Origin of the sequence: Bifidobacterium sp. M0353, assembly GCF_016100645.1 — a bacterium.
Lineage (GTDB): Bacteria > Actinomycetota > Actinomycetes > Actinomycetales > Bifidobacteriaceae > Bombiscardovia > Bombiscardovia choladohabitans.
The window spans coordinates 57,672-115,342 of record NZ_JACFSB010000001.1; the positions used below are offsets into that span (position 1 = coordinate 57,672).

The 57,671-nt window shown below is 62.1% G+C and carries 36 protein-coding genes and 1 pseudogene (2 of these 37 cut by a window edge); 29 read left to right on the forward strand and 8 right to left on the reverse strand.

The features are described 5' to 3' along the window. On the forward strand, positions 1-1,132 hold the 3' portion of the coding sequence (locus tag H3V04_RS00240) for a PFL family protein (RefSeq protein WP_198186819.1). The gene continues 233 nt to the left of window position 1, outside the view; 1,132 of the gene's 1,365 nt are visible here — the last part of the coding sequence; its start codon lies beyond the left edge, outside the window; it ends in the stop codon at positions 1,130-1,132. Between the two features lie 15 nt (positions 1,133-1,147). Here the strand turns inward: H3V04_RS00240 and H3V04_RS00245 are convergent, their stop codons facing one another. Then, positions 1,148-1,801: a tRNA (cytidine(34)-2'-O)-methyltransferase gene (locus H3V04_RS00245; protein WP_198186820.1), complete on the reverse strand. Its 654-nt coding sequence runs from the start codon at positions 1,799-1,801 to the stop codon at positions 1,148-1,150. Between the two features lie 90 nt (positions 1,802-1,891). Between H3V04_RS00245 and H3V04_RS00250 the strand changes: the two genes are divergently transcribed. The 4 genes from H3V04_RS00250 (at position 1,892) to H3V04_RS00265 (ending at position 11,614) form a co-directional block, all read left to right on the forward strand. Further along, positions 1,892-2,923: an A/G-specific adenine glycosylase gene (locus H3V04_RS00250; RefSeq protein WP_198186821.1), complete on the forward strand. Its 1,032-nt coding sequence runs from the start codon at positions 1,892-1,894 to the stop codon at positions 2,921-2,923. Between the two features lie 30 nt (positions 2,924-2,953). Then, on the forward strand, positions 2,954-3,604 hold the full coding sequence (locus H3V04_RS00255; protein WP_198186822.1) for a hypothetical protein: 651 nt from the start codon (positions 2,954-2,956) through the stop codon (positions 3,602-3,604). 194 nt (positions 3,605-3,798) lie between these two features. Continuing rightward, positions 3,799-7,365: a DNA-directed RNA polymerase subunit beta gene (gene rpoB / locus H3V04_RS00260; protein ID WP_045935092.1), complete on the forward strand. Its 3,567-nt coding sequence runs from the start codon at positions 3,799-3,801 to the stop codon at positions 7,363-7,365. An 88-nt stretch (positions 7,366-7,453) separates the two neighbouring features. Beyond that, positions 7,454-11,614 (forward strand): DNA-directed RNA polymerase subunit beta', encoded by a 4,161-nt coding sequence (locus H3V04_RS00265; RefSeq protein WP_198186823.1) that lies wholly within the window; start codon positions 7,454-7,456, stop codon positions 11,612-11,614. Between the two features lie 173 nt (positions 11,615-11,787). Here H3V04_RS00265 and H3V04_RS00270 read toward each other — a convergent pair whose 3' ends face one another. The 5 genes from H3V04_RS00270 to H3V04_RS00290 all read right to left on the reverse strand — a co-directional run bounded on the left by H3V04_RS00270 (position 11,788) and on the right by H3V04_RS00290 (position 24,234). Continuing rightward, positions 11,788-14,205 (reverse strand): transglutaminase domain-containing protein, encoded by a 2,418-nt coding sequence (locus H3V04_RS00270; RefSeq protein ID WP_198186824.1) that lies wholly within the window; start codon positions 14,203-14,205, stop codon positions 11,788-11,790. Beyond that, entirely contained in the window at positions 14,202-15,449 is a 1,248-nt protein-coding gene (locus H3V04_RS00275) for a DUF58 domain-containing protein (RefSeq protein ID WP_198186825.1), read from the reverse strand. Before H3V04_RS00275 ends, H3V04_RS00270 begins: the two co-directional genes overlap by 4 nt. 3 nt (positions 15,450-15,452) lie before the next feature. Beyond that, on the reverse strand, positions 15,453-17,003 hold the full coding sequence (locus H3V04_RS00280) for a MoxR family ATPase (protein WP_232340526.1): 1,551 nt from the start codon (positions 17,001-17,003) through the stop codon (positions 15,453-15,455). Positions 17,004-17,005: 2 nt separating this feature from the next. After that, positions 17,006-22,438 carry an Ig-like domain-containing protein gene (locus H3V04_RS00285; RefSeq protein ID WP_198186826.1) on the reverse strand — a complete coding sequence of 1,811 codons (5,433 nt, stop codon included), beginning with the start codon at positions 22,436-22,438 and terminating at the stop codon, positions 17,006-17,008. 209 nt (positions 22,439-22,647) lie between these two features. Next, positions 22,648-24,234 (reverse strand): serine/threonine-protein kinase, encoded by a 1,587-nt coding sequence (locus H3V04_RS00290; protein WP_198186827.1) that lies wholly within the window; start codon positions 24,232-24,234, stop codon positions 22,648-22,650. A 155-nt stretch (positions 24,235-24,389) separates the two neighbouring features. On the opposite strand from H3V04_RS00290, the gene H3V04_RS00295 reads away from it, so the two are divergent. The 17 genes from H3V04_RS00295 (at position 24,390) to H3V04_RS00365 (ending at position 52,953) form a co-directional block, all read left to right on the forward strand. After that, positions 24,390-29,009 carry a PD-(D/E)XK nuclease family protein gene (locus tag H3V04_RS00295; RefSeq protein ID WP_198186828.1) on the forward strand — a complete coding sequence of 1,540 codons (4,620 nt, stop codon included), beginning with the start codon at positions 24,390-24,392 and terminating at the stop codon, positions 29,007-29,009. Next, positions 29,006-33,046, forward strand: a complete 4,041-nt coding sequence (locus H3V04_RS00300; protein WP_232342386.1) for an ATP-dependent DNA helicase — start codon at positions 29,006-29,008, stop codon at positions 33,044-33,046. Before H3V04_RS00295 ends, H3V04_RS00300 begins: the two co-directional genes overlap by 4 nt. A gap of 128 nt (positions 33,047-33,174) precedes the next feature. Beyond that, complete coding sequence (locus H3V04_RS00305; protein ID WP_198186830.1) at positions 33,175-33,915, forward strand: N-acetyltransferase; 741 nt, start codon at positions 33,175-33,177, stop codon at positions 33,913-33,915. After that, entirely contained in the window at positions 33,902-35,212 is a 1,311-nt protein-coding gene (locus H3V04_RS00310) for a sugar MFS transporter (protein WP_198186831.1), read from the forward strand. The genes H3V04_RS00305 and H3V04_RS00310 overlap by 14 nt, the downstream gene beginning before the upstream one ends. A 28-nt stretch (positions 35,213-35,240) precedes the next feature. Beyond that, positions 35,241-35,978: a 4-hydroxy-tetrahydrodipicolinate reductase gene (gene dapB / locus H3V04_RS00315; RefSeq protein ID WP_198186832.1), complete on the forward strand. Its 738-nt coding sequence runs from the start codon at positions 35,241-35,243 to the stop codon at positions 35,976-35,978. A gap of 58 nt (positions 35,979-36,036) precedes the next feature. Further along, entirely contained in the window at positions 36,037-36,192 is a 156-nt protein-coding gene (locus tag H3V04_RS10460; RefSeq protein WP_373564624.1) for a hypothetical protein, read from the forward strand. Positions 36,193-36,299: 107 nt separating this feature from the next. Next, positions 36,300-36,428: a hypothetical protein gene (locus H3V04_RS10465; protein ID WP_373564685.1), complete on the forward strand. Its 129-nt coding sequence runs from the start codon at positions 36,300-36,302 to the stop codon at positions 36,426-36,428. Between the two features lie 291 nt (positions 36,429-36,719). Then, on the forward strand, positions 36,720-36,854 hold the full coding sequence (locus H3V04_RS10380; RefSeq protein WP_269748856.1) for a hypothetical protein: 135 nt from the start codon (positions 36,720-36,722) through the stop codon (positions 36,852-36,854). A gap of 272 nt (positions 36,855-37,126) precedes the next feature. Next, positions 37,127-37,420 (forward strand): WXG100 family type VII secretion target, encoded by a 294-nt coding sequence (locus H3V04_RS00325; RefSeq protein ID WP_029677804.1) that lies wholly within the window; start codon positions 37,127-37,129, stop codon positions 37,418-37,420. Between the two features lie 459 nt (positions 37,421-37,879). Further along, on the forward strand, positions 37,880-39,613 hold the full coding sequence (locus H3V04_RS00330) for a serine/threonine-protein kinase (RefSeq protein ID WP_198186833.1): 1,734 nt from the start codon (positions 37,880-37,882) through the stop codon (positions 39,611-39,613). A gap of 17 nt (positions 39,614-39,630) precedes the next feature. Next, entirely contained in the window at positions 39,631-40,053 is a 423-nt protein-coding gene (locus tag H3V04_RS00335) for a hypothetical protein (RefSeq protein WP_198186834.1), read from the forward strand. A 4-nt stretch (positions 40,054-40,057) separates the two neighbouring features. Beyond that, positions 40,058-45,382, forward strand: a complete 5,325-nt coding sequence (locus tag H3V04_RS00340; RefSeq protein WP_198186835.1) for an Ig-like domain-containing protein — start codon at positions 40,058-40,060, stop codon at positions 45,380-45,382. Between the two features lie 3 nt (positions 45,383-45,385). Continuing rightward, entirely contained in the window at positions 45,386-49,957 is a 4,572-nt protein-coding gene (locus tag H3V04_RS00345; RefSeq protein ID WP_198186836.1) for an FtsK/SpoIIIE domain-containing protein, read from the forward strand. Next, positions 49,954-50,469 carry an FHA domain-containing protein gene (locus tag H3V04_RS10470; protein WP_198186837.1) on the forward strand — a complete coding sequence of 172 codons (516 nt, stop codon included), beginning with the start codon at positions 49,954-49,956 and terminating at the stop codon, positions 50,467-50,469. Before H3V04_RS00345 ends, H3V04_RS10470 begins: the two co-directional genes overlap by 4 nt. Continuing rightward, positions 50,462-50,743: a hypothetical protein gene (locus H3V04_RS00355; protein ID WP_198186838.1), complete on the forward strand. Its 282-nt coding sequence runs from the start codon at positions 50,462-50,464 to the stop codon at positions 50,741-50,743. The genes H3V04_RS10470 and H3V04_RS00355 overlap by 8 nt, the downstream gene beginning before the upstream one ends. A gap of 45 nt (positions 50,744-50,788) precedes the next feature. After that, the gene (locus H3V04_RS00360) at positions 50,789-51,409 is read left to right on the forward strand and encodes a hypothetical protein (RefSeq protein WP_198186839.1); all 621 of its coding nucleotides are present in this window, start codon (positions 50,789-50,791) and stop codon (positions 51,407-51,409) included. Beyond that, positions 51,406-52,953 (forward strand): WXG100 family type VII secretion target, encoded by a 1,548-nt coding sequence (locus H3V04_RS00365; RefSeq protein ID WP_198186840.1) that lies wholly within the window; start codon positions 51,406-51,408, stop codon positions 52,951-52,953. The genes H3V04_RS00360 and H3V04_RS00365 overlap by 4 nt, the downstream gene beginning before the upstream one ends. A gap of 284 nt (positions 52,954-53,237) precedes the next feature. Here H3V04_RS00365 and H3V04_RS00370 read toward each other — a convergent pair whose 3' ends face one another. Next, on the reverse strand, positions 53,238-53,633 hold the full coding sequence (locus H3V04_RS00370; RefSeq protein WP_198186841.1) for a hypothetical protein: 396 nt from the start codon (positions 53,631-53,633) through the stop codon (positions 53,238-53,240). Between H3V04_RS00370 and H3V04_RS00375 the strand changes: the two genes are divergently transcribed. The 7 genes and pseudogenes from H3V04_RS00375 (at position 53,632) to H3V04_RS00400 (ending at position 57,503) form a co-directional block, all read left to right on the forward strand. Next, the gene (locus H3V04_RS00375; protein ID WP_198186842.1) at positions 53,632-53,775 is read left to right on the forward strand and encodes a hypothetical protein; all 144 of its coding nucleotides are present in this window, start codon (positions 53,632-53,634) and stop codon (positions 53,773-53,775) included. The genes H3V04_RS00370 and H3V04_RS00375 overlap by 2 nt on opposite strands. Before the next feature lie 110 nt (positions 53,776-53,885). After that, a complete protein-coding gene (locus H3V04_RS00380; protein WP_198186843.1) occupies positions 53,886-54,455 on the forward strand; it encodes a DUF805 domain-containing protein in 570 nt (189 codons plus the stop codon). Between the two features lie 163 nt (positions 54,456-54,618). Next, a complete protein-coding gene (locus H3V04_RS00385; protein WP_232342388.1) occupies positions 54,619-55,038 on the forward strand; it encodes a hypothetical protein in 420 nt (139 codons plus the stop codon). 3 nt (positions 55,039-55,041) lie between these two features. After that, complete coding sequence (locus tag H3V04_RS00390; protein WP_198220169.1) at positions 55,042-55,482, forward strand: YbjN domain-containing protein; 441 nt, start codon at positions 55,042-55,044, stop codon at positions 55,480-55,482. Between the two features lies 1 nt (position 55,483). After that, on the forward strand, positions 55,484-56,788 hold the full coding sequence (locus tag H3V04_RS10475; protein ID WP_373564625.1) for an FHA domain-containing protein: 1,305 nt from the start codon (positions 55,484-55,486) through the stop codon (positions 56,786-56,788). Positions 56,789-56,876: 88 nt separating this feature from the next. After that, positions 56,877-57,000, forward strand: a pseudogene (locus H3V04_RS10435) (4-hydroxy-tetrahydrodipicolinate synthase); the annotation flags it as partial. A gap of 8 nt (positions 57,001-57,008) precedes the next feature. Further along, complete coding sequence (locus tag H3V04_RS00400) at positions 57,009-57,503, forward strand: hypothetical protein (protein WP_198186847.1); 495 nt, start codon at positions 57,009-57,011, stop codon at positions 57,501-57,503. On the opposite strand, the gene H3V04_RS00405 is transcribed toward H3V04_RS00400, so the two are convergent. Continuing rightward, positions 57,500-57,671, reverse strand: the 3' portion of a protein-coding gene (locus H3V04_RS00405; RefSeq protein ID WP_198186848.1) for a hypothetical protein. Its footprint extends 131 nt past the window's final position; only the last 172 of its 303 coding nucleotides appear in the window; the start codon falls outside the window, past its right edge; its stop codon occupies positions 57,500-57,502. The genes H3V04_RS00400 and H3V04_RS00405 overlap by 4 nt on opposite strands.

The following is a 57,671-nucleotide window of genomic DNA, read 5'->3' on the forward strand; positions in this document are numbered from 1 at the left end:
CACCCCCATCTCCCTGGTGGCCGCCGGAGCCTGCCACACCGTGGAGGATTATGTAACCGTGGCCAAGGCCCTGGACCGCTCGGCCCAGGAGGTCGGTGTCAACTTGATTGGTGGTTACTCGGCCCTGGTCGGCAAGGGCATGACCCCGGCCGAGCGGTTGTTGATCAAGTCCCTGCCCAGGGCGCTGAGCCAGACGGAACGGGTCTGCGCCAGCGTCAACGTGGGCTCCACCAGGACGGGCATCGATATGGATGCCGTGGCCCTGATGGGCCGGGTCGTCAAGGCCACCGCCGAGAGCACCGCCGACTCGGACAGCTCCGGCTGCACCAAGCTGGTGGTCTTCTGCAACGCCCCGGATGACAACCCCTTCATGGCCGGCGGTTTCCATGGGGTCAGCCAGGGGTCGGCCGTCATCAACGTGGGGGTCTCCGGGCCCGGCGTGGTCAAGACCGCCTTGGAATCAGCCAAGGGAGCCGACTTCGGGCAGCTCTGTGAGACCATCAAGCGCACGGCCTTCAAGATCACCCGGGTGGGGCAGCTGGTGGCCCAGGAGGCCAGCCGTCGCCTGGACGTGCCCTTCGGGATCATCGACCTGTCACTGGCACCCACCCCGGCTGTCGGAGACTCGGTGGGCGAGGTCCTGCAGACCATGGGCCTGGAGCAGGTGGGCGCACCCGGGACCACTGCGGCCCTGGCCATCCTCAACGATCAGGTCAAGAAGGGCGGCATCATGGCTTCCAGTTCGGTGGGCGGGCTGTCCGGGGCCTTCATCCCAGTGTCCGAGGACGCCGCCATGATCCAGGCTGCGCAAGAGGGGAGCCTGACCCTGGAGAAGCTTGAGGCCATGACCTGCGTCTGCTCGGTGGGGCTGGACATGATCCCCATCCCCGGGGACACCTCCGCCGAGTCTATCTCCGGCCTGATCGCCGACGAGGCGGCCATCGGGATGATCAATCAGAAGACCACCGCAGTCAGGGTCATTCCTGTCATCGGCAAGCAGGTGGGCGAGTGGGCCGAGTTCGGCGGGCTCATGGGCGGCGGTCCGGTCGTGCCCGTCAATACCCGCTCCTGCGCGGACTTCGTCAATCGGGGCGGACACATCCCGGCGCCCATTCACAGTTTCAAGAACTGAGCGCGCTCGCAGGGTTCAGCGGCCGCCTTGGAATCCCAGCTGCCGCCAGGCCTCGTAGATGGCTATGGAGGCGCAGTTGGTCAGGTTCAGGCTGCGCAGGCTGGGCCGCATGGGCAGCCTGACCTGTTCGGCCACGTGGGGGCCGGCCATGATGTCCATGGGGTCGGGGATGTCGCCGGGCTCGGGGCCGAACAGGAGGATGTCGTCCGGCCGGTAGTCGACCTCGGTGTAGAGCTTTTCGGCGTGGGCGGTGAAAGCGATGATCCGGCTGTCGGACATGGAGCGGACCAGGTCGTCGAAGTCCGGGTGCAGGACCACGTGGGCCATGTCGTGGTAGTCCAGGCCGGCCCGGCGCAGCTTGGTGTCCTTGAGGTTGAAGCCCAGGGGCTCTATCAGGTGCAGGATGGTGCCGGTCACGGCGCACAGGCGGATGGCCGATCCGGTGTTGCCGGGGATTCGCGGCGAGTAGTAGCACAGGTGGGGGGTGGAGGTCTTCACCCGGCTGGCCTGATCGGCCTTCATCATGGCATCCACCACGGAGATGGGGTTGCCGTGGGCGTCGGTGACCAGCTCGTCGGGACCATAATTCGATTTGCGGTATCCGTACTCGTACATGCTTTCGACGGCCTTCGATGGGTCGCCTGACCGCTCCTGCTCCTGCCTGTTCATGAGGCCAACCTACCGTCGCCAAACGACAGGCCTGGCAGGGCTGGTCGGCACCGTCGGGCAGAATACGGCCGTTGAATGAGGCGGAACCGGATGGCGAAGGGTGGTGTGACCATGGAGAACGCGGAGACGGCCTTTGCGAAGACTGAGCCCATCCGTCTGCGGCTGTTCGACTGGTGGAGCCGATACGCCCGCGACCTGCCCTGGCGCTTCGGACGAACCACGCCCTGGGGGGTCCTGGTCTCCGAGGTCATGAGCCAGCAGACCCAGATGAGCCGGGTGGTGCCCTACTGGACGGCCTGGATGAAGATCTGGCCGGATGCGGCCTCCCTGGCTGCTGCACCCAAGGCCGAGGTCATCACGGCCTGGGGCCGGTTGGGCTACCCGCGCCGAGCCTTGCGCCTGCAGGAGTGTGCGCAGCAGGTGGCCGGCCAGTATGCAGACCGGCTGCCCCGTGACTACGACCAGCTGGTGGCCATGCCTGGCATCGGCGACTACACGGCCAGCGCTGTCATGAGCTTTGCCTACGGCGAGAGGATCGCCGTCATCGACACCAATATCCGCAGGGTGCTTTCCAGGGTCTTTCTGGGGCATGAATCCACCGGGGGCGCTGCCAGTCGAGAGGAGCGCCAGCTGGCCTGGCAGGTCCTGCCCGAGGACGGAGGGCCGGAGGATATCGGTGCCGAAGACAGCGGTGTCCAGGAAGATGGTGGCAGTGGCCGTCTGGGACTGGCTGATCCGAAGGTCAGATCGGCAGCCTGGCGGGAGCCGCCCTCGGCCCGATGGAACCAGGCCGTCATGGAGCTGGGTGCCACGGTCTGCATCGCCCACAAGCCGGCCTGCGACATCTGTCCTCTGGCCGGCCATTGCCGCTTTCTCAAGGCCGGACTGCCCGGTCTGGGTGCAGGCAGGACCAGGCCCCGGCAGCGCTTCGCAGGCACCGACCGGCAGGTCCGCGGCGCCATCCTTCAGGCCCTGCGGCAGGCTTCGGGCGCACCTGTCCCAAGGAAGGATCTGAAACCCCTGTGCAAGGACGAAATCCGGCTTGATCGGTGCATCGCATCCCTGGACGAGGATGGTCTTCTGGAGATCGGCCAGGATGGCAGTCTGAGTCTGCCGAGGTGAAGGCCGCCCCGGCGATTAGACTGGAGAAGTATGGCCAAGCGACGCATGAGCGAGAAGAAGCGGCGGATGTATCGTCGCCGGAGGATTGCGGCCGCCCTGCTGGCGGTGCTCTTCCTGCTGGTCTGCGCTGGCCTGTTCTGGGGCGTGGGGGCCGGCATCAGAGCCCTGCGTGGAGGTGATGGGGGCCAGGGAGCCTCGACCAGCGCCCAGCAGACCACAAAGACCGAATCCAAGGACAAGGACAAGCAGAAGAAGGACGCCGGCAAGAAGCGTTCCTCCGGGGCTCCTGACTGCGACAAGGGGGATCTGGCCCTGGAGCTGGCTGCGCCCGATCCCAGCACTGGGGTCGGTGGGTCCATCGACTTTACGGTGACCATCCGGCACAAGGGAACGGGCTCATGCTTGGTGGACGGTTCCGACGGTGGCCGGGTGCTGGTCATCACCAGCGGTCAGGATACCGTCTGGCGCTCCGATGCCTGCCCGGTGGGGGCGCGCACCCTGCTCATGGCCACAGGAGACAAGGATGTGCAGACCATCACCTGGCATGCTGACAGGAGCCAGGAGAGCTGTCAGCCCGACCAGAAGCTGCCCCGGGTCAAGGCCGGTTCCTACCAGGCCAAGCTGGTGCTCAAGGCCGATTCCAATGTGGTCTCCCCGCCAGTGCCGGTCATGGTCCAATAGCAGCTTTTCCAAGACGACACGCCGATTGCGTCCATGGTTCTTGTCTGCTATAGTTTTATCTTTGCATGAGGTGTGTCATATAGCGGGCATGCATCATCGAGGAGATGCCCGCGAATAGGCATATGGCGGCCATTCGGCATCTCCCTGGGGTAACAGGAATGATCGAGTACGGCGAGCGATAAGGAACGTCCATTTTGGCTGCCAATAAAGCTGTAAGTAGTACCACCGCAACGCAGGCACGCGCTGACGAACACGACATCAAACTGCACAAGGCCACCGATCGTGTCAACTTCGGATCCATCCGCGAACCCATCGAGGTGCCCTACCTCCTGGGCGTGCAGACCGATAGCTTCGACTGGCTGGTCGGCAATGACCGCTGGAAGAAGCGTGTCGAGGAGGATCGGGTCAACGGGACCCATACCGTGGCCCCCGTCTCCGGCCTGGATGAGGTCTTCCAGGAGATCTCTCCCATCGAGAACTTCGCGCAGACCATGAGCCTGACCTTCTCCGATCCCTACTTCGAGGAGCCCCGGCACACGGTCCAGGAGTGCAAGGAGAAGGACTACACCTACTCCGCCCCCCTGTACGTGAACGCCGAGTTCGAGAACGGGGACACCGGCGAGATCAAGTCGCAGACCGTCTTCATGGGCGACTTCCCGCTGCAGACCCCCCACGGCACCTTCATCATCGGCGGCTCGGAGCGCGTCATCGTCTCCCAGCTGGTCCGCTCTCCCGGCGTCTACTTCGACCGCACCCAGGACCGCAACTCCGACAAGGAGATCTTCGGGGCCAAGATCATCCCCAGCCGGGGCGCCTGGCTGGAGTTCGAAATCGACAAGCGCGATGTGCTGGGCGTGCGTGTGGACCGCAAGCGCAAGCAGTCCGCCATCGTCTTCCTCATGGCCATCGGCATGACCAAGCCGCAGATCCGCAAGGCCTTCAAGGGCTATCCACTGGTGCTGGACGCCCTGGAGAAGGAGACCATCGAGACCCAGGACGAGGCCCTGACCGACCTCTACCGCAAGATCCGGCCCGCGGACACAGCCTCGCCCGAGGCCGGCCGCAACCTGCTGGATTCCTTCTACTTCAACACCAAGCGCTACGACCTGGCCCGGGTCGGCCGCTACAAGATCAACCGCAAGCTGGGTCTTGAGGCCGACTTCAACGACCGCAGCCTGCATCCCGAGGACATCATCGCCACCCTGAAGTACCTGGTGACCCTGCATGCCGGCGGGCAGACCTTCCCCGGCCGCCGCGACGGCAAGGACATCGAGCTGCGGGTGGACGTGGACGACATCGACCACTTCGGCAACCGCCGCATCCGTCAGGTGGGCGAGCTGATCCAGAACCAGCTGCGCACCGGCCTGAGCCGTATGGAGCGCGTGGTCCGTGAGAGGATGACCACCCAGGACGCGGAGGCCATCACCCCGCAGTCCCTGATCAACATCCGCCCGGTCAACGCCACCATCAAGGAGTTCTTCGGAACCTCCCAGCTGAGCCAGTTCATGGATCAGAACAACCCGCTGGCCGGCGTGACCAACAAGCGTCGTCTCTCGGCCCTGGGCCCCGGCGGCCTGTCCCGCGACCGCGCCTCCATGGAGGTGCGCGATGTGCACCCCTCCCACTACGGACGCATGTGCCCCATCGAGTCCCCTGAAGGCCCCAACATCGGCCTGATCGGCTCCCTGGCAACCTTCGCCCGGGTCAACCCCTTCGGCTTCATCGAGACCCCCTACCGCAAGGTCATCGATGGCCAGGTGACCGACGACGTGGTCTACATGACCGCCGATCAGGAGTCCGAGCACACCATCGCCCAGGCCAACCAGGAGATCGACGAGACCGGACACTTCGTCGAGGACGAGGCCCTGGTGCGTGACGCCGAGGCCGAGGCCAAGGATGTGCCCGTCTCCCAGGTGGACCTGATGGATGTCTCCCCCCGGCAGATGGTTTCGGTGGGCGCCTCCCTGATTCCATTCCTGGAGCACGACGAGGGCCACCGAGCACTGATGGGCACCAACATGCAGCGTCAGGCCGTCCCCCTGGTCAAGTCCGAGCGTCCCCTGGTGGGCACCGGCTCCGAGTGGCGCTCCGCCATCGACTCCGGCGATGTCATCCTGGCCGAGAAGCCGGGCGTGGTCACCTACGTCTCCGCCGACATCATCCGCGTCATGAATGACGACGGCACCCAGTCCTCCTACAAGCTGGCCAAGTTCCAGCGGTCCAACCAGACCACCTGCTACAACCAGGTCCCCCTGATCAAGGACGGGGAGCGGGTCGAGGCCGGCACGGTCCTGGCTGACGGCCCCGCCACCGAGAAGGGCGAGATGGCCCTGGGCAAGAACGTCCTGGTGGCCTTCATGCCCTGGAACGGCTACAACTACGAGGACGCCGTCATCATCTCCCAGCGGCTGGTCCAGGACGACACCCTGAGCTCCATCCATATCGAGGAGTACGAGACCGACGCCCGCGAGACCAAGCTGGGCGCCGAGGAGATCACCCGCGACCTGCCCAACGTGGGCGAGGATGCGGTGGCCAACCTGGACGAGCGCGGCATCATCCGCATCGGCGCCGAGGTCGAGGCCGGGGACATCCTGGTCGGCAAGGTCACCCCCAAGGGCGAGACCGAGCTGACACCCGAGGAGCGGCTCCTGCGGGCCATCTTCGGAGAGAAGAGCCGCGAGGTGCGCGACACCAGCCTGCGGGTGCCCCACGGTGAGACCGGAACGGTCATCGAGGTCAAGGAGGTCACCCGCGAGGATGCCGAGGAGGACGGCGACGAGCTGCCCAACGGCGTCAACCGGATGATCCGGGTCTACATCGCCCAGCATCGCAAGATCACCCAGGGCGACAAGCTCTCCGGCCGCCACGGCAACAAGGGCGTCATCTCGAGGATCCTTCCCGAGGAGGATATGCCCTTCATGGCTGATGGCACCCCCATCGACATCATGCTCAACCCGTTGGGCGTGCCCTCCCGTATGAACCTGGGACAGGTCCTGGAACTCCACCTGGGGTGGATCGCCCACTCCGGCTGGGACATCAGTCTGGATCCCGACCTGGAGGCCGAGTGGAAGAAGCACATCCCGGCAGGCGCCGAGAAGGCCGAGCCCGGCACCGCCGTGGCCACCCCGGTCTTCGACGGCGTGCGTGAGGACGCCCTGAACGGTCTGCTCAAGACCACCCTGCCCAACCGTGACGGCGAGCGCCTGGTGGGCGATGACGGCAAGGCCGTGCTCTACGACGGCCGCACCGGCGAGCCCTTCACCAAGCCCATCTCCGTGGGCTACATGTACATGCTCAAGCTCCACCACCTGGTCGATGACAAGATCCACGCCAGGTCCACCGGACCCTACTCCATGATCACCCAGCAGCCCCTGGGCGGCAAGGCCCAGTTCGGCGGCCAGCGCTTCGGCGAGATGGAGGTCTGGGCCCTGGAGGCCTACGGCGCCGCCTACACCCTGCACGAGATGATGACTACCAAGTCCGACGACGTGGACGGCCGTGTCCGGGCCTATGGAGCCATCGTGCGCGGGGAGAACCTGCCGGCGGCCGGCATCCCCGAATCCTTCAAGGTGCTGCTCAAGGAGATGCAGTCGCTCTCCTTGAACGTGGAGGTGCTCAACGCGGAAGGCAACGTGATCGAGATGAAGGACGAGGACGACGACCCGAGCGCCGCCTCCGACGACCTGGGCTTCAACATCGGCGCCCGCCCGGACGCCGCCGCCAAGGCCGACCAGTCCGCTCCCGAGCCGGAGTACCGCTGAACCACAAGTCACAGGGATGCCCGCCTGAAGGGCATCCCGCCAAGAGGCAAACTTCAGAGCAGTTACAAGATCAGAGACAGGACACAGAGTGCTGGACGTCAATGCATTTGACAAACTGAGAATCGGACTGGCCACGGCCGATGACATCCGCGGCTGGAGCTATGGCGAGGTCAAGAAGCCGGAAACCATCAACTACCGTACCTTGAAGCCCGAGAAGGACGGCCTGTTCGGCGAGCAGATCTTCGGACCCACCCGCGATTGGGAGTGCGCCTGCGGCAAGTACAAGCGCGTGCGCTTCAAGGGGATCGTCTGCGAGCGCTGCGGTGTGGAGGTCACCCGCTCCCGCGTCCGCCGCGAGCGTATGGGCCACATCGAACTGGCCGCCCCCGTCACCCACATCTGGTTCTTCAAGGGCGTGCCCTCCCGGCTGGGATACCTGCTGGACATCGCGCCCAAGGACCTGGAAAAGGTCATCTACTTCGCGGCCTACATGGTCACCAAGGTGGATGAGGAGCAGCGCCACAAGGACCTGCCCGACCTGCAGGACGAGTTCGACAACGAGATCAACCAGCTGGAGAAGAAGCGCGACCTGGAGATCGACAAGCGCGCCAAGAAGCTGGAGGAGGACCTGGCCGAGCTGGAGAAGACCGACGAGGTCAAAGGCTCCATGAAGGCACGTCTGCGCAACGGGGCCGAGCGGGACATGACCGCCATCCGCAAGCGCTACGACGACCAGATTCAGCGGATCACCGCCGTCTTCGACCGCTTCAAGACCCTGAAGCCCGGCGACATGGAGGGTGACGTGGATCTGTGGCGGGAGATGCAGGACCGCTACGGTGACTACTTCGAGGGCTGCATGGGCGCCGAGGCCATCAAGAAGCGCCTGCAGGACTTCGACCTGGAGGCTGCCGCCAAGGAGCTCCGTCACGAGATCGACACCGGCTCCGGCCAGCGCAAGGCCCGTGCCCTGAAGCGGCTCAAGGTGGTCTCCGCCTTCCTGAACACCGGCAACAAGCCCGAGGCCATGGTCCTGGACGTCGTCCCGGTCATTCCGCCCGACCTGCGCCCCATGGTGCAGCTGGATGGCGGCCGCTTCGCCACCTCCGACCTGAACGACCTCTACCGGCGCGTCATCAACCGCAACAACAGGCTCAAGCGCCTGATCGAGCTGGGCGCCCCCGAGATCATGCTCAACAACGAGAAGCGCATGCTCCAGGAGGCTGTGGACTCCCTCTTCGACAACGGCCGTCGTGGCCGCCCCGTCACCGGAGCCTCCAACCGTCCCCTGAAGTCCCTGGCAGACATGCTCAAGGGCAAGCAGGGCCGCTTCCGTCAGAACCTGCTGGGCAAGCGTGTGGACTACTCCGGCCGTTCCGTGATCGTGGTCGGGCCTTCCCTGCGCATGCACCAGTGCGGCCTGCCCAAGCCCATGGCCCTGGAGCTCTTCAAGCCCTTCGTCATCAAGCGGCTGGTGGACCTCAACTACGCGCAGAACATGAAGAGCGCCAAGCGTCTGGTCGACCGCGGCGACCCCGAGGTCTGGGGCGTGCTGGAGGAGGTCATCTCCGAGCACCCCGTCCTGCTCAACCGTGCGCCTACGCTGCACCGTCTGGGCATCCAGGCCTTCGAGCCCATCCTGGTCGAGGGCAAGGCCATCCACCTGCCCCCGCTGGCATGCGCGGCCTTCAACGCCGACTTCGACGGCGACCAGATGGCAGTCCACCTGCCCCTGTCGGCAGAGGCCCAGGCTGAGGCCCGTTCGCTCATGCTGGCCTCCGATAACATCCTCAAGCCCGCCGACGGCCATACGGTCACCATGCCCTCCCAGGATATGATTCTGGGTCTGTACTACCTGACCACCGTGGTTGACGGCGCCAAGGGCCAGGGCCGGATCTTCTCCAGCCTGGCCGAGGCCCGGATGGCTCTGGACCTGGGCGAGATCGACATGCAGGCCAAGATCCTGCTGCGGGTGCCCGCCGACTTCGTCATGCCCAAGGACTGGAATCCCGGTGACCTCAAGGTCGTCGACCCTGAGCCCGGCAGCCCTGACGTGGTCAAGGAGGAGGTCTTCAAGGACGGCTCCAGGCTCTTCGCCACCAACTATGGGCGGGTCCTGTTCAACCGGACGTTGCCTGTGGACTACCCCTTCATCAACGAGCAGGTACCCAAGGGCAAGCTGTCCGGCATCGTGGACGACATCGCCACCCGGTACTCGACCGCCCAGGTGGCGGCCACCCTGGATGCCCTGAAGGATCTGGGCTTCACCCGGGCCCAGTGGTCCGGCGTGACCATGGCCTTCTCCGACATCGTGGTGCCGCCCGAGCGCGGCGAGATCGTCAACGAGTACCAGGGGCAGGCCGCCAAGGTCAACTCCCAGTACGACATGGGTCTGCTGACCGACGAGGAGCGCCGTCAGGAGCTGATCAACCTGTGGACCGAATGCACCGACAAGGTGGCTGACGCCATGCAGAAGCACTTCACTCCGGACAACAACGTGAACATCATGGTCCAGTCCGGGGCACGAGGCAACTGGATGCAGATCCGCCAGATCGCCGGTATGCGAGGCCTGGTGGCCAACCCCAAGGGCGAGATCATTCCTCGACCGGTCAAGTCCAACTACCACGACGGTCTGTCGGTGCTGGAGTACTTCATCTCCCAGCACGGTGCCCGCAAGGGTCTGGCCGACACCGCACTGCGTACCGCCGAGTCGGGCTACCTGACCCGTCGTCTGGTCGATGTCTCCCAGGACGTGATCGTGCGCGAGGAGGACTGCGGCACCATGCGCGGTCTGACCATGAAGGTGGCCGAGCGCGACGAGCAGGGCAACCTGGTCCTGGTCAAGGCCGCCGACGGCGGACCCTACTCCAGGCTCCTGGCCGCCGACGTCATCGACCCCAAGGATGGCAAGACCGTGCTCTACAAGCGCGGCGACGCCCTGTCCATGGATGTGCTGCGCGACATGGTCGCCCACGGCGTGGAGGAGGTCAAGGCCCGTTCGGTCCTGACCTGCGAGTCCACCCGCGGGGTGTGCGCCAAGTGCTACGGCTGGTCCCTGGCCACCAACAAGCTGGTGGACGTCGGCGAGGCCGTGGGTATTGTGGCCGCCCAGTCCATCGGCGAGCCCGGCACCCAGCTGACGCTGCGTTCCTTCCACTCCGGCGGTGTGGCTTCGGCCTCCGACATCACCCAGGGTCTTCCCCGTGTCACCGAGCTCTTCGAGGCCCGTACCCCCAAGGGCGAGGCTCCCATCGCGGAGTTCCCCGGCACCGTCAAGGTGGAGGACACCGACCGCGGCCGTCAGGTGACCCTGACCCCGGACGACACCTCCGTGGAGGCGCTGACCTACCCGGTCACCCGCCGTGCACCCATGATGGTCAAGGATGGACAGCATGTCGAGGCCGGCACCCAGCTGATCGAGGGCTCCGTGGATCCCAAGAAGATCCTGCGCATCCTCGGCCCTCGTGCTGCCCAGGTGAACATCGTCAACGAGGTGCACACGGTCTACCGCTCCCAGGGCGTGGACATCCACGACAAGCACATCGAGGTCATCGTCCACCAGATGCTCCGCCGCGTGACGGTCATCGACTCGGGCGACACCGACCTGCTGCCCGGCGAGCTGGTCGACCAGGCCAAGTTCAAGGCCGCCAACATGAAGGCCGTCAAGGCCGGAGGCAAGCCGGCCGCTGGACGCCCCGAGCTCATGGGCATCACCAAGGCCTCCCTGGCCACCGACTCCTGGCTGTCGGCCGCCTCCTTCCAGGAGACGACCCGCGTGCTTACCGAGGCCGCCCTGAACCAGAAGGTCGACGACCTGAAGGGCCTCAAGGAGAACGTGATCATCGGCAAGCTGATCCCTGCCGGCACCGGCCTGGCCAGGTACCGCAACGCCACAGTGGAGCCCGACAAGGCCATCCGCGACACTATCTACCCCAACTTCGGTCTGGGTGGCGGCGACGTGGATCTGAGCGACGCCGACCTGAACGATGTGGACTTCTCCAACATCGACTTCGGAGATCTGAAGCTGGGCGACGACTTCAACCCGGACGACTTCCTCAACGACCAGGGCGGCCAGAGCCATCTGGACACCCCCAACGTGCAGGATCCGTCAGCCGGGGCGGGCGATCAGACGGCTGCCACAGGCGCGGGATCCCCGGATGCCGCAGACGGCAGTGACTCCGATCAGAAGCCGCCTCAGCAGCCTGGCTCAGCCACCTTCTCCTCCTCGGAGGACCAGCACTCCAACCAGTGAGCGCATGCAAGGCCAGTAGCCGCAGATCCGCTTGGGCCGGATGACCCGGCCTGGCGGATTCGGCTGCAGGTTACTGCAGGTTATGTGCTACCAGATGAGGGCCCGTGCGATCTCAACGATCGCACGGGCCCTCGTTTTGTTTTTCTCTCGGGGTCCAGGTTATTGGCAGCAGGTCAGCGCAGGTGCCTGGGGGAAAGCAGGGTGCGCCAGCGTCGGGTTCGTGGCAGGGATTTCAGGATGGCGGATCGAAGCTTGTCCACCAGCTGCCAGCAGTCCTCGGCCTCCCGCTCATCCGAAGGGTGCCGGTCGAAGGAGGCCTGATCGGCCATGCTGCGCAGTCGATCCAGATCGCCGTACAGTCCGGCCGACGAAGACCCTGTGGGGTCGGTCAGCAGGTTCCGGATGATCAGAGCCTCCTGCTCGCTACGGGTGCCGTCCAGGGAAAGACCGGTCTGTCTGCCTAGGTTGCTGATTTGTCGCCAGCCGGCACGGATACGTGTCTTCGGGTCGCCGGTCGACCGGGCCCGTCGGCGCAGCCAGGACTTGAAGGCCAGCAGGAGCAGAACCAGCAGAACAGGCAGCCAGAGCGGCATGGTCCAGAGCGTCACTTTGGCTATCAGGGGTCCGTACCGCTTCCAGAAGGAGGGCGAAGACTGCCGGGATGCTTCCTGCCCGCCAACGGTGGTTCGACCCTGGGTGGTCCGGTCGTCACGGGGAGGATCGACCAGCGGGGGAGGCGGCTGGCGGACCAGGGTGCGCGGATCGGGTGGTGTGGAGTCCAGTGACTTGTCCGGGGTCTTGGTCTCCGGTGGCGTGGGGTAGAAGGGGACCCACCCGAGTCCCTTCAGATTGACCTCCACCCAGGCCTGGGCATCGCGTCCTGTGAAGTCGATTCGGGTGCTCCCGTCCGCCTGGGTCCTGGTCCTTGCCCGGCTGATGGAGCCATCGCGGTTCTTGGGCACGAATCCCAGGACAACCCGGGATGGCAGACCCATCTGCCGGGCCAGGAGGGCCATGGCCGAGGCGTATTGTTCGCTGTCACCAACCATTGCCTGGCCCTGCAGGAGCTGATTGATCCGATAGTCGCCATGGCCGGAGGGCGAGGGATAGTCGCCGGCCAGACCATGGGAGAACCATCCCTCCCGGTGCAGCCGTTCCTCGATGGCCAGCGCCCTGGCGCCGCCCCGCGCCTGCATGGAGGTCATGGAGGCAGCCGCCTTGGGCAGGCTCTCAGGGGCATCCGCCAGGGGAGGCACCTGTGCATCTCCTGGATCGCTGTCGGTTATGCGGCGGGTTGCTGGTCGGTCTTCGGCCACGCCGCGCACCGTATAGCTGGCCCCGGCCTGCAGGGTCTCATCGGTCAGTGCGGTGTCTGTGGCCTTGTTGAAGTAGAGGTCCTTTCGTTGCAGGCCCTGATCCGGGTCGATGCCGTCGACCTGCCCGGCGGAGGGCAGCCAGGCGTGGTCGAATCCCTCTCGAATCTGGAAGGTTGCGGTAAAAGGCTGTCCGGTCTGTTCGCCGTCTTTGGCCTTCTCCTGCTGGGTTTCTGTGCGGATCTGCGCGCCGATGCGCCGGTAGTCGGCGGCTCCTGCGCCCGAGGAGTCGGACAGGTTCCAGACCTTGCCGTCATAACGGTCCATGACGGCCATTCGGACCGGCGTGCCGGCGGGCAGGTTGCGGACCGTGACCAGGGTATCGTCGCGATGGCGTTTGATATAGGCGCGGTAATCGCTCAAGGGGCTGGTGAATCGGTAGGGGTCCATGGGGGGCTGATAGTGGTCTCGGATGACCAGCCGGGGCGGGGCGGGCAGGAGTCCAGCGGAGAAAATCAGTCCGGCTGTCAATGCCAGGGTCATAAGAGTGGATGCGGATCCTTGCAGACGCAGCAGGCCCATTCCGCCGGCGCACCAGATCAGCAGGAGCAGCCAGAGGATGCCGCCCGTCAACGCCGGGTAAAGGCCTTTGCCGGTGCCTAGAGCGGCTGACACAGCCAGGGTGGCCAGGATGGGCAGGGTGGCTGTCAGGACGGCCACGGGGTGTGTCGGCCTTCCCAGATTGCGGCCCAGGCCATGACGGGCCAGCAGCACGGCCAGATAACAGGTCCAGAGCATCAACGTCCATAGGGCCATCAGTCCGCCGGCTTCCTGGCCAAGTGGGGGATCGATGGCCGCCAGGGTCTTGAAAGCGCCGAAAGTGGTTGACCACCCTTGCGTCAGGGTTGTCCAGGTAGGCAGGACGTGTGCCAGGGTGGTCCCGTTCAGAGCGAGGATGGGGCCTAGCAGGAACTGCGCCGCGATCAGCAACAGAGGTTGCAGGAGGGCTGTGGCAATACCACGGCGGGGGAGCAGGGCGATCAGCAGTCCGGTCAGGCAGGCCGCGGCTCCCACTGTCAACCAGAAGAGCAGGCTGCCGTAGACCGGCAGCAGCTGCAGCCCTGCCAGCAGGTCGAGGGGCGCCAGTGCCGCGACCAGAATGACGGGAGAGCGGTGCCTGGTCGGGTCGACTGTGGATTGCAGGCCTGCCCGGTCAATCAGGCGAATCGGCTCCCTCCGGGCTTGGTCCATCCATGATGCGGATGTAGATGTGCTCATGGCTGGTTCTCCAAAAGGGGGGGAAGGTCCTGCAGGCTGTCCAGAACGGCGCTGACCAGGCCTGGCTGCATCTGCAGGTCTGGTTGAGCGTCCAGGTCAGCAGCCAGCAGCATGACCGGGGAGGTGCCCTGAACCGATTCGCCCATCAGTGCTGAGGGTTGGCGGTCGCCCAACGAACCCGTCACCAGAATGGTCAGGCTGGTCCGCTCGGGAGCATCAGCCGGGTCGGGCTTGTCATAACTGTCCTGGCTGGGTCGGATGGCGCTGCAGGCATCCAGAAAGCTTCGGGGATCCTCCGTGGGAAGGGTGGTTCCATGGGCATCTAAACCCTCGGGTTCCGGGGCGAACGCTTGCAGCCGACGTCCATCAAGCAGGCATCGGCAGCCCAGGGAGGCGAAGAGTTCAACTGCCAGTTCGAACTCATCCGCGTTCCGGTAGGAGGCGGCCTGGCCGTCCAAAATCAGTTCGGTCCTGGTGCGCAGGGTGGGCTCGTACTGGCGGACCATCAGGGTACCGGCCCGGGCGGTGGACAGCCAGTGGACCCGCTTCATGTCGTCGCCCGGAGCATAGGGGCGAAGGGCATGGAATTCCAGGTCGTCGTCGACAATGCCGGGACCAGGATCCCCCTCCAGGTCGCGTTCCAGTCCGGCTTCAAGGGGCGGCAGGGCCACCGTGCGGGGATGGATGTAGAGTTTTCGGGCCCCAGTCAGGATTCGGCGGCGGCGGATGAGTCCCAGCGGATCCCCGGCCTCCATGGTCACCGGGCCCAGGTCAATCACGCCACGGGACCTGGCTTCCAGCTTCAAGCGGATCTGGTGGCTCTGGCCGGGAGCCAGGGCTGGCAGCGACGCCATAATGGTTCCTTGGCCTAGAGCCAGACCGATTCGGCCACGGCGGGTGGAACGGCTGCCCGGATTGGTTAGAACCAGGACCAGCTCAGCCTGGCCCCCCACCTCCAGACGGCCCTGGTCCAGACTCGTTTCAGCGCTACAGGACAGGTTGCCCAGGCTCATCAGCAATCCCAGCAAAAGCATGCCCGCGCCCAGCAAAGTGCCCGCCAGCAGTTCACGCCAGCCTGTAGGGACGAAGGCCAAAGCGCACAGGAGTGCGGCCAGAGCCATGGCCCGGCCCAGGGCAGTGATCGACTGCCACAGGTCAGCGGCCAGGGTTCGCAAGACCTGTCTGGATTCTGTCGAGGATGCCGGTCTTGCCTCCGGGGCAGGTCGGCGGGCGAAGGCGGTCATGGCTCACTGCTCTCCTGTGGGGACGGGGACCTTGGCCAGGGCTTCGGCCAGCGCCTGGTGTTCATCCATGTCCGCCAGCCTGCTCTGGGCGGTCAGAATCAGCCGGTGGGCCAGAACGGGATCGACCAGGTCCTTGACATCGTCGGGGATCACGTAGTCGCGGCCCTGAGCGCAGGCCCGAATCCTGGCGCAACGGACCAGAGCCAGTCCGCCTCTGATGGAGGAGCCGACCCGGATGGCGGAGCTGTGTCGTGTGGCTTCGATGATGCGGATGACGTATTCCATGATGGAGGAATCGCAGAAGACCTTGGAGGCGCAGGCGGCCATGGCCTCCACCTGACCGGCATCGACCACCGGTTCGACCAGGCCAGCCCGGTCGCGGATGTCGGCCTCTTGAAGAATGCGCATGCTGGCATCGTGCCCCGGTGCCCCAAGCGAGGTGCGAATCAGAAAGCGGTCCATCTGAGCTTCGGGCAGGGCATAGGTGCCCAGCTGCTCGATAGGATTCTGGGTGGCCATAACCATGAATGGCCGGGGGAGGCGGTAGGTACGGCCATCCACGGTCACCTGGCCCTCCTCCATGACCTCCAGCAGGGCCGACTGGGTCTTGGGGGAGGCTCGGTTGATCTCGTCAGCCAGAACCAGGGAGGCGAAGACCGGCCCGGGCCGGAAGGAGAATCGTCCTTGAGACTGGTCGTAGAAGGTCACGCCCAGCAGATCGGAGGGCAGCAGGTCGGGGGTGAACTGGATCCGCTTGCAGTCCACGGCGATTGAGGCGGCCAGTGCCCGTGACAGCTGGGTCTTGCCGGTGCCCGGATTGTCCTCCAGGAGCACATGGCCTCCTGCGATCAGGGCGGTGACGCACAGGGCGATGGTCTCCTCCTTGCCCAGCACCGCCTGGCCGACGTTGTCGACTATGGAGCGGAAGAGGCTGGCGAAGGTCGACACATCCACGGCGGCTTGGCTGCGGTCTACTGCCTGGCTGCTGCCTCCTGCTTGGTCTGATCGTCTCTTCCGCCTGGCCTCTTCTGCCTGATCTCCTGCTTCGGTGAAAGACCGTTGGTTCTGACCGGTCTTTTCTGCTCCCCTGGGTTCGTCGGTCCTGACTTCGTATCTGGGAGCCGAGATCCGCTCCAGTTGGGGGTGTCGGGACTGATCGGTGACATCGACGAGGTCGGGCCTGGCAGGGGTTGATGAGGACCGGGTGAACAGGTCACGGACCGGCTGGTGGACGGGGATGGTCCCGTCTTCCACCATGGTGCGATCCGATGGGACGGATTCCGCCTCGGACTCCTGAGTCCTTTCCTGCCTGGCAGCCACAGGGATGCGGCCGGGGCGGGTCCGGTCGTCGCTCATCGCCTGGGAGGATTCCTGCTGGCCCAGACCGGCCATGAGGGCCTGGCGCTGTCGCTTCAGTACATCCAGTCGGTCGGCAGGGATCCGTCGGCCTTTGCTGCCTGCTTCGCGGGCGGCCTTGGGGGTACTCCTCCTGGTCGCGTCATCGGGGATGGTGCCGTCCTGCTGGATGGGTTCCTGTGCGTTTCGTTCATCCATGGTCATTCATCCTTGTCTGCTGAGGGGACCACTGACGGGTTAAGGGTCTTGTCGCTTGGCTTGTCGGCATCCTTGGGCAGGGTCAGCTCCTTGGTGGCGGCGGGCGAATGGCCTTCGGATCCCACCCCACGGATGCGGGCGACCGCCCGGAAGTTCAGCGTGGCGCCCGGTTTGGTTGACCCGGCGGGCAGGGTGATGACTTCACTGACCTCCGGCTGGTTGCAGGGCAGGGTCCAGGAAGCCTTGTCGGTGTCGAGGCCATCGATGCTCACCTGGATATCTGCGCAGGGTCGGCCGTGTTCGGAACCGGGGTTCAGGACCAGCTTGACCTGGTCCTTGCCCTGGTACTCCAAAGTCTGGAATGCAGGCGGATCTGGATGCGACCAGGTGGCTCCAGAGGCTGAGGCCACAGGTCCTGATCCGGCCATATTGGCGGGGGTCACACTCACTGTGCAGGTGCCTCCTGCCTCGTCATGGTCCACGTCGAAGACCGCCTTGGTGGCGGTGGCCGACCGCCATCGCTGCGAACCGCATCCGGAACCCTCGCCGTGGACCGTATAGCCCTGGATGGGTGAGCCATGATTCTCCGGCGGACGCCAGGTGACGGTCAGGGTTTCCTTGCTGCCGCCGTCCACGGTCAGTGCCTGCACGCCTCCGGGAAGCGCATCAGGTCTGGCTGCCGCCGGCGAGGAGGCGGGGGACCAGCCGACCTGGTTGTGGGCTTGGACTGTGAATGAGTAGTCATGGCCGTTGGCCAGTCCGTCGATTCGACAGGTGACTGCATTGCCGCAGGAGCGTTGTCCGGAGCCTGCCGATGAGGTGTAGGTGACCCGGTACTCGTCCACCGGACTGCCGTTGACTGCGCCCGGCTCCCAGGACAGGAGAACCGTTCCGTCGCCTGCCTGGGCGGCGCCTGCCAGCATTCTGGGGGCCTGCGGGCGGTCGATGATGCCCACGGTGATGGTGGCGCTGACCCGGCGTCCCGGATCCCGGCTGCCATCCTCGATCGTGGCCAGAATGGTGTTGGTGGAGGCGCCGATGTCGCGATCGGCTTTGATGGCGATTCTTCCGTCGCCCAGGCTGGTGGCTGTCAGTCGTGAGGTGTCGTCGCTGACCAGGCCGACCAAGCGTAGCGGAGTGTCAGGGAAGGGGTTGAGGGCGCCGTCGAACAGGTCCAGTTCCAGACTCTGCCCGGCCTTGAGCCCTAGCTGACGCGAGGGGACCGAAGCCAGGGGTCGGGTGGTGGCGACGATGCGGAAGACCAGGACCGTATGCACATCGCCGGAGGAACTGGTGATGGTCACCGGCAGTGTGGCCTTGGTGCCGGGCGTCGCGGTCTTGTCGGCGGCTACGTTCAGTTGGCCCCGAGGACTCAGCTTGGCATGGATCGGCCCCTGTGGGTCCCCGGAGGAGAAGGTGCTGTCGGCCGGGTCGCTTCCCTGGGGCCAGCGGATCATGGCGGTCAGGGAGATGGTCTGTGCCGGCTCCCCGGCCTCCAGATCGATGACCGGTGCAGAAAGGACCGGCGGGGAGGCTCTGCCGCCTACCACGGTGATGGGCAGGGTCAGTACCGACTCGTTGACGATGGCCTGGCCCCCTGGATCCCCGTCACGGACGGCAAAGGTCAGTGAGGCTGGGCCGGCATAGTTCCTGGCGGCGGTGAACTTCAGGGTGTGCTCGTCTACGTAGGGGTCGGATCCGTCGGACTTGGTGGCCGAGACGGACTGGCGGGAGGCGATCCGTGCGGTCTTGCCTGCGCCCACCCTGACTTGGTCGGCGATGTCGATGGTGATGCTCTGCCCGGCCCGCACTTTCAGAGCCGGAGCCCGGGGTCTTAGCATCGGGGGGAATACCCCGTAGGCGGGGACCTTCACAAAGGCCATTGAAGTGATCTTGTACCGGGTGTTGGTCACGGTGTAGGGCACCGCCCTGGCCTGGTCGGTCAGGTCGATGACCAGCTTGGTGGAGCCGGCTTCGCCCACGATCCTGGCATGGGCACGGGCGCTGGGATGAATCCCAAGGCGCAGGTCATCGAGGGTGCCGGACGGGTTACTGATGGAGTCGGCCAGATTGACTTCCACACTGCGCTTATCCACCGTGTCCTCGGGAGCCACCTGGTAATCCTGGGCTATGGGCGGCTGGATGGGGGCCTGGGGATCCGAGACCACGGTCAGGGTGGCCTGGTCGCTCAGCCCTGCCCGGTTTCGTGCCCCGTAGACCAGATAGGAGGTGCCTGGCTGCGAAGGAGCAGTCAGCCGGATCATGTCGTCCTCTGTACTGGCCTGGTCCAGCCCCTGGCGCTCCAGGTGGGGGTCCAGGCTCAGGGGGTCGTCGTCCCCGGAGATGTCGTTGAGCAGGACCGGTACGTCGGCGACGGTCCCAGGCCGCAGCCTGACCTTGTCGTCCCGGGCGAAGACTCCGGTCACTGACGAGTCGGGGAAGACACCGATACGGACGCGCGCCTGGGCACGCTGCCCCACCCAGTCCTCCACGGCGTAGGTGAACTCGTCGGTGCCGTGCGAGTCGGGATAGGCCTCATAGATCAGGTAGTCGGCCCCGGCTTTGACAATCCTTCCCAGCCTGGGCGCCTGGTTGCCCAAGCCGGACAGGGTGTCACAGTCTCCATCCGGATCGATGCCGGTCAGCGGGACGGGGATGCGTACCTTGGTCCCGGCAGCCACCTGGGCCCGCAGGTCCTTGGGGGTGGGTGCGGGCTTGCTGGCGGGGTCGGAGGCATGCACCCGGAAGGTGATGGTGCCAGAGGCTGCGTTGCCCAGATCATCCCTGACCGTATAGGTGACCGGGAAGTCCCCGGTGCGCTCGCTGGCCTGATACCTGACCGTATCCCCGGACACGAAGGTCAGGCCTGCAAAGGTCCGTTGGTCCGTTGTCAGCTGCTGGTCCAGGGTGACGCTGGTCCCGTCAGCGTGGGCGACCTTGTCCATGACCGGAACCGTGACCAGGCCCGATGATCGGACCCCAACCGTCAGATTCGGGGCTTTGGGAGCCGAGGCTGCCCTGCTCAGGGAAGGGGGCTGCAGGACGATGGTCCCCTGAGCGCTGCCCTCTGCGTTGGCGACAGTGTAGGCGATGCTCAGTGGGCGTGTGGGAATTTTTCTGGCTGACAGATAGACCCGACGGTGGTCCACGATGCCGACCTTGATGCCGGAGTCCGGGTCCACGCGCACATCGGTCAGGGCCAGCAGTCCACCCATGGGATCCAGGTCGTTGTCGAGCGGATCGACGATGGCGGTCTGGTCGGCCCCAAGCAGGGCCACGTCGTTGACAGGAACCGGCGGCGCGGATCCGCCCTGGTCGTGTTCCACCTCCAGCCTGACCAGCCCCTGGGCCTCCTGGTCGCCTTGGGCCACCCGGTAGGGCACATAATAGGTGCCCGGGTTGGCGGCGGTGGCGGTGAAGGAAAGGCTCTCGGCGTTGACCTCCACCTGGATCCCATCGGGCTTGTCGACCCGGACCAGGCGGAGGGGCTGAGCGGCATTGGCATGCACGCTCCTGCTCAGGTCCACGGTTACCTCTCGGCCGGGAGTGGCCTGGCGGATGACCGGATCGACCAGTGGGGCCAGGGTGTTGACGGGTCGGACGGTGAAATAGATGAGTCCCTGGCCACTCATGAGTCCGTCCGAAACGGTGACTTTGACAGCCAGCCGAGCGGAAGTGGCCGACCCAGCGCTCATGGTCAGCTGCCCATCAGCCCTGGTGGAAAGGGATATTCGATCGGAGTTCACGGATTCGGCACCGACCAGTGTCAGCGGGTCTCCGTCGGGATCCTCGAAGCCGGCCAGAGCGTTGACGGTTGTCGTGGCGCCCTGCTCCACCTCATACTCGGGTGGGGTATCGTTCTGGACCGGTGCTTGGTCGCCTCGATCCATCTTGGCCGGGGCGATGTTCAGGTCGATGCCAGCCGAGGAGACCTGGCCGCGGCCGTCGGTGATGGAGTAGTTGATTCGAGCCCGGCCGGCAGGTGCGTCGCTGGCATCCACCTGCAGGTAGCGGCCGTTCATGACCGGAGTCAGGCGCAGATTGCCCTGCGAGCTGCGCGCATCCTCGATTCGCAGAACCGAGCAGTCGGTCTGCCGATCGTTGCGCAAGGGATCCAGCAGGGCTCTGGAACCGGCACGAATGCCCAGGCTGTCGTCCTCGGCCTGGATGGGTTGGGAGCCTGATCGACAGGTGGCCGCGAACCGCTGGCGATTGTCGGCCGAGTCCTGGCGCTGATCGGTTTTGTCTGTGTGTTTGACCTCCATGGTCTGCCACTGTGGCCGGATCACCTTGGTGGAGGATTGCGGGTTCCAAACATCACCGGTCAGCACGTCGTTGAGGATGACCCTCCGGTGGTTGGCCCGAAAGACCAGATCCGAGGTTGGGCTGATGGCCTCCAGGGTGGTGGGGCGCGGCTGGGGTGACCGAACCTGGGGCACGGCTGTCCCTGTCGAGCACAGGCGCAGGAAATTGCTTCCCGAGGAGGCCCAGGCCGTCCAAAGGCATCCGCCCGAGGAGACCGGCTGGGCGGGTTGGCCGCTGCCCCCGGTGCGTACGGTCTCGACCTGATTCCGGGGGTGGTCCAGATCAACCAGGTGGACGCTTTCCTGATCGGTCAGCCCCACCCAGGGTCCCTGGCGGTCCATATCCACAGGAGTGGACTGGAGCTGCAGGTCTCCCCGGTGCGGTATCCGGACGGATCCCTGGGGCCAGTAAAGCCGATCGCCGGCCAGGAGGACGGGTCTTCCACCAATGACGCTGAATGCATTGGCCCGGACGGGGGTGTGGTCCGTCAGGGAGTCCAACTCACGATGGGCCCTGGAGTCGGGTCCGTCGATTTTCAGCACGACCCCGTCCGAGGGCCGGTAGGCGTAGACGGTTCCGGAGGCATCCACGGTAGCGGCGGCCCCGGAGCCCAGGGTCAGCACGGGGTCGCGGCGCTGCTGGTCCATATCTCCCGGAGAAGTGGCCTGACCAACCCAGACCTTGCCGGTCCGCGCCTGGAAGAGGACCAGAGTGGGCCCGTTGACCATCCGCTGGACCCTGGCATCCGATCGGGTGGTGTCTCCCAGTGTGGCGGTGGAGGCCGCTATTGGGGCCATGCCTCCTTCACGGCCCAGGATGACCGCGTATCCGCTCTGGGCCAGGTCGAAGTGGTCCGTGCCTGTCGACAGGGCCACGTCCGCCTCGCCGATGTCGGGCTTGAACCGGGCGACCTTGCGCTCGTTTTCGGAGGTGATCCAGATGCTGCCGTCATCCACCTGAACGGCACGGCGGTCCACTCCATGCATGAACAAGGCGCCCAGTATGAGCAGGACCAGAGCCGTCAGCGTGACGGCCAGGATGGTGGCAGGGTTCTTGGCGCGGACGGCCAGGGCATGCCGCAGACGCAGCCCGGCCCGGCGCATCCGCAGGAAGCGTCCCTGCAAGTCCATAATCCCCTGGGTTCCTTTCCTGTTCTGCCGCACAGGCCAGGATGCCTGACCTATACCTTTCCTATACCTTTACCTTGTGCCCTTGTTGGTTAATTGATCCCGGACCGCCGTCGATGCCCTCTCTGACGACTGATTTTAGCTGGTTTGCCAGGTCTTGGCGGTCTGTGAGAGTCGGGGTGGTCGAATGTGGAAATTCATCCACCGAAGGCTCATTGGACGGCGCAGATGATCGTGGGTTCCTGGGACATGCTCCTGTCGGCCCGCACCAGGGTGACGCTGATGCAGGTCTGACCCCCCTGCGGGCTGTCGATACGGGCGGCCGGCTGTCGGGTCTGCACGCTGCGGCCACGGTCTCCGGCGCCGCCCTGATCCAGGGGATGCCAGACATAGGTGTCTCCCGGTTTGGGGTTGGGATTGGCCCAGGTGAAAACTGCCGCGGTGCCTTGGTAGCGGCCTTGGCCCTGGGTGGGTGAGGGAACCGGGCCCTCCTGCAGATCCTGGGGGTCGCTCGAATCCGTCGGGTCCGGGGACTGCGCCTGTCGGGATTGAGCCTGGGAGGAACCTGTAGTAGTCGGCTGTGAACGACGCTCGGATCTGTTTGGCAGGCCGACAACCAGGGCCCAGACCAGTACCAGGGCCAGGATGACAGCGAGGATCAGTCCCAAAAGGACCACACGGCGGCGGCCGCCAAAAAACCGCTTGGCCTGGCTGCCTTCATAGTCAGAGAACGCATCCCTGTCTGGGCGCAGACGCGGTTGGGAGCTGGCCCGTGCACCAGCCCAGGGGTGGCCGGATTCCTTATTCTCTGGTCGCTTTCCCCCTCGGCCTGCAATGGGTCGGCCAGCAATGTCTCCGATCCGGGAGTGTGAACGTACATCCTCCGTGGGGTAGGGGCCGATTCCCTCGCCGATGAAGGGCGTCGCATGCCCGTAGAGCTCTTGTTGGACCTCCTGGAGGGCCCGCCCGAACTCCAGCGCCGAGTAATAGCGGTCGTCTCGGTCATGGGCCATGGCCTTCTCCAGGACGGCGGCCAGCATGGGGGAGGCCTCGTCCATGTGCAGAACCGGGGTTTCCGCTGTCAGGATCAGCCGGGTCAGGTCATCCTCATCCCGGGCCCGGTAGGCATATTCGTAGGGGGAGCGGCCGGCCAGCATGCCGAAGAGCGAGGCTCCCAGGGAGTAGATGTCGCTTGCCTCCGACCCTCCCGAGCGGTTCGCCAGGACCTCCGGGGCAGCCCAGGGTATGGAAAGCCCACCGGCCCGTTCGCTTCCATAGATGCCCGAGGAGATGCCGAAGTCGGCCAGGACCGGCAGACCCTGGTCGGTGATCAGAAAGTTGCTGGGTTTGACGTCCCGGTGCAGGATTCCGCGCCCATGGGCGCAGCAGAGTGCTGAGGCCATGCGCACACCCAGGTCCAGCACGCCTTCCTGGTCCATGCCCCCCCTGAGCATGATGGTCTTGCAGCTGCCGCCCGGAGCGTATTCGAGCACCAGGCAATCCCGTCCGTCATCGCTGACCAGGGCCTGGTGGATGCTCAGGATGCAGGGGTGGGTGGAGAGCTTGGCCAGGGTCTTGGCCTCGCGCAGAAAGAGCTGATGGGTCTGCTGGTCCATGCTGCCTCGGAGGGCCACCTTGACCGCCACAGGTCGGTTGAGTCCCTCCTGCTCGTACAGGTAGACGGCGGCGGTGCCTCCCAGGTCCAAGGGGCGCATAAGCCGCAGCCCGGGCAGCGCTGGCGCCTGGTCCATGGACGGAACCGCACTCGGGCGCCGGGCCTGGGAACCATTCTGCTGCAAGGGACATCACCTCCTAAGGACTGCCTGACAACTGCTATCCACGATAACAGCACGCCGCTCCCGATCAGGCATCCTTTCAACCTCCCAAGGACGGTCCCGGACAAGCGGCTTCCGGGGCCTGTAGATGGACCATGCCGGACCCTATTCTTGTAGCTATGAGCAAGCAGCCACCGGTGGATCCGCAAGAGGCCATGGAACCGGTCCGCGCCCTTATCGGCGATCGGCTCCAGAACGAGGAGGGTCGGCCCACCCGGGCCCTGGTGGTGGCTGGTCCTCCCCGCAGTGGCAAGACCAGGCTGGCTACTCAGGCCCTGCTGGCTGGTATGGAGCAGTTCGGCGACGGTGCCAGTATGGCCGTATCAGGTAGGATCGCGGCCGACCAGGTCAGCCGTCAGGTCATTCTCACGCGGGGCAGGTCCGACCGCACCCGACCTGTGGGCACCCTGCAGGCCCTGGCTTTTCGCCTGCTGACACGGTCCCGGCTGGCCCAGGCGGGCCACGATCCGCTCCTGCCCAGGCTGCTCAACGGCGCCGAGGAGGATGCCCTGCTCAGACAGGTCATGACCGTCCATCTGGAGCATGTCCAGGCCGGGGATGACTGCGCGGTCTGCCGACTCCTGGAACGCTACTTTCGCAACGGTGCGGGCTGGTCCTCCGTCCTGGTCGGCGACGGACAGGGCCGGGTCGTAGGGGTCGCCGACAGGTTCATCGCCCAGTTGCGGGACATGTTCGCCCGCATGACGGAATTGGGACTGGACAGGGGGGACCGAGACCAGCTTCTGGATGCCCTGGCAGTCCAGCCCATGGACCCCGACCGCCGCGACCGGCTGGGCCTGCAGTGGCGGCTGGCCTTCGCTCTGGAGGACGAATACCGCCAGAGCATCACCGAGAGTTACCCGGATGAATTCCGTCTGGACCCCTCCATGCTCATGGTCGAAGCCTCCCGCAGCCTGGACGGGCTGGCTGATGACGACCTGCCTGACCTGCTGGTCGTGGACGACTGGCAGGACATCACCCTGGCTGGTATGGGCCTGCTGCAGGGTTTGAACCAGGCCGGTTGCCGACTCCTTCTGGTGGGCAATCCCGACCAGTCGGTCCAGTCCTTCCGTGGCTCCTACCCGGAATTCTTGGCCACTCGCCTGACGGCCTTGTCCAAGCCCATGCAAGGTGCCTCCGCCCCTCTTCTGGCCCGGGACTTCGCCTGCCTGGGCGCCGCCATGGTGACCCTGAAACCCCGGAGGATGGTAATTCCGAAAGCGGATGCAGAGCATGCCGAAGACGGCCGGGGTTCCGATTCGGCGGCTCCAGGTTCATATGCCGATCTGGTGGCTGCCAGGGTCAGCCTGGGCATCGCCGGGGTTGAAGAGAACGATACCCCCTTGCCCGCCAGACCCGGCAAGCTGCCCGCCTGGCCAGGCGCCGGACCGGTGGCCCCCTTGACCGAGGGCGACGGTCTTATCTGCGACGGCAGCGTGCAGACCAGGCTCTTCCGCACCCCCGACCAGGAGGATGATGACCTGGTCTGGCAAATCAAGCATGAGTTCCTGGCCCAGAAGCGTGACTGGAACGACATGGCCGTCATCGCCCACGACAACACGACCCTGCGCACCCTGGGCCGCAAGCTGCGTGTGCAGGGCGTGCCGGTGCGCTTCTCCTCGGTGACCCGTCCGCTCAGCCAGGAGCCCGCCATCCAGGGTCTCTTCGCCCTGGTCGAACTGGCCCAGTCGGTAATGGACCCTGTCACTGCCGGAAGCGACCCTGACGATCCTGCCCAGGTGGCCGCCTGGATCCGTTCGCGCCTTCGCACCCTGATAGCCGGCCCCCTCTTCCGGGTTCCCGCCACCGCCGCTCGTGCAGAGCGTCCCGTCAGAATGGAGCGCCTGGAGTCCATCCTGGAGACCATGGCCGCATTGGCCCCCTTGTCCGGCCAGCAGGGGAGCAAAGCGGAATCGCCGGGCTCCTTGGACGACCTGCTGCTCCTTGGACAGGCCTGGCAGACCTGGGTGGAGGACCTGGCCGAGCGGCGGGCTCAGCGGGACCGTTCATCCGGCATCAGCGTCGACGACTCCCTGTTGACCAAGCACGATTCTTCCCAGCCAGGGGTCGGGTCTGGTCCATTCTCCACTGCCTCGGCCCCCGACCAGCCGGTGGACCTGGGCGACCGGGATGCTCAACGGCCGGCCATTCTTTCTGTTCAGGCCCTGGAGACCCTGCTGGTTCTGGACCCGGATGGCCGATCCTCGGGAATCATCCTGGAGGCCATGACCGCTATCGCAGGAGGTCGCCGGGAGGATCCCGACGTACAGGTCCTGGACAAGGCCCTGCAGATTCTGCGTCTGACGGCCACCCGTATCAGCGCCTTGGAGGACCGTCAGCCCCAATACGTGCTCTGGGAGGCCTGGCGGAGCCTGGACCTGGCCGATGACTGGCAGCGGAGGGCCCTGATGGCCACCCAGGAGGGGGAGGAAGCCAACGACCGTCTGGACGCGCTCATGCGGCTCTTCCAGTACGCGGCTGGCTCCCGTCGTTTCCCCACGGTCGAGGCCTTCATGGACCAGGTGCGCACCATGCAGATCGAGGCCGACTCCCTGGCGCGGATCGGGCCCATCGAGCACGCCGTCACCCTGACCACACCCGCCGGCGCTGCCGCCCTGGCCACCGACTGGCCCCTGGTCTGGCTACCCGCCGTCCAGGACGGGGTCTGGCCCAATCTGATTCCCCGCGACACCATGTTCGGAGCCGAGGAGCTGGCCGACCTGGTCCTGCACGACCGCATCGGCGACCCCCTGGCGGACACGCTCAGCCACGATCCTGCCCTGCGCTCCATCCTTTACGCCGAAAAGAAGGGTTTTCTGGAGGCGCTGACCCGGGCCCGAACCCAGGTGCGCATCAGTGCGGTCTGGAACGATGACCTGGTTCCTTCGGACTTTCTCTACGGCTACCTGCCCGAACGCTATCCACGCACCGCCGATATGAGTCAGGCCGAGTTCAGCATGGTCGGCGCTGGCTCAGGCGGCAGTGAGCGCTATGGGGGACTGGAGGTGTCTGCCAGGGGCCTGACTGCAGCCGCCCGATCCATCCTGGCTGTCCAGGCGTTGCTTCCGCAGGACCAGGTCGACCGTGACCGAGTGGACGATGCCGTGCAAACCCTGCGGCTGCTGGCCGACCAGGGCCAGGATTCGGCCGATCCACGGCATTGGCCTTTCCTCTACAACAATGGTGAGGAGGGTGCCGCCGAGCCCACATTGGATCAGCATGTCCCAGACGAGCAGTCCACGGTTGGGCCGGCCTCGGATCGGCATGCCCCAGATAAACAGTCCGCAGTTGGCCAAGTCCCGGATAAAGAGGTTTCGGTTGAACAGGCCGCCGGGTCAAGGACTGTGGCCGCTGCCGCGGGCGTCGCATCGGTTACTGAAAGAGACCATGCCTCCCGGCCCGCGCCTGCTTCCATCAATCAAGCCGGTCAGGCAGATCGAATACAAGACCGTGACCGGGGCCATGAGCAGCGCCATGAACACCGGTCCGACCGCCAGGTGGTCCTTCTCTCGCCCTCGGCGGTCGATGCCATCTGGAACTGTCCGCTGGAGTGGGCCCTGGGCGATCAGTTCTCCGGCCCATCCCCATCCAGGGTGCCCACGGAGTTCGGCTCACTGATACACAAGGTGGCCAGCGAGGGTACAGCCCAGGGTTTGGACCGTCCCGGCCAGGGCGATCCGGACGCCCGCCAGCAGCAGGTGCGGGATGCGCTTCTGGGCATCTACCAGGATCTGGCTCCCCAGGAACAGCGGCTGCGGGACCCGGACGAGCTCTATGACCAGCGCGGCCGCAGCAGCCGGGTGGAGTCCATCCTGGACAACCTGGCCTCTTATTTCGTCCGCTCCTCGGATTCCGAATACGGCCTGGAGGGCAAGAGCCCGGTCCCGGTCGGCGACCTGCTGGGGGTGCAGAGCGAGCGCTCCTTCGATGTCAGCCTGTCCGTGGAGGAACTGGTCCCTCTTTGGAAGGCCACCTTCCCCGATAGGCCCTTGGATGCCGATGGGCTCTTCGCCCTGATGTCCGGCCTGGTCGACGGCTTCCCCACAGCCCTGGATGCCAGGACGACGGTCAGGCTGACCGGCCGTATCGACCGTCTTGAGGTCAGGTCCCTGCCCGAGGGCATCCGTCTGCGGCTGGTGGATTACAAGACCGGCAGAGTCCCCTATACCCAGGGGCAGCTCTTCAACGACCTGCAGCTGGTCTGCTATCAACTGGGCCTGGCCTTCCCACCCACGTCCGGCAGCAGCCCGGAGGTGGGGGCGGCCTGGAGTCTGCCCCAAACCCCCGATCTGGAAAGGACCGAGGGGATGAAGCTGAGCCAGTCCCTGCTCCTGCAGCTGCAGACGCCACCCAAGGATGCGCAAACAGGGCTGCGCCGGGAGGAGATGGCTTACCAGCCGCCACTGTTCGAGCGCGACAGGCTGGTCACCATCGCTCAGCCCAGAACCGGCATGCCCTCCCCGCTCAAGTCCAAGGCAGAGCCTGCGGACCTGCCTGATCAGGTTCCGCCTGGGGTGGATGCGGACCTGTGGGCCATGGTCCGGGCCGCCCGGGTCTCCTCCCAGGCTGTATGGGGCCTGACCATGATAGCCAGGGTCTTCTTCGCTGCCGGGGTCAAGCTGACGGCTGGCCGGGATGACGCGGTCTTCGACCCTGCCCGCTGCCATCGGGCCGGCAATGGTCAGGAATGTCAGGCATGGCAACTGGTGGCGCCCAATCTACTGGAGGATCAGGAATGAAGCAGACTGCCGAACAGTCCGCCATCGTCGATGCGGATGTCAACGAGGATCTTCTGGTGGTGGCCGGGGCCGGCTCGGGCAAGACCATGACCATGACCAGCCGGATCATCGCGCTGATCCGTCGGGGAGTGCCCTCCGAGCAGATTCTGGGGTTGACCTTCACCCGCAAGGCCGCCTCCGAGCTCCAGTCCAGGGTGGGGGCGGCGGTCATCCGACGCGACCAGGGCAGAGGAGCCTCGGGCGTGGACCCCGAGCGCAACTTCCTCAAGCCGACCGTGTCCACCTATGACGCCTTCTTCCAGTCCATCGTGCGCCAGTACGGCCTGCTGGTGGGCATGGACCAGGACACCCGTCCCCTGAGCTCGGCGGGGGCCTACCAGCTGGCCTCCCAGGTGGTCGCCGACCATCTGGATCTGATCTTTCCCGCCGATTCCTTGGCGCAGGATGGCGAATCCGACGACCTGGGCTCCGCGACCTTCTCGACCACCGTCAACCGGGTCCTGGGGCTGACCGGGGCGGTGACCACCTCCATGATCAGCAGCGACTGCCCAGATTTTGACCAGGCCGTGGAGCGGATCCGTGCCTGGGACCGCGCCTTTGTGGATCGTGCGGACCAGCTCATTGGCGACCAGCCCGTGCCGGCCGCCGAGCCCACAGTCAGCACCTCGCCGCCCAAGCGAAGCAAGAAGGAGACCGACGAGCACTACCAGGGCAAAATCAAGGACTTCCGAGACAAGCGGCGGAGCATTCGCCTCTACCGGGTGGATACCATGCGACGGGCGGTTCTGACGCGTGAGAAGCTGCTGACCCTGGTCCAGGACTACCAGCGGGCCAAGCGTCAGGCCAACATGGCCGAGTTCGGCGACTTCACCCTGGCCGCCTTCCAGCTGGTCGAGCGTTTCCCCTCCATCAGCGCCCAGCTGCGACGCCGCTACAGCCACGTCTTTCTGGATGAATACCAGGACACCTCCACCACCCAGGCCCTGCTTCTGGCGGCCATCTTCCATCCGCAGCGTCTCAAGGAGGATCAGGGGAGTGCTGACCAGGCTCCCGGCAGGTCGGCCGTGACCGCCGTGGGCGACCCCTTCCAGTCCATCTATGCCTGGCGCGGGGCCAGTCCCGGGGCCTTCCGCACCTTCCAGGCCCAGTTCGGCATGCTGGCCGACCGACCCGACTCCGGCAGCGGCCCCTTGTCTGGCGTGACAGCCTTTGGGCGCTCGCAGGACCAGGACCCGCTGACCCTGTCGCGCACCTTCCGCAACTCCAGCTGGGTGCTCAAGGCCGCCAACCAGCTGACCGTCCCCCTGCGCCATCGAGGCCAGGAGAGCCGATCGGAGACGGAACTGCGCGAGGTGGACGTGGCCAGGCTCCGTCCCCGTGAGGATGCCGACCCGGGTACCGTGGGCCTCCTGGGCTACAGCACCGGCGGCCAGGAGATCGATGGCGTGGTCAGGTTCGCCCTCAGGGCCCGCGAGCTCTATGGCAATCAGGGCGACGCACCGCACGTGGCTGTTCTCTTCCGCTCCAAGGCCGCCCTGCCCAGGTACCGTCAGGCCCTGGAGGCCGCAGGGCTGAGCTGCCAGGTCGTCGGGTACTCCTCCCTCTTCGACAGGCCCGAGGTCATGGACCTTAGAGCCCTGCTCTCCCTGATCTGCGACCATACCGACAGCGATTCCCTGATGCGTCTGCTGGCCTCGGCCCGGTTCGGCATGGACGCGGCCGACCTGAGCGCCCTGGCCTCCCTGGCCGCCAAGGTCAACGAGGACAGCCAGTATCGGGCCCTGGTCCGTGCCGGTCTGGTCGAGTCTGATTCCGATCCTCGCCGTCGTCGTGAGGATCTGCACCGTTACCGTGACCAGGTCCCCAACGACGTCTTCCTGGTGGACCTGCTGCTGCGTGACGATCTGCCAGATCTCTTGGAGAACTCCGGGCTTTCCCCCAGGGGACGGGTCCTGGCCGCCGAGGCCGCCCGGGTCATCTGCCAGGTCCAGGCCGAGTCCTCGGCCCCCCTGCGCCAGGTGGTCATCGCCGCCATCCGTGCCTTGGACCTGGACGTGGACCTGGTATTGGCCCGCTCCCTGGCCAATCCTGAACGGCCACTGGAGCCCAGCCAGGCCAAGGCGGGCATCCAGGCCCTGCTGGATCAGGTGGATGTCTACCTGTCTGAGCTGCCCCAGGGCCTGGGGCCCAGCCTGCGCGGGTTCGTCTCCTGGCTGTCCTCCCTGGATCAGAGTCCAGAAATGCCCACTGACGGGGACGACCGCCGGGCCGACGTGGCCCTGATGACCGTCCACCAGGCCAAGGGACTGGAGTGGGATGCTGTGGCGGTTGTCGGGCTCAAGCGTGGAGCCTTCCCAAGCAGCCAGGGCGACCGGCTCACGGTCAAGCCCGCCTTGGACCAGCCGGTGGTCCAATCCCCGGACGGCCCGGTCTACCAGTACAGCTGCACGGCCCGTACCTGGCTGGTCGATCCCCAGTCCGTGCCGGTGCCGGTCCGGGCTGATGCCATGATTCTGCCCCGCTTTCCCCACGACGCCCCCCTGGGAGCCGACCCTGAGGATCTACTGGGTCGGCTGGATCTGACAAGCCTGGAGGAGGAGGCCATGGGCCTGTCTCGGGAGAGCGGGATGGACGACCAGGCCCGCCCGGTCCGGGCCGATGCCATCGCCCCCTCTCAGCGCGAACAGTACGGCCGTCGGCTGCTGGACGACGAGCGACGGCTGATCTACGTGGCGGCGACAAGGGCCCGGCATGACCTGCTGCTGACCTTCAGCCAGGATTCCCAGGCGGAGGCTGCCGCCCTGAACACTCCGGCTCCGGACCCGGATAAGGCCTCCAACTTCTGGACCGAGCTGGTGGAGCTCTTCCAGGAAGAGCCCGATGCGGTCAAGCTGGAGCAGACAGAGGATGCCCAGGAGGGCCAGCCAACGCCGCCCTTGGGGCTCTTTGTCGGTGAGCATGCCCAGTCCTACCGCCAGGCTATCGTCGACCGCGCCCTGGAAGAGGTGGACCAGATCGCCGCCCGCGACGGTCAGCGGGATCAGGCGCTATGGCCCCCGGTCCTGAATGCGCGCACACGCGCAGCTTTGAATCGCTCGGCCGCCTGGGTGCGCGCCGGAAAACCGGGCAACCCCGCAATGCCTGAAGAGGGCGATGACGGGCTTTACGCCAATGCGGTCCGCGTCCTGCAGGTCAGCACCGGCCGCCTGGGGGTTGCCGACGACCAGCTGCTTACGAACCTGGATCTGCTGCGGCGCACCGGCCGTCGGATTCTGGGGCATGGGGCGAGCAGCGTCACCGCCATCCAGGCCGGTTCGGCAGGGGGCGATCCCAAGATGGAGAGGGACTACTGGCAGGGGCTGGTCAGGCCCATACCCCAGGTGGCCTCCCCGCAGGCCGAGGCAGGCACCCGCTTCCACGACTGGGCCAGGCGCTTCATCCTGCCCGAAATCTCCGCCCCCCAAGGACTGGTGGACCTGCCTGACCAGGCGGAAGCACCCAACCTGCTCGATGGCCGACTGGGTCCTGGGGCCATGGCTGAGCGGGCCCGCATGCTGGCCGGGCTTGACCAGGAGCGGGAGTCCCTGGATTCCAAGGCCGATCCCGTTAAGGCCCGTCTGCTGACCTGGGAGCGGCGGTTGGCCGAGTCCGACTGGGCCCAACGCACCCCCGTCTGGGTGGAACGGCCCATCGTAGCGGTGCTGGCCGGCTCCATCGTCAAGGGCAAGCTGGATGCGGTCTTTGCCGGCGGACTTGATTCAGATCGCCCGGATCTGCGCTACACCATCGTGGACTGGAAGACCGGAGCACGACCGCACGGAGATGAGTCGACCAACCGCCGTCTGGTCCAGTTGGACTTCTACCGGCTGCTCCTGTCACGCTTGGAGGGTATCGGCCTGTCGACCATCGACGCCTGCCTTTATTATGTAAGCGAAGACCGGCCCCAGGATCGACTCATCAGGGCCCGTGCCAGGACCGAAGAAGAAATTCTCGCAACCCTGGCCGAGGGCATACCCGAGCAGTCGGACGAGGACTGAGTCTGCGGCAGACCCCGCCAGACAAGGGCGATGGGTGCCGCGCATCAGCAATCATGAACAGCAGGCGATCGGCGGACGGCCAAGGGCCGTCGTGGGGCCGGGCACGCCCGAATGGAGCAATGAGACAGATGACTACGTCCAGTAATCACGACCAGGCCTCCCGGCGGAAGGGGAGCGTGGCAATAAGACCCATGGTCTGGGCGGATATGCCCGACCTGGTGGGGACCTTCGACGCCACCTGGAAGGTTCAGGAGGATCCCGAGGGGACCGTGTCCCGGCTGAGCGCCGCACATTTCATCCTGCACTACCTGGTGGGTGCCACCAGGGCCCGGATAGCCGTCGATGGGCAGGACTTCCTGGGGGTGACCCTGCTGGCCGAGGGGCGCGGCGAACCCTGCTTCCCCCAGGCCCAAGCGGAGCTGGAGAAGGTGGACCAGCAGCTGTCTGCCACGACCTTGGGCGCCCAGACCCTGGACCGGGCCCGCCAGTGGCAGCTGACCGAGGTCAAGCTCGAGGAGAAGTGCGGTCTGGCCGTCCCGCCCCAGGCCGAGTTGAGGCTCTTCCTGGTCTCCAGCCGTGCCCGGGGACGCGGCGTGGGCGGCGCGCTATGGCGGGACACCCTGGAGCATCTGGACCAGGCGGGCATCGAGCGCTTCTACCTGCATACGGACTCCTCCTGCGATGTGGGCTTCTACGACCACAAGGGCATGGAGCGGCTGGCCGAGCTCAAGGGGCGGGACCATGCCGCCTTCGCCGGGCGCGACCCCTCCGACGACCCGCAGTTCTTCGAGGGAATCGACGACATCTTCATCTATGCCGGCCGTGTGAGCGACCAGCTGGGCAAGGACGGTGATCATGGCGGCCGCTAAATCCCCCTTCCTGCGCCTGTTCACCTACCCTGGCGCCGCCGGCTTCTGCCTGTCGGCCGTTCTGGCCCGCCTGCCTCTGGGCATGATGGGTCTGGGCATTGTACTGGCCTTGAACCACATCTATGACAACTGGACCTCGGCCGGTCTGATGAGTGCCGTCTACACGCTCTGCGCGGCCCTGGTCACCCCCTTCTACGCCCGCCTGTTCGATCGGTTCGGCCAACGTCGGGTCGGGGTGACCGCCCTGATCGTGCAGGCTCTGGCCATCCTGGGATTTGCCGTGGGTGCCATGCGCCGGGTTCCCCTGGGTGTGCTCTTTGTGCTGGCGGCCCTGATGGGCCTGACCCAGTTCGCCTTCGGAGCCCTGGTGCGCACCCGCTGGGCCTGGGTGCTGCGCGACGACAAGACCAACCTGCTCAACACCGCCTATGCCCTGGAGTCGGGGCTGGACGAGTGCGTTTTCATCCTGGGGCCCATCCTCTCCGCCTACTTGGCCACCTCGGTCAGCCCGGTCTCCCAACTCTACCTGCCTGCCCTGGCCCTGCTGATCGGCGGACTGACCTTCTTCGCCATGCGTTCGACCGAGCCTCCGGCCGTCGTTCGCATGGAGGCCGTCAGCCAGTCTGCGGCGGATCATTCCCCGGTGGATGCCCACGGGGACGTCCTGCCGAGTGATGCTGACAGCCACCAGGGCTCCCGCTCGGCTCTGGTCTACCCGGGCATCCTCCTGTTGGTCGTGATTTTCGTCGTCTTCAACATGAGCTTTTCGGCGGTGGACGTCTCGGTGACCGCCCTGACCAAGTCCATGGGCCGCGAGGGTGCTGTGGGCCTGCAGCTGGCCCTGTTCGCCCTTGGCTCCCTCTGCGGGGCTCTGATCTTCGGCTCGGTCAGGCTCAAAGGATCCCGCTGGCGCTATCTGGCGACCTTCCTGGTGCTGCTGACCCTGGGCTACGTGGTCTTCCGCCTGGTCATGGACAACCTGGTCCTGCTGGGTCTGGCCGAGGTGCTGACCGGCCTGTGTGTCTCGCCCATCTTCGCCACCGGCAACCTGATCGTGCGCGAGAACGTGGATGCCCGGGCCCTGACCGAGGGACTCTCCTGGCTGTCCACCGGCGGATCCATCGGCACCTCACTGGGATCCACCCTGGCCGGTGTCGCCCTGGATCAGTTCGGGCCCCACGGTGGCATGAGCATTCCGGCTATGGTCACCTGCTGCGCTGTTCCTCTGGCTCTGCTGGGCTGGGCCAGGAGCCGCAGGAGGGGTATGGTCGTGGAAAAGACCGAAAATGCACAGTGAAATGAATTAGGCAAGAAGGAGGCAGCCGATGATCCGCGTATCGGTGCTGGGCGCAGGCGGACGCATGGGAACCGAGGTGGTGCGTGCTCTGAAGGGCGCGCAGGATATGCAGACGGCCCTGCTGCTGGGTCCGGATGACGATCCGGCTGCCATCAATCCGAGCAATACGGATGTGGCGGTCGACTTCACCAGCCCTGATGCCGTCCTGGGCAACACCCTGACCCTGATAGGGCAAGGGGTCCACTCCGTAATCGGTACCACCGGGTGGACCAAGGAGCGCCTGGACCAGGTCAGGCAGACCTTGGACGAGCATCCCGGACTCAGCGTCTTCATCGCTCCCAACTTTGCCATCTCAGCAGTGCTGGCCGACCGGTTCGCAGCCATGGCAGCCCGCTACTTCGAGTCGGCCGAGGTGGTCGAGCTGCACCATCCCGACAAGGTCGACGCCCCCTCCGGCACTGCTCTGGGAACCGCTTCCGCAATCGCCGAAGCCCGTCGCCAGGCTGGCATGGGTCCCATGCCTGACGCGACCCAACAACCTGATCCCTCCAGGGGCCGGGTGGTTGACGGTGTCCACGTCCATGCCGTCCGGCTGCGGGGACTGAACGCGCACGAGGAGATCCTCATGGGCAATCCCGGCGAGCAGCTGACCATCCGTGCAGACAGCTTCGAGCGTGTCTCCTTCATGCCCGGAGTTCTCCTGGCAGTCCGCCGTGCTGGAAGCATTCCCGGACTGACCGTGGGCCTGGACCACTACCTGTTCTGATATCCGCAAGAGCGTCCCATCTGCTTCCTCCTGCCCCTTCGGACGGGTGATCCCCGCCATGATCACGTCCATGAACAAGGACGGATCCGTGGATTACGGGGCAGCCGCCAACCTGGCCTGGACTCTGGTGGCAGATGGGGCCGACGCCCTACTGTTCGTGGCTTTCCCGGGATGGGATGGTGGCCCGCTTCCGTTTGGTGTGCGAGTCGGCTGAGCGGCTGATCATTTTCTATGATGTGCCTGGACGGACCGGTCTGCACATCGAGATGGACACCTACCGGCGGTTGGCTGTGTGTCTGGTCCTGCTGGTCCAGGCGCTGAATGGCCAGGGCCGCTTTGAAGGCGCCCGGCAGGCTGGATCAGACTGCCATGAGGCTGTCCGATCTGGGTTCCGATGAGGGTCAGGTGGGTCTCACCCGTAAGGGCATGAAAGCTGCCGGGCTGATCTGAATCAGTCCTGAAAGCAAGCAACGGTGCCATTGCCCCTTCTCCAGCCACGTCCACCGGGCGCAGCAGATGGGCGCAAACCGTTGCTTGTTGTTGGCTGAATCCTCCCGCTGGTTTGTGGCTCTGGTCTTCCTGATATCCATGGTCCGTCACTGGATTTTAATCATCTTCTTGGATTTCCGCGGATTCCAGATGTTCCCTGCTTGGCTGTCATTGCGGATTGATTGGAGGGTAACCAGACGGGGACCTGCCCCGACTTGTCTCATGGGCTCTCTCCGGCTGGCATTGCGGTGGATGATGCCAGCCGGTGCGGGCGATGTAGAGGGCACTCGCCATCCTCACTCCCAGATCGATGGCCTGCTTCTTTCTCAAGAAGAGTTCATGGGCATCATGGCTGCAGGCGCTTGCCTTGACGGCTACCGGGCGTGAAGGAGCCTCCTGCTCATGCAGCACACGGACGAAGTGGTCCATCTGTCCAAAATGCGGACATAGCGATAGCCCGGCAGATGTGGTAACAACATCGGCGGGATTCCGAAAGGCAGTCGGGTCATAAAAACCAATATATTTGCGATTTTGCGGATTCGACTGCCATCTCGATTAGGCGAAATGCCCGGTCAGTGATAAACTTTTCTTGTTGGTTGAGGAAGCTGATTGTTTTTTGGCGGTATCTTTCAGCTGATTCGTGCATAGGAGGGAATGCTATGGCAAATGTATCGGTTACTTATGGTGATTTGGACGGCGCTGTCAACGATTTGAAGAATGGGCACGATACCCTCGTCTCCGAATTGAATGCCTTGAAGAGCAAGATTGATGCCCTTGTCGCAAGCGGATTCGTGACGGACCGTGCTTCCGGCGCTTTCCAGCAGTCTTATGAGGAATTCACAAAAGGAGCCACCCAGACCGTCGATGGTTTGAACGGCATGGAGGACTTCCTGAACAAGACCAAGCAGTCGCTGTCTGATCTGGATAGCCAGCTGGCCAGTTCTTTGCAATAGAACCTCTGTCTGCGAGGGAAATATGCGCCTTTGCGCCTGCGGGTGTGTTAGCAGGTGGGGCATAGTTGCTTAAGACGTGTATAGGTGCATTCTGGCATTCTTGTCTCTAAGACAAGACATCGCAGGCGATGGAGCTGTCTAGGCCTATCGCGGTTCCTTCTCATTAGCCATGATCAGAAGGAACCGCGATTGCCTCTCTCCAATGGCTCGTTGTTGTGTTATGAGAATCAGTCTGTCGGATGTGTACTTGCCAGCGGAATAAACAATCTTGGCTTGCCAGACTGTGATGTTCGCGTGCATGCGTCCTCCGCAGGAATCAGAAACCTTGTTGAGGATTGAGGGGTCGGCTTGATTCCACATTGATGTCGGGATCGGGACTGTGGCTGATTCCTGAACAATGCGGTTTCTGTTACGAAGTTGGTCAATAACTCAAAATACGTGCAATAGCTGGAGAGAGATGTGGCTGCTGAGAATACGGTAATCGGCGGGAGGTATCGTATCTTGACGCAGATAGGCAGGGGCGGAATGTCCACTGTCTATCTTGCACTGGATACATCATTGAACAAGCAATGGGCTGTCAAGGAGATCAGACAGGTAACCGATCCCGTGAAGCGGGACATGATCATCAAGAGCATCACCGTTGAAGCCAATATGATCAAGCGCTTGGACCATCCGGCTATTCCTCGGATCGTTGATCTGATCGATGACCATGGCACGCTGTATGTCGTCATGGACTATGTGGAGGGCCGGACGCTCGCGGATATCCTTAAAAACGAGGGACCCCAGCCCGAAGACCGTGTAGCTGATTGGGGCATCCAGCTCTGCGATGCACTTAACTACCTGCACAGCCGGAAGCCCCCGGTCATTTACCGGGATATGAAGCCATCGAACGTTATGGTAACTCCAAACGGAGCCATCAAACTGATAGATTTTGGCATTGCCATTGAAATGGGATCTGATGATGACCGGTCCTCACTGATCGGAGACGACAGGCAGTTGGGCACGCAAGGTTATGGTGCTCCCGAGCAATTCAGCGAGACAGGTCACGTGGATCAGCGCACCGACATTTATGCTTTGGGTGCGACACTATACAACCTGCTGACAGGCGTACACCCGCGTTCTGGATCGTTCAAACCAATCCGGGACATCGTTCCCTCCTTGTCCGCTGGCCTTGAAGAGATCATATCTGTCGCGACTCAGACAAACCCTGAGGCAAGATTCCAGAACTGTGCTCAGATGGCTTATGCATTGAGACATTACAAGGAGGTTGATGAGGTTCATCGTCAAGCGCTCACCAGGAAATGGCGTGCGTTCATCGCTGTCATAATTGCTTCAGCGGTCTGTTTTGGGCTTTCGGCATGTTCGCTGGGCATGGTGTATAAAACGCGCAATGGCGACTTCAGTTATTGGATGGACCAAGCCGCTCAGACAACGGTCAGCGCTAGAGCCGAAAACGATTTTGTCCATGCTGCCTCCATCAAACCGGACTCTGTCGACCCGTATATGGGGTTGATCAGTTTGTATACGGCAGACGGTGCATTCGATTCACAAGAGGAGCGCACATTCAATGCTGTAATCACAGAGCACAGCAATTCTCTGCGTAAACATTCCGAGGACTGGTCGAGATTGTGTTATGAAACAGGAAAGCTGTATTGGTACTACTTCAAGGTGCCTGAAGAAGCGAAAACAGCCTCAGGCTCCGCTATGACGGATCAGGAATCAATGAGGATGGAACGCATCAGGGCGGCCTCTCCTTGGATGCATGAGGCAGCCAAGAACAAGGATTACAAGAAGGCTGAACTCGCGGATATCTACGCAGGCATGGCAGATTTCAATACGCAAATCGTTCCACTCATCAATGAGGGATCGGATGCCGGCAAATACAAACCGTATGCAAGACGCTTGCAACAATTGCTGGATGCTTCCCGTCATGAAAGCAATGACGTTATTCGATTGGAGGCCGCCAATCTGACGCTGGACGCCTTGCAGATCTTTCCAAGGAAGTTCAGAGCGGATGGCATCGGCAAGGATCAGATGAATGCCTTGGCGGATCGGTCTATCTCCTTGGCCGCCTCGGTAACCCCTACGACTGCGTTGCTTGACGAGAGAAAAAACGAGGCCAATGAATCCTCAAAACGGGTGCACGCCTCTATAGACAACGCCTTTGTGGATATCAAGGGGGATAAGCGATGAGCACCTGGTCCTGGAGAATGCTGGCTCTGGTATTTCTGGCGGTTGCCCTGGTTCTGGTGGTTGCCGCGATTGTGCTCTATAGGGTCCTGCATATACGCCAGGTGCGGGATGCCCTTACTGGCCGCAGCGCGGCTACTGAAATTGAACAGATGCGCACAGCCAGGGCAGGTACATGGGCAATGGCCGGCTCACAACTGCAGACTGGCGATCTGAGTTTCAACCCAGGAATTGGGAACAGTCAGGATTTCGCATCTTCCCGCGAGCATCCGGTCGAATTCGTGGTGCATTCGGCCGATACATCATCGGAATCCGGGCAAATGGGCGCTCAATCATCAGGGGTTGATGATGACGAACAGCAGACCTCTCTGATCGGCCATGAGCATGCCGAAACCAGCGCTCGCGATGATGAGGCCCAAACCACGCTTGCAGAAAGGTTTTGACACCATGGTGGAGTCCGTAAAAAGCACTAAGGCGATAAAGGTCTTCTGCTGCATCATGAGTTTTTCAGTTCTGTTCTGTCTCACCTTGCTCGTATGGCAGCTATTGCTCCCCACCCGTGCCTTGGCGGCGGAGAAGAAGAGCGCCAAGGACCGCATATCCGTATCGATGACTTATCGGCAGATGAAGTCCGAAGATGACCTTACAGACGGAAAAACATGGATTGCCGCAGGGCCGCGTTCTGTTACGTTGACTATCACTCCGCGTTCGGCGGATGGTGTCGATTGGCAATCTTCAAACGATGGCTCGCTGGCAATCGAAGGCATCAGTATCTCCGGCAAGGGACCATGTCCGGTCCTGCAAAGCGACGATCCCGGACAACAGCCTTCCCGGACCTATACGCTTAGTTACACCGATGGCGGAGGCAACTCCCATGATGGCCAGGAATATTCGTTGGACAAGTGTCGGCTGAAATTCAGCTATACATTAACTTCGGACAAGGAGGGCGAGAAGGCCGAAAGCCTCAGCGGAGACTTTTCGGAAACGCTCAGTTCCATAAGTATGGCTGCGGTCGATAGCGAAGGCAAGGATATCGATTTTGCTGAACATCCCGATTCCATAATTGTGGATTCAACATCTGACAGAAGCCTCAGACTATGGGTATCCGGGGTTCCGAAGGCCGACCCGCTTTCTGGCTATTTCCGCAAAGTTGACGCAATATCTCTTTCGTCACGCGACCCGTGGCTGGACCGTGTAGTCAACATTGCCTTCAACAACCACAAGAAGGCCAATCCCAATGCCGATTTTGCTCCCATGACCATAAGTCGGATTCCTCAGCATGACCAGGCCGATGACCCCAATCATCTGCCTCCTGCCAGCTTTCCTTGCGGGCGCCACGACTCATACTCGCAAAGAGATACTCGAATCGACAAGGGCCATGGGGATCACTCAGGGGTCTGGAAGGTGCTCAATCAATCATGTAAAGCCGATTTGGGCAGGCCGCCATACAATTCCAATGCCCGTTATGAGGCCCGCCCCCAAGAGGAGCTCGCCCGTTATCTGCATCCAGCGGATGCCGGGCAGGATCACAACTACCTTTCATTCATTTATGACACTGAAAAGCCTATGCTGACCTCAGCCAGCTATTTGTCCCACGGTCTTGAATCACACCCTGGAGATGTTGATTTCCCCGTTTCCGACGGAGTCATGGCCTTCAAGGATCGCGTCATCAGGCTGAGGGCCAAGGATATTCTTCCATCCAGACCAATCGTCAATTCGAATGGCGACCAACAATACCCGCAGCGAATCAGGAATGACGGTCCCAGCGATCCCTTCGCCTCCGGCTTGGCAAGGCTCATGTTGAAAGGGAACCGTTATGACGGTGTCGATAGTCAAGGCAATCCCCGGACTCCGGTTCCGTTGAAACAGTGCTCCGCTGACACCGGCGTTCGGAACGATGACGACTGTGATTACTCTATCTCCACAGGTTCTGATGAACAGGGCGAATACTATGACGTTGATTTTCGATCCTCCGGATATTACGATTTCAGCGCCATAGAGGCCAAAGTCGTTGATAAAGCCGGCAATGAAGATGACCTCTTCCCCCTCAAGAGTGGGCAGACGGATCGCTCCAAGTCTCCTGACACGAATGCAATGATTGGCAAACTTCTGATTGATGTCAGCTATGAAACAATCGGGGAGCCCAGGATTGCGGTTGCGAGTCGTTCCTCCGACGCTCCCAGGAAGCCAGGTGCTGTGCCGCCTGCCCCCTCCGGCAGTGGACTGGACAGGTATTATTTCAATTCAGATGTCCGCTTGGCCGTGCAGACCAAAGACCAGTATTTGGCCTACTACCTCCATACGCTGGCCAATGATCCCCGCAGAAATGTCGGCGTATTGAAATATTGGCGCGATGATCTGCCAAATGGGTCCAACGAGGCCAAGACGGCCTGCAAGGTGGAGGAATCCAACATAACTGAGAATCGCGACGAAAACTGGACGTGGAGTCTGGCCTGTGCCGACAGTGTCGAGCAGATCAATGGAGCTAGCGGAACCTATCCGACCAATGGTAAATACACCTTTGTGCTCAATGCGGATATCATGCCTGCTTGGTTCGCTTCCTCAAGGACTCAGTTCGGTATCGATACCAACGCTCCTGTGGCAGATGGATTTGAGGGTCCGCGTGGTGACGGATTGAAGATAATCCGTAGATTCCCTATCAAGGGTTCCCATAAGACCATTGTGACCAGTCCCGGACAAAATCATATCCGGTTCAGGGTTCAGGATCTTCTGCCAAAGGAGCAGGTGGGTGCTGATGAAGTCCCGGGAGCCTCGCAGGAGGGAGCATCAGGTATTGCCGGGAATTGCGCTGCGGGCACCTGCCATGGCACGGTCCAGATTTCCATGCCTGCTCCAACCGATTTGCAGGGCAATGCCATTGGCGACTCTGCTGCAAGGAACATGACTTTACCGGTGGATGAATCCGGCTGGTTCAAGATCGATCTGAAAGACGAAGGTTTATACGATCTGTCGAAAATCGTGCTGACTGTTGCTGATTGGGCAGAGCATCCGGTCAATAGCGGTGATGGTGACCGGGCGCGGAATGTGCTGAAAGTCAGCCTCGACGAGTTGGTCAACAAGTACCCTGATGCCGGAGGCTTCAATGAAGCCTACGATGCCCTGGTGATCGACAACCCTCAGAATCAGAGGACGGCTGAGATAATACTTAGACAGGCCGAGTCCAATCCCGCTTCCACGAATCCTGCATACTACTTCAGAGGCGAAGCGCTTGTCGACTTCAAGGTGAAAGACAGGTGGTTCCCGCTGTATCAGGCTGTCGGCGACGAGAGCAATAAGAATTTCTTCCATGGCTCCGTCAGTCCGGCCGCTCCGACACCATTCCACGCAGTGTCGTTCGAACCAGACGCCTGGGTTCCTGACTCCGCGAGTCCGGACACCTGGGTGTTCCGAGGATATCGGGTTCCCCGTTCTTCCGCCAACCAGAACAGTCCCCATGAAGGGGTGTATGAGTTGACGCTATCCTATGCTGGCCTCCAGTGCGACAGCAGCCGGTTCGCTGCAGCACAGCGTAAATTCGTCATTGACTATACGGGTCCCCAGCTGGGCAGTCTTCACTTATCGGCGACCACCCCCCATCAATGGCAATGGATATTCCCTACATCGCCTCTGCATGTGTCCTTGGACGGTGTTAAAGACCAGGTTTCCGGTGTGGATGAGAAGAGCGTGTCGTTTACGGATTACCAGGGGGATGAGGCGACTCCTATGCTTGGGTATGACCCTTGGCTGGCCCCTAAGGATGCGCAGACCCCTGAATCCACCTTGCGATTCGAATCTGATGAGGTCATTGCTTTCGATATGAACGCCGACAGCCAGCGTCTCAGGTTTGATACCACATCGATGGCCGTCAAGGATTTAGCCGGCAACCCCTCATCGACTCATGCGCTGAATTCATATGGCGGCGATCGAAGCGACATAGTCAACGATACCCAGGGATATACGGGGGCTGCCCTCGATCTTGCCGGTCCGAAGATCACTGTGACCTATGACAACAATGATGTAAGAAACGGCAAGTATTACAAGGCCAATAGGGTGGCCACCATTGTTGTAGACGAGTCGAACTTTGATTTCATAAGTGCGAAGGACGGCGGGCGCATCATCGTTGAATCAAATGTTGATGGTCGCAGGGCCCGACTTGCCGCCAAGGATTTTTCAAACCCAAGCGGCGATAAGCACACTTATCTGGCAAAGCTGGCCTGTGAGAGTGATGGAGATTGGACCGTCGATGCCTCGTTGACCGACCCAGGCGAACACCAAGCGGTTGCATTCCATGATGAATTCGTCATCGACACAACCAGGCCGGTGCTCTCACTGAAATTCGACAACAATGACTCTAAAAATGGCATGTACTATAAGGCTCCCCGAGTGGCCACCATCGAATTGGTGGAGCGTAATTTCAGCAGGGGGGAATCGACGGTAACGACATCGGCCAAGGATGACGCCGGCCATGAGGTTCCGGCTTCTTCAGGTGATGGCTGGTCGTATGCAGGAGATCCCAAGGAGTACACCCTGGTCCAGCAGGTATCGTTCAAGGGTGAGTATCATTACACGCTCGAGGCCAATGCCACTGATCTGGCCGGAAATACTGCGGAGGCGGTGAAGGAGCCGGAATTCGTCATCGATATGACCAAGCCCGATCTTCATATCGAAAAAGTGGAGGACAAGACAGCCTATGCGGGCACGGTGGCGCCACGAATACAGGTCGCTGACACGAATATGGATCAGAGCCGAACGACCTATGCGCTTGTCGGGGACAGGCGGGGCAAGGTCAAATCCGCGGACTTGGACCCGAACGAGCATGAGGAAGATAACACCCGAACGGTCGATATTCCTGATTTCAAGCGCAAGGTAGCAAACGACGATGTGTACACGCTGACTGCAACAAGCGAAGACATGGCCGGTAATTCCACATCTGTAAGCAAGACCTTCTCGGTCAACAGGTTTGGCTCGACCTACCTGTTTTCAGCGGGAACGTCCTCGGTCAGGGGTGCGTATTTGAAGAAGGCGGTGCCTATCGAAGTCACCGAGCTGAATGTCAGCGGCATTGATCTGGGTAAGTCAGCCATCAGGTTGGCCAAGGACGGAAGCATCCATGCTGTTCCTGGATCCGATTATCGGATTGTCGACGATAGCGACAGTGGATGGAGCAAACGAACCTATGAAATTCCTGCCAGGTTATTTAAGGGCGACGGCTATTACCGCCTGATGTTCACATCCACTGATCGAGCAGGGAATCTGTCCGAGAATACCATGCAGCACAAGGATGCGAAGCGCAAGGGGGATGCCTCGGTGAACTTCGCAGTGGATTCGCAAGCTCCAACAGTCTCAGCTCTGGGCATTGCCTCTAACAGAGTGTACTACGGGCAACGGCATGGTGTGGGAATAGATGCCAAGGATAACATGAAAGTCCGCTCCGCACGGATTGATGTGGATGGCAGGACACAAGGACGGTGGTCTGGTGATGAGCTCCTCAGAGGTGCGCAGTCCATTGATCTGCCGGCGGATGCTCATAGGCACACGGTGACGGTCAGGACCGAAGATGCGGCGGGCAACATATCCTTGATTACCTATCAGGATGTGGTCGTCGCTTCAGACTGGTGGCAATACATACGTGAGAACGGATTGCTTTTTGTGCTGGTCATCTGCCTCGGAATTCTCATGACGTTGGCGGTCATCATCCTTGCGGCTCTGATTGTCAGGCATCATGCGGCAATGGCCTATAGGCGCAATCCATTTGGCAGGCAGGAGCGGTGAGCCATGAAAGGCCTTGTCAATATTCATGATGCCCGGTCGCAGGCTCGGTTTACGGCCTACTTTGATGTGCCGGGAGACTCGTCGTTGGCTGACCTGCTTCCCTCGCTGGCCGGATTTACAGAGGGAGCAACAGGCAGGAAGGTCGATGTCGGTATCGACGGGCGCCGGGTGGACCCGCGTCTGAGCATTGACCAGGTAGGTCTGCATGAAGGATCATGGATTTCCTTGCTGTGCGAGGGAGCGACGATTGTCGACCCGCGGGTTCGTCCGGCTGATGACCCAGCAGCAGTTCAGCTGCGCTTTCTCAGTGGATTCAATGCAGGTGCCATATATGACGTACTTCCAGGTATCTTGAGGATAAGTTCCCTGATGGATCCTGAAAAAGTGTCGATCAGCGCTGATTTTCTTCTTGACGTTCATCCGGATGGCCGTCTGATGGTGGTGCCAAACATACGCGAGGGCGCCGTGGTGAAAGTCGGCTTCCTGCGCAGGCCCAAGCGGCAATTGCATTCCGATGTCTGGCTGGACGGGCATGAGCTGATAGAGCCGACCGAGCTGCACTATGGACAGGAGCTTGTGCTTCCCGAATGCATCATCAGCGTGACCAAGGGGCATCCGGATTCCGTGCCGGTCGACAAGGAAGACAGCCCGGGGCACTGGCTGTATACCCGGCCGCCGAAGATCAGGAATGAAGTACGAAACAGACGATATACGCTCCCCGGCTCCCCGACCCGTCCTGACAAGGCCCCTATACCGATCCTGTCGACCCTGTTGCCATTTGCCATGTCCGTGGGTATGGCGGTCATTCTGAAGAATTATTCTTATCTTGCTTTTGGCATCATGTCACCGGTGATGATGATAGCTTCGTATTTCTCCGGCAATAACGGCATGAGGAAGAAATATAAGGCGCAGGTCAAACGTTACGAGCAGAGCCGGGACCGCATCAAGGAACAGGCCAAGCATGCGCTTGAAGAGGAAGTCAGTGATGTTCGGGCCGAATACCCTGATCCTACAGCCTTGCTTGATCTTTGCGCCAGTCATAGTGCACAGCTATGGAACAGAAGGGCCACGGACGACTCATGGCTTGGATTGCGCATAGGCACGGGAGATGTCAAGTCGCATGTATCCATGGAAATGCCCGATAACCTTGATTTTGAGCGTGTCAAGACATGGCAGCTCCATCATTTCCCTGTCGTTGTGAATTTGCCGGCTGCCGGCTGCCTGGGGTGCACAGGTGAGCAAGCAGTCATCTTCCCGACAGTGCAGTGGATTGTCGCTCAAATGGCAGCTCTGCACTCAGACCGGGACTTGTCGATATATCTGCTTTCGCCCAGGTCCAGAAAGCAACAAGAAGGGGGTCGGCCTGCTCCCATACCAGCGCAGATTGATTGGTCCTTCGCCCAATGGCTCCCGCAGCTGGTTCCGCAGCAAGGGCAGAATGCAGTACGCACATTGGCTACCGGCATCGAAGACATAGCGATGAGGATTTCGGAACTCATCGCCATGCTGGACGATCGCAAGGAGCTGATGCATTCCCAGTCCATGCAGAAGTGGGCTGGGCCATCGGTAGTTGTGGTGATGGAGCATGCACATGTGCTCAGATCCATGCCTGGCACCATCAGACTCCTCAAGGAAGGGCCCCTTGTCGGCATGTACATGCTGTGCGTGGAGATCGATGAGAGGCTCTTGCCTGAGGAATGCCAGACCGTGGTGACAGGGGAGGCTGGCCAGCTGAAGGTCCGCAGCAATGTCTCTGATGATGTCAATGACATCATGCCCGATCTGGTCACACAGCAATGGCTTGATGCTCTTTCGCTGTCCCTCGCGCCTTTGGAGGATGGCAGTCCTGACGAGAGCCAGTCCGCAATTCCCTCGCAGAGCAGACTCCTGGACCTGCTGAAGCTGACGCCGACTCCTGAAGAGATCGAAGCCCGATGGGCCCTGCAACCTCGCTCGACCTTCTGCACGATCGGTGAATCGGTCGACGGCCCCTTCGGCCTTGACATCGCCAAGGACGGGCCCCATGGGTTGATAGCCGGTACAACCGGCTCGGGCAAGTCGGAGCTGCTCCAGTCCCTGGTGGCTTCGCTGGCCGTGGCGAATAGGCCGGAATCGCTGAACTTCGTGCTCGTCGATTACAAGGGCGGTGCGGCGTTCAAGGACTGCGTCAAGCTCCCCCACACGGTCGGAATGGTCACGGATCTGGACAACCATTTGGTTACCAGAGCTCTGGTCTCGCTTGGCGCGGAACTGAACTACCGCGAACATCTTCTGGCCCTTGCCGGTGCCAAGGACCTTGACGATTATATGGACTTCCGGGAGCTCCGCCCTGATCTGACGGAGATTCCCCGTCTGCTGATCATTATCGACGAGTTCGCCTCCCTGGCCAGGGAGCTTCCCGACTTTGTCACCGGCCTGGTGAACATTGCGCAAAGGGGCAGGTCATTGGGTATCCACCTTCTCCTGGCGACTCAGCGACCAGGAGGTGTGGTCTCGCCGGAAATCAGGGCCAACACCAACCTTCGTATAGCCCTGCGCATGACGGACGACAGCGAAAGCCAGGATGTGATCGATGCCAAGGATGCATCGCTGATCAGCAAGTCCACTCCGGGTAGGGCCGTGGTGAGGCTCGGGTCGAATTCCTTGGTGCCCTTCCAATCCGCAAGAGTTGGAGGCAGGTATATTGACCCGAACGACAAGGCTGGGACAAAGACAGAGAAGCCCTTTGTCCGCGTGCTTTCCTTCCCCCAGATCGGCCAGCCGGCTCCTGCGCGTCCCAAGTCAAGAGAGAACAAGGGGGATGTAAGCGTAACCGACCTTATGAAGTTGGTCGAGAGTATCTGCGAGGTGGCCAAGGATGAGGGCATTCCCCAGCAGCGGCAGCCGTGGCTGCCTGCCTTGACCGATGAGATTGGTCTGGATGACTTGCCCGACAGCGAAGATGGTGATGCACAGGCGGGCCTTCGAGTTCCTTTTGCCATCGGGGATTACCCCAAACTGCAGAAGCAAAGCACGGTTTTCCTTGATATGGCGACCTTCGGTAACCTCTTCATCATCGGCACGTCGCGCAGCGGCAAGACCACGGCCCTTCGGACCATAGCTTTCTCCGCCTGCAAAAAGTATGCACCCACGAAGGTCCAGGTCTACTGCATCGATGGTGGCAATGGCGGCCTCGCTCCTCTCACAGCCTTGCCCAATGTGGGCGTTGTGGCCCTGCGCAGCGAAACGCAGAAGATCGAACGGCTCCTGAACAAGGTCGAAAGGGTGCTCAAGGCCAGGTCAGCCACCCTCTCCAAGGGCGGATACAGCAATATTGACGAGTTCAATCGTGGGCTTGACCAGGATCATGAGGAAGAGGCCCTGCCGCATATGCTGGTCATGTTGGATTCATGGGACGGGTACAACTCCACCTTCGAATCCTATGACAGCGGTTCCCTGATCACCCGCATGCAGAACCTGATGAGGGAAGGGCCGTCGGTCGGTGTGCATTTCATCCTCTCCGGCGACCGCTCCCTCCTGTCCGGACGGATGACCCTGCTGGCAGACAGCAAGATCATGCTGCGGCTGGTCGACAAGACCGACTATTCGGAAATCGGAATCCCCGCCAAGGAGGTACCCGACAAGATGGCGGATGGGCGAGGTTACCAATCCGTTGACGATGCCGAGATTCAGATTGCGCAGATTCGCCGGGGGGAGGTGGGCCAACAGGAATCCGAGGCCATCCGCACCGCCGGTGTCGCACTGGCTACCGGCAGGGATGCCGGCCTCTCGCGGTCCCGTCTGCCCTTCAACGTCGAACAGTTGCCCGATGAGATATCCTTCGATCAGGTATACGCCTTGGTCAAGGAATCCGGGTCCCTGGACAATGGTTTGTTGCCTTTGGGCATCGGCGGCGAAGACAACGATCTTATTGCCTATGATCCGGTGGCAACGCCGATTCTTCCGGTCTTCGGCGGCATGCAGAGCGGCAAGACGACATTGCTGATTTGGTTGGCCAACATGGCGTTGTCCGCTGGGTATCATCTGGTCATCGCGGCCCCTAAGGACAATGCCCTGAGGCGTTTCGAGGGGGTGCCCGGAGTCGTGCGCTTGTTCACGACCCCTGCGGACCTGACGCAGGAGAATCTTGAACCATACGCGCGCAATGGCGATGAGAAGGCTCTGGAAAGCAGCACCGAAACGGGGTTCAAAGGCAATCTTCTGGTGTTTGATGACTGTCAGCTGCTCAAGGAGATTCCCGCCAGTGAGTGGATGCAGAACCTGGTCGGATCATTATCGAAGAGTGACGCCTCATGCATCTTTGCTGGAGACATCATCGACTTCCCCCAGGGCTTCGGCAATTGGGGGTCTTCCATGAAGAAGATCAAGCAGGGGGTGCTCATCAGGCCTGAAGAGATGCTGAATGCCGATTTGATTGGGGCTAGATTAAAGCGCTCGCAGTTCAGCTCTGACATGCCTCAAGGCAGGGGTTTCGCACGACTCGGAACAACAACGGTGTCTGTGCAGTTTCCCGAGCCTGGAAGTGAACTGACTTTCCCCTTCCAACCTCATATGAAGGGCGATGATATACCGTGAGCCACAGGAAAAAGAAAACAGGGCTGGCTAAAACCGCACAGCCTGCCAGAATTATACCGGAGATTCCTAATCTGCCGCCCATTATGCAGCAAGAAGCTGTTGACAAGTGGGATTTACATGATGGGTCCCTAACGCCAAGGCAGGTTCATGAAAGTCCTGCAGGTGGAGATGGCTCATCATATGACCTGGTGTTTTCGGACGGCCGCCGTGTGCCCTGTGCCCAGCGCTGCGTGGTTGGCAGAATGCCGAAACAACCTGGTGAAAACTATGACGCTTACTTAGTGGTGGATGATCCATCTCAGCAGACATCAAGAAGGCATTTCGAGTTTGGAGTGACTTCCATAGGTCAGGTATGGGTCATGGATTTGGGATCGGCCAACGGGACCTTCGTTCTGTCGAACGGCACCTATGCTCAACTGCCTGAGAAGAAGCGAACTGTTCTGGCTGACAATGATGTGATTAGGTTCGGAGGGCTGAGCGCCAAGGTGGAGAGGAGAGCTGACCGTGGCTGACAGGGTTGTTGTTTCCTATGATGAATTGGACAAAGCCAAACAGGGTCTGGAACAAGTCAAACAGATTCTTGACGATTTTGCAGGTGTGAGGGGGGACGAAAATGCCTTGGGCAGTGAGCTGGTCATTGACGCGTATGACTCATATGTGCGCCGCCTCAAAGGTGCCAGTGGCAAGTACTCCAAGAAAGCCGGAGACTTCGCTTCGATGCTTCAAAACGTTATAGATCAATTTAAGGAGCTTGATTCTCAATTGGGGCAGAAGGCAGCAAATTGAGCGGTCGGACGTGCGCGCTCAAAGATAGGTCGGAGGGAAGCAGCTATGGAAGAGGCTAAGATACAGTTCAGCATGGACATACCAGCCGATTGGAAGGTCATGGATTTCTCTCGCAAGGGAAGGCAGGATTACGCCAAGGAGCAGTCCATGAAAATCATTGAGCAGGTTCCTGCCTTGCATATTTACCGCAAGAAGCTTGAAGACGTCCTCTTCAAGGAGCTGACATCATCCTGGGCTATGGGTGTTCGATACGGAGCCTCCTTGGCGGCGCCCACCACGGATGGTCTGCTGAGCGCCTCTATTACGGTGTCTGTTCTGCCTCCGCCTCCCAACCAAGAGAACGTTTCCGTTTTTGATGCCATTGCCGCCACGGTCCATCAGAATGACGATGAGTCGTCGGGAGATAGCGAATCCGACATTTCCCAGGTCTCAATTCCGGAGGCGGGTATGGCCTTGCGGGTGCTGGGGCATCGTGTTTTGCGTCCTCAGGAAGCTGCCCAGGGGGTCAAATACTCGATTTTCCAAACGTATGTGCCTTTTGGCGGTCGTATTGTGCTGGTGATGGGGCAGACTTTTTGCACGGATGTGGAAACCCAGCTTTTTGAGTTGTTTGATCTGGTTACTGGTACGTTGTCGTTGAAGATTGATGGTGGTGGTCAGCGATGAGTTTGAATGTCGACTGGAGCGTAATCGGGTATACGGCTGATCCTGTGCCGGGCGATCCTGATGGTGTTGGGGCTTGCGCTGCGAGGTTGAAAGGCAAACAAGAGTCGGTCGACTCGTTGGTTACTGTCTTGAACAGGATTGTGCCCGGCAGGGGCGGGTCGGTGTTTGTCGGGGATGCTGCGGACCAGTATGCGAGGAAGCTGTCTCATTTTCCTGAAGATATGAAGAACCTGTCCCGGGGGTTGGAGGGTGCATGCTCCACTCTCAATTCCTGGAAGTCAAGCATGGAGTATTACCAGGGGGAGGCTCACAATGCGTATGAAGAGGCCAGGCGGGCGGTTGAGGATTGGAAAGCGGCTGAGTATGGGCTTGATGACGCTTCTGCCGCTGCACGCAGCGCGCATGTCGCTGAACATCTGATGCGTGCCAGGCAGCGGATAGGCGAGGATGTTCCCAAGGCGGATGAAAATGACACCTTGGATCGTGTCCGGCGGGCTGAGCGGAGTGTGGCTGCTTTCCGCAGTCGGGTGGATTCCGCTCATGATTCGTATCAGCATGCCAAGAAACGTCTGGATTCGACGAGCGATGAGTACAGTGAAACAGCAAGGAGTACCGCGTCCTCGCTGCAGGGTTTTCTGGAGGAGATGCCTTCGGCTTCTTTGTGGGAGAGGGTATATTACAGCAGTGCCTGGAGCGTTGTTGTCAAAGCGGCCGAGATAGGCGGCACGATATTCGGCATTGCTGCTCTTGTTCTGGGCGGCGGCGGTATTATCGGTATACTTGCCTTCGCTTTCGCCGCGATTGGGTTCATCAACGACTTTATGGCTGCTATGGAGGGTGACGAGTCATGGGGGGAGCTCGCTCTTTCTTTTGCTTCTCTTGGTCTAGCAGCGATTGGTTTAAAAGGTGTGGGTCAGGGTCTTTCGAAAGGGCTTGAAGCATTCAAAAGCGGGGGGAAGGGCATGTCGGTTCTTTCAAGGCTGAGGCTTTTGGGTGACCCGACGCGGAAGGGCGGGTATCTGGTTTCGCATTTTTCGAAGATGCTGGGTAAACCGAACGGCATCCTGCCGGTTTCGAAGTGGGCGGAGGGGGCCAAATCCTTGGCGGCGGCTTCACCCAAGCGTACGGGCATGCCCCTGCTGTGGCTGAAGGGATTCGGGCGCGGAGTGTGGTCATCTGCAAAAGCTGTCGGCATAAAGGCCTATGACTCAATGCTGTATACGTATGTCAGGTTTGACAGCGAGGGGTTGAAATTCGTTTCCAGCGATGCGAGAGGAGCGGCTTTCGGGGTCGAGTGTTTTGTTTTCAATAATGGTGGGGTGAAAGGTGCGCTTGCCGCTGTGCGGAAAAGCCCTCTGTATGGGACCGTTACCGACGGAATCCGTTCCGTGGCTAAAGACGAGGTTGATGCCTTGAAGCGTCAGGTCCATAATGAGGATAAAGGCGGTGCCGGGTGGAGGACGTCGGTGTCTGAAAGCCTTGGTTATTTGAAGCCTTTCTCGCCGATGGCCGGGTCTTTGGGGTCCGTGTTGTCGAGTCTGTAGGGTGAAGGGTGAATGGTGATGATGTCTGAGTCGAGTTGTGGGGGTGTTGGTGCCGGCGGGGTGTCGGATGGCGCTGGGGATCGGGTTGATGCGTTTGTCCTGTCGTCGGTCATGTCGCGTGTGGTCGGGAGCGTCCCGCATGCGCGGCCTGGCGCCCGTGAGTTCTCCTTGGGTGGGGTCCTGTGGAAGACGGTGCTGTACGGGCTGACCTATGTGGCCGGGGTCGCCTGCGGCTGGCTCCTCCTAATCGACGACAGCCAGGATCGGGTACGCGCCTTGATAGCTTACTCTGGTTTGCTTGGTTTGTTTTCCATATTCGCTGTGGCTTTCCTGTTGGGGCGGTATGAGGATGGGAAGGGGTGTCCGGGGCCTTGGTTTGTGGTGTTGTCTTTTCCGTTCGCTCCGGGGTTCGGCGTCGTATTTGGGGCTGCCGGTCGCACCTCTGGTGGCGTGTTCCGGTGGATTCTCGTGTCGGTGTCGGTGTTGGTGGTTGTCGGGGTGTTGGTGTTTCCGGTGGTGATGCGGCTGGTGCGTAACGGGTTCTTGTCGTGGGCGGCGATGGTGGTGTTGTGTGTGGTGCCGTCCTGGATGCTGGCCAGGGTGACGGGGTCGGCTGGCGCGTCCTTGTTCTGGTGCTGTGTGGTGGGCGTTGTTGGCGCCTTGTGGTTCGTGCTGGACATGTGGGCGATCGGGAAGTGTGCGGGCACGCATCGTGATGCGGCTTTCGAGTGGCTGGCGGCCTGGGCGCTGGTGTTCGATCTGATCATGCTGATCGCCTCCCTCCTGGGAGCCTCCAAAGATGACGACGATGCCAGCCGATGATGCCGGACGGCGGGCTGCGCCATGGGTGTGCTCGGGTTGATGCCGATATCGGTTGTCCCGTCCCGGCGGACCGTCGGGACGGGTTTATGAAGAAAGGAAAGGTGAGGATTATGGCCAGTGCCCTGTTCTCGAAGAGGCCGCGTCGCGTGGATGTGATGAAGGGGTACGAGCCCATGTACGATGCTACCTTGCAGGAGTGCCTGCAACGGCCCTTCTACCTGTACGCTAGGGGGAAGGGGCGTTCCTGCCGCAAGGAGATGTGGGTTTTCTCCCTGTTCGTCTCGTTCATGGACACCTGCCTGACCCGCGTGTTCTCTTCTGGTCCCTTGGTCGTCATACCGGCGCTGTTCTCCCTGGCGATGCTGGTGCCTATGTATGCCCTGACGGTGCGGCGTCTGCATGATCTGGCCCTGTCGGGGTGGCTGGCGCTCGTCCTCTACGTGCTGATTGTGGTGGGCTTTGGTCTGGTTGTCGGTTCGATGGTGTCGGATGCCTTGGAAGGGCTGGACCCGTCCTCCCCTTCGCCCCTGGGGATCGTCATCCTCCTTCTGGCCGTGGTCATCCGGCTGGTCATCATGTGCGTCCCCTCGCGTCGTCGTCATCCAGTTGTCGATAACGGGAGCTTAGGTACGAGTCAGACTGGCACGGCGCAGTACCCAGTGGACCCGAACGGACAGTGACCCCCTGCTGTAAGAGGGAAGGACGAACCCCGACAATGCGAGATGGAAAGAGACCAACATGAACGGCACTGATACAAAACCAGAATCGACGATGGGCGGCTTGCCGACACTGAGCGAGAAATTGTCGGAAGGGCTCCCGGCCCCTCTTGCCCGCCTTGCTAAGATGCTCGGCCAGAGGGGCGTGCCCGTTTTCATTGATGCCGGCGGCGAGTCGGTTCTGGCCACCCTGCTCGAGGGTGAGGTGCTGTATACGCTGACGGCTGGTCTGGACTCCATCAGTTTCAGGAGTCTGTGGAGCCGCGGGTTCAGCTCGGCCCGGTACCGCGATGCCGCCGATGTCTGCAATGAATGGAACAGCGTTGCGGCCTGGACCAAGGCCTATGCCAGCGAACCCTCGGTGGAGGAAGACAGAGCCGTGCGGGTTTTCAGTGTCGGCCAGATTATGTGGGATGAACGAGAGGATGTCTTCGGGGCAAGGCTGGATGATTCGCTGAATACCGTGCAGGCCTTCTATGCCTGGTTGGGCGAGCAATACCCGGATCCCATACGTATCCCCAGCGGGCCCTATGGAAAGAGAGGCTGAATAGTGACACAGCGTGATGTAGGACCGGCTGCCGTCGTCGATGATGACCGGATCAAGCGGTGGATGGATCAGCAGGATTTCCATGTCGAGTATTATGAGCATGCCTGGATTGGAATGTGGGCCAATATCATGCTCACATTCGCTATGGATGGCGAGCATCAAGAGTATCTGGTGGTTCGTGGGACTGAGAAGGGCAGCCATCCGAATGGCCAGCGTGAGTTGTTTGAGGATGTCTGTAATGCCTGGAACCGGGACTATGAGGGGCCGGCTGCCTATTTGCAAAGTTCCGAGGAAGGCCTGGTCTTCCGCACGGTATTCGTGGTGAACTGCCAGGGCGGCATGGATGATGATCAGTTCGATCGCCTGATGAAGTATGCCATGGCGGGGTCGGACGGTTTCCTTGGCTTTGCCCAAGGGCAGCTGTCGAAGATAAGGATGAGCTAGGGTGAAGTGCAGGGTTAGGCGTGACCGTGCTGCCGGGGCATGTACGCTGGCGGTAAAACCCACCCGGGGTGAAATGCCTGACCTGGCGCTGGCTCAGGTTCTGCTTTCGGGAAGGTATGTGGATTACCTGCTTCCTTTCACTTATGAGGGGGATTTGCGAGAAGCCAGGTTCTACTATGATTTGACCGGAGCCACATCCCTGGACCGTGTTCTGCGGCATGGCATGGCCGCTGATCGGTATGCCGGGGTCTTGCAGGCCATAGGGGATGTGGCGCAGGTGTGCGCAGAGGAGCGCGCAGTTCTGCAGACGGTGCTCTGGCATCAAGATTATCTGTACTTTGCTGGTGATGACACGGTTCCGCGAATGATACAGGTTCCCATCATCGATGGGCCCCGCTTCGATGCCAGTCCCCTGTCCCTGCTTTTCAGACTCAGCAAGGTCGATACTGGCACTTTTGGGCATCCGGAGTGGTCTCGGTCGGTTGAGGCGTTCGTGCAAACAAGCAAGGAGTTCGATGCGGAAGCCTACCATGCCATGCTGGCATCAATCCTCCCGGCAGGCAGATTCCGGACCCTGCCGGGGGGTGATGGCGCCAGCGTCGAGTCCTCGGGCTCTGAAGCTCGGAGCCAGGTTGGTGCCGGGACGGGCCCATCCGGCGCGGATCCAACCGGGGACCATGCGGGTGAATCCCATGGCGATGAGGATGAGTACTACTCGGAAACGATTCTCAAGCTGCCGGAGGAGGGAGCTACCACGGAGGCTCCCTCTGGGGATCGGTCTCTGGAATCGGATGGCAATCCGGGAATTCGACTTTCGGATAGGGGCAATGATGGGGGCACCGTTCTGGGTATGTCCCCTCATCCAGACCGGGATATATGCGGGGCGGGTGAAACCTCCGGCGTTTCCGGCGATGAGGGGCCGGCCAGCCTCAACATGAGTAGGAGGCCCCGCTTCCGTGTCACCAGAATCCGAGATGGATACCGGGTGAATTGCAGCCAGAATACGGCCACCATAGGCAGATCCGCCCAGGCTGACATCCATATGGGCGGCAACATGAACGTCAGCAGGATACATGCCCAAATCCGCCGCCTTCCTGGTGGCGGGTTCGAGATAACAGACCGGCATTCCTCCAATGGAACCAGGGTGTCCGGCCGTCTGCTCGCCCCTGGTGAAACTGCGCCTGTCGGCCCCTCGGGCGCCTTCTCTCTTGCTGATTCCGACTTCATAATCGAGGAGCTTGACCGGGAAGGGGCGACGGGATCGTGGAGCGGTTCCCCATCCTCTGGCCTGGGAAGTGGTGTGTGATGGCTGTTGGTGTTTCCGGCTCCTTGCGGCTTCCTGTGGGGGGGGGGTCCTGGCTGGAGAGCGCGTCTTCGGCCATGTCGCGTGTGGTGCCGTCGTGGATGCTGTCGATGTGCCGGTGATTTCGGATGCGTTCCAATGACACGGCGCATACGGTGCGTATGGTGGAGATGATCCAGGAGGCAGGGGCGGATGCGCTGCTGGTGGCTGTGCCCTGCTGTTCGTGGCTTTCCCGGAGGAGGAGCAGCCGGGCGTGGACCTGCTCATGGTCGATTCCACCAACGCCGAGGTCCCCGGCTTGGATGTCATTGCGGATGGATTGGAGGGTGACCAGACAGGGAACCTGCCGGTTTCGAAAAGGGCGGAGGGGGCCAAGTCCTTGGTGGCGGCTTCACCCAAGCATACGGGCATGCCCCTGCTGTTCATGAAGGGATTCGGGCGCGGAGTGTGGTCATCTGCAAAAGCTGCCGTTCTTTATATATATGCGACGTTCGACAACGAGGGGGTTGAAACTCGTTTCCCGCGATGCGGGAAGACCCTCTGTACGGGACCGCTGCCTGCGGAACCCGTTTCCGTGGTCAAAGAGGCTGTAAATGCCTTGAAGTGTCAGGACTATAATCAGAATAAAGGCGGTGTCGGGCGGAAGACGTTGGTGTCTGAGGGCCGTGCCTATATGAAGCCTTTCTCGCCTATAGCCGGGTCTTGGGTCCCGTGCTAGCGAAGGTGTAGGACGAAGGGTGGGTTGTGGTGATGTCTGAGTCGAGCGGCGGGGGTGTTGGTGTCGGCGGGGTGTCGGATGGCGCTGGGGATCGGGTTGATGCGTTCGTCCTGTCGTCGGTGATGTCGCGTGTGGTCGGGAGCATCCCGCATGCGCGGCCCGGCGCCC

What these genes read in the sequence shown, in the direction of transcription:
- H3V04_RS00245 (WP_198186820.1), bottom strand. Translation starts at nt 1,801, where the DNA reads ATGAACAGGCAGGAGCAGGAGCGGTCAGGCGACCCATCGAAGGCCGTC.
- H3V04_RS00250 (WP_198186821.1), top strand. Translation starts at nt 1,892, where the DNA reads ATGGCGAAGGGTGGTGTGACCATGGAGAACGCGGAGACGGCCTTTGCG.
- H3V04_RS00255 (WP_198186822.1), top strand. Translation starts at nt 2,954, where the DNA reads ATGGCCAAGCGACGCATGAGCGAGAAGAAGCGGCGGATGTATCGTCGC.
- H3V04_RS00270 (WP_198186824.1), bottom strand. Translation starts at nt 14,205, where the DNA reads ATGAGCACATCTACATCCGCATCATGGATGGACCAAGCCCGGAGGGAG.
- H3V04_RS00275 (WP_198186825.1), bottom strand. Translation starts at nt 15,449, where the DNA reads ATGACCGCCTTCGCCCGCCGACCTGCCCCGGAGGCAAGACCGGCATCC.
- H3V04_RS00280 (WP_232340526.1), bottom strand. Translation starts at nt 17,003, where the DNA reads ATGGATGAACGAAACGCACAGGAACCCATCCAGCAGGACGGCACCATC.
- H3V04_RS00285 (WP_198186826.1), bottom strand. Translation starts at nt 22,438, where the DNA reads ATGGACTTGCAGGGACGCTTCCTGCGGATGCGCCGGGCCGGGCTGCGT.
- H3V04_RS00295 (WP_198186828.1), top strand. Translation starts at nt 24,390, where the DNA reads ATGAGCAAGCAGCCACCGGTGGATCCGCAAGAGGCCATGGAACCGGTC.
- H3V04_RS00300 (WP_232342386.1), top strand. Translation starts at nt 29,006, where the DNA reads ATGAAGCAGACTGCCGAACAGTCCGCCATCGTCGATGCGGATGTCAAC.
- H3V04_RS00305 (WP_198186830.1), top strand. Translation starts at nt 33,175, where the DNA reads ATGACTACGTCCAGTAATCACGACCAGGCCTCCCGGCGGAAGGGGAGC.
- H3V04_RS00310 (WP_198186831.1), top strand. Translation starts at nt 33,902, where the DNA reads ATGGCGGCCGCTAAATCCCCCTTCCTGCGCCTGTTCACCTACCCTGGC.
- dapB (WP_198186832.1), top strand. Translation starts at nt 35,241, where the DNA reads ATGATCCGCGTATCGGTGCTGGGCGCAGGCGGACGCATGGGAACCGAG.
- H3V04_RS10460 (WP_373564624.1), top strand. Translation starts at nt 36,037, where the DNA reads ATGATCACGTCCATGAACAAGGACGGATCCGTGGATTACGGGGCAGCC.
- H3V04_RS10465 (WP_373564685.1), top strand. Translation starts at nt 36,300, where the DNA reads ATGGCCAGGGCCGCTTTGAAGGCGCCCGGCAGGCTGGATCAGACTGCC.
- H3V04_RS10380 (WP_269748856.1), top strand. Translation starts at nt 36,720, where the DNA reads ATGATGCCAGCCGGTGCGGGCGATGTAGAGGGCACTCGCCATCCTCAC.
- H3V04_RS00325 (WP_029677804.1), top strand. Translation starts at nt 37,127, where the DNA reads ATGGCAAATGTATCGGTTACTTATGGTGATTTGGACGGCGCTGTCAAC.
- H3V04_RS00335 (WP_198186834.1), top strand. Translation starts at nt 39,631, where the DNA reads ATGCTGGCTCTGGTATTTCTGGCGGTTGCCCTGGTTCTGGTGGTTGCC.
- H3V04_RS00340 (WP_198186835.1), top strand. Translation starts at nt 40,058, where the DNA reads ATGGTGGAGTCCGTAAAAAGCACTAAGGCGATAAAGGTCTTCTGCTGC.
- H3V04_RS00345 (WP_198186836.1), top strand. Translation starts at nt 45,386, where the DNA reads ATGAAAGGCCTTGTCAATATTCATGATGCCCGGTCGCAGGCTCGGTTT.
- H3V04_RS00360 (WP_198186839.1), top strand. Translation starts at nt 50,789, where the DNA reads ATGGAAGAGGCTAAGATACAGTTCAGCATGGACATACCAGCCGATTGG.
- H3V04_RS00365 (WP_198186840.1), top strand. Translation starts at nt 51,406, where the DNA reads ATGAGTTTGAATGTCGACTGGAGCGTAATCGGGTATACGGCTGATCCT.
- H3V04_RS00375 (WP_198186842.1), top strand. Translation starts at nt 53,632, where the DNA reads ATGTGGGCGATCGGGAAGTGTGCGGGCACGCATCGTGATGCGGCTTTC.
- H3V04_RS00370 (WP_198186841.1), bottom strand. Translation starts at nt 53,633, where the DNA reads ATGTCCAGCACGAACCACAAGGCGCCAACAACGCCCACCACACAGCAC.
- H3V04_RS00380 (WP_198186843.1), top strand. Translation starts at nt 53,886, where the DNA reads ATGGCCAGTGCCCTGTTCTCGAAGAGGCCGCGTCGCGTGGATGTGATG.
- H3V04_RS00385 (WP_232342388.1), top strand. Translation starts at nt 54,619, where the DNA reads ATGCTCGGCCAGAGGGGCGTGCCCGTTTTCATTGATGCCGGCGGCGAG.